This is a genomic window from Alkalicaulis satelles, assembly GCF_008630495.1.
Lineage (GTDB): Bacteria > Pseudomonadota > Alphaproteobacteria > Caulobacterales > Maricaulaceae > Oceanicaulis > Oceanicaulis satelles.
This window is the reverse complement of the sequence record NZ_VWOJ01000004.1, coordinates 1-52,285: the sequence shown is the minus strand read 5'-3', so window position 1 is coordinate 52,285 and position 52,285 is coordinate 1. Positions and strand designations below refer to the sequence as shown.

Genomic DNA, 52,285 nt, shown 5'->3' with positions numbered 1-52,285 from the left:
GAGATCGCGCGCCAGAACGTCAATATAGTCGAGCCGTTCAAACCGCTTGGCGTCCGTATTGACGCGCGGATCGCTGTCATACACCCCGTCCACCCCCGTGCCCTTGAACAGGGCGTCGCAGCCCATCTCGGCGGCGCGCAGGGCTGCAGCCGTATCGGTGGTGAAAAAGGGATTGCCGGTGCCGGCGGCGAAGATCACCACGCGGCCCTTTTCCATATGGCGCACGGCGCGCCGGCGGATATAGGGCTCGCACACCGTGGTCATGGGGATGGCCGACTGCACCCGCGTGGGCACGCCCAGGCGCTCCAGCGCGGTCTGCATGGCCAGCGCGTTCATCACCGTGGCCAGCATGCCCATATAATCGGCAGCGGCGCGCTCCATGCCCTTGGCGGCGGCCTGCAGCCCGCGGAAGATATTGCCCCCGCCAATCACCAGGCACAGCTCGTAGCCAGCCTCCACCGCCTCGCCCACCTCGCGCGCGATGCGCTCGGCGGTGTTCATGTCGATGCCGTAGGGCTCCGCGCCCATCAGGGCCTCGCCGGAGACTTTCAGGAGCACGCGCTTGTACGGCCCTGAGGGAACGGCACGGGACGCTTCGCTACACGGCTTGCTCATGTCTCTAGCCTCCCCTTGCCTTTGACCGGCCGTCAGACCGCGCGCGGGCCCGGCGCCTGGCCGGGCCCGGCATGCAGTCTAGCCCTTGGCCGCCGCAGCCACTTCAGCGGCGAAGTCTTCCTGCTTCTTCTCGACGCCTTCGCCGAGCACCATGCGCACGAATCCGGTCAGTTCGACAGGCGCGCCGGCGTCCTTCTCGGCGGCTTTCACCGCCTCGGCCACGGTCTTGTCGGGATCGAGCACGAAGGACTGCTTGAGCAGCACCACTTCCTCGAAGAACTTGCGGATGCGCCCTTCCACCATCTTCTCGATGATGTTGTCCGGCTTGCCCGATTCGCGCGCGGAAGCGGCGAACACTTCACGCTCGCGCGCCACCAGGGCGGGATCGACCTCGGCCTCGGTGGTCGCCGCCGGCGCCGTAGCGGCCACGTGCATGGCGATCTTGCGGCCCAGCTCTTCCAGCACGGCCTTGTCGCCAGCCGATTTGAGCGCGACCAGCACGCCGATCTTGCCCATGTTTTCAGCCGCAGCATTGTGCACATAAAGCGAGACCACGCCCGGATCGGCCGAAAGCGTGGCCATGCGGCGCACCGACATGTTCTCGCCAATGGTGGCGATCAGATTGGTCAGCGTGTCCGAGACGCTGGTCCCCGCCGCGGTCTTGGCGGCCAGCAGGCCGGCCAGATCATCGGCATCCACGGCCAGGCCCGCGATTTCGGCCACGGCGGCCTGGAACTGGGCGTTGCGCGCCACGAAGTCGGTCTCGGAATTCACCTCGACCGCAGAAGCGGCCATGCCTGCGCCCCGGGTGCGCGCTGCGACGGCCACCAGGCCCTCGGCGGTGACGCGGTCAGCCTTCTTGGCGGCTTTCGACAGGCCCTTGGTGCGCAGCCAGTCAATGGCCGCTTCCAGATCGCCATTGGTCTCGGCCAGGGCTTTCTTGCAGTCCATCATGCCTGCGCCGGTCTTCTCGCGAAGCTCCTTGACGAGGGCGGCGGTGATCTCGGCCATGGGGAGGTCTCCTTAAGTCATTGCACCCGCCCCTGACCGGGACGGACTTTTTGTAGAGGAGCCGGCCGGAGCGTGCGCCCCGGCCGGCCATGTGTCGTCGCGCGTCAGGCCTGGCCTAGTCGGCCTTGGCTTTCGCGCCGGTCTCGGCTGCAGCTTCTTCAGGCGCAGCTTCAGCCGGTGTTTCGGCAGGTGTTTCGGCGGCCGCTTCCGGCGCAGCCTCGGCAGGCGTTTCAGCCGGCGCTTCAGCCTTCACCTCGTCCAGGCCCAGAGCCGCCGCGCTCGGCGCGGCGCTGGCGCCCAGATCCACGCCCAGCGAGGCCTGGCTGTCGGAGATGCCGTCCAGCACCGCGTCGGCGATCAGGTCGCAATACAGCGCGATGGCGCGCGCGGCGTCGTCATTGCCCGGGATCGGGAAATCGATGGCGTCGGGATCGCAATTGGTGTCGATCACCGCGACCACCGGAATGCCAAGACGCTTGGCTTCCTGGATGGCGATCGCTTCCTTGTTGGTGTCGATCACGAACATCAGATTGGGCGTGCCGCCCATTTCCTTGATGCCGCCCAGGGAGCGTTCGAGCTTCTCGCGCTCGCGGGTGAGCATCAGGGTTTCTTTCTTGGTCAGGCCTTCAGGCCCGCCCTCGGCGTCCAGCAGCGCCTCCAGCTCGCGCAGGCGCGCGATGGAATTGGAGATGGTCGCCCAATTGGTCAGCGTGCCGCCGAGCCAGCGGTGATTCATATAGTATTGCGCGCAGCGCTGGGCGGCCTGCGCGATCGGCTCGGAGGCCTGGCGCTTGGTGCCCACGAACAGGATGCGCCCGCCGCCGGCGGCGACTTCACGCACCTTCACCAGAGCCTGGTGCAGCAGCGGCACGGTCTGGGACAGGTCGATGATGTGAATGCCCGAGCGTTCGCCGAAGATGTAGGATTTCATCTTCGGGTTCCAGCGGTGGGTCTGGTGTCCGAAATGCGCGCCGGCTTCGAGCAGCTGACGCATGGAGAAGTCAGGAAGAGCCATGTTGATCGGTCCTTTTTCCGGTTGGCCTCCGCGGGGCGGAGCCGGGCCGGCCTGACCTGCCGCCCTGGTTAGGAACGAAACAGCCCAGAAGCCGGACACGGCACCGGAGCGACGCACCCCATGGCGCGCCGAGCCCCGCGTGCGGGATCGCGCGCGCTTATACGGGTAGAGGCCCGTCCCTGCAAGCGCGCATCGCCGCGCCCCGCTCCGGACCCGGCGTTCAGTCCTCGCGCACGATGCGCGCCTTGCCCCGGCCCAGGGTCAGCGCCTTGATCACCCCGCGCAGGGTGCGCACTTCCTGGCTGGTCAGCCCGCCGCGCGCAAACCCGTTGATCAGGTTCTGCATCATCAGCGGCGTCTTTTCGGGCGGATAGAAAAAGCCCGCCCGCTCCAGCTCGTCCTGGAGATGGGCGTAGAGCCCCTCCATCTCGGCGGCGCCCGCCCGGTCAGCCAGCGGCTCGAACATGTCCGGCGCCGGGTCGCCCGCGCGCCATTCATGGGCCATAACCCCGCACGCCATGGCCAGGTTGAGCGAGGCGAAATCAGGGTCCACGGGCAAGGTCACGATGGCGCTGGCGCGTGTCACCGCCGCATTGGGCAGGCCGGACTTCTCCGCCCCGAACAGAACGCCGACGCGCATCCCCGCTTCCAGCTCGCTGCGCGCGCGCGCCATGGCCTGGCGGGCTGTGAGCACCGGCTTGACCATGCCGCGCGGGCGCGCGGTGGTGGCGTAGAGCGTATGACAATCGGCCACAGCGGCCTCGAAATCGTCAAACACCTGCGCGTTGTCCAGAACCGGCGAGCCCGCCGCCATGGCCTGCGCGGCCGGATTGGGCCAGCCATCGCGCGGCGCAGCCAGACGCAGCTGGGAAATCGCGAAATTGCCCATCACCCGCGCGCAGGCGCCGATATTCTCGCCCATTTGCGGGCCGACCAGGATGAAGACCGGCGCGGGCGCGCCGCTGGCCGCCCCCGGTTCAGTCATGCGGCCCGCAGGTTCATCGCGGTTCATCGGCGCCCTTTCTCTTGCTGCGGCGGGGTGCTAGACACCGCCGCGGCATTCGTCCACCCCTCATCCGCGCGCGCACCGCTCCTTCCGGTGCAGGCCGCGCCCCACGCCAAGCAGAAGAGACCCTCCCCATGGCCAAGATCAAAGTCGACACCCCGGTTGTTGAACTCGACGGCGACGAGATGACCCGCATCATCTGGGCGCTGATCAAGGACAAGCTGATCCTGCCCTATCTGGATATCGATCTGAAATACTATGATCTGTCGATCCAGAAGCGCGACGAGACCGACGACCAGATCACGGTGGAGGCCGCCGAGGCCATCAAGCATTACGGCGTGGGCGTCAAATGCGCCACCATCACCCCGGACGAGGCCCGGGTGGAGGAGTTCGGCCTGAAGAAGATGTGGAAGTCGCCCAACGGCACGATCCGCAACATCCTGGGCGGCGTGGTGTTCCGCGAGCCCATCGTGATCAAGAACGTGCCGCGCCTGGTGCCCGGCTGGACCAAGCCCATCGTGATCGGCCGCCACGCCTTTGGCGACCAGTACCGCGCCACCGACATGCTGATCCCCGGCCCGGGCACGCTGACGCTGACCTATACGCCTGAAGACGGCTCCGCGCCGGTCACCCATGAGGTCTACAAATTCCCGTCATCGGGCGTGGCCATGGGCATGTATAACCTGGACGAATCGATCCGCGACTTCGCCCGCGCCTCGCTGCGCTATGGCCTGGATCGCGGCTGGCCGGTTTATCTGTCCACCAAGAACACGATCATGAAAGCCTATGACGGGCGCTTCAAGGACATCTTCGAAGAGGTCTATCAAAGCGAATTCAAAGACGCCTTTGCGGCCAAGAAGATCACCTATGAGCACCGCCTGATCGACGACATGGTCGCCGCCGCGATGAAATGGTCGGGCGGCTTTGTGTGGGCGTGCAAGAACTATGACGGTGACGTGCAATCGGACACGGTGGCCCAGGGCTTCGGCTCGCTGGGCCTGATGACCTCGGTGCTGATGACGCCGGACGGCAAGACCGTGGAGGCCGAGGCCGCCCACGGCACCGTCACGCGCCACTACCGCCAGCACCAGAAGGGCGAGAAAACCTCCACCAACTCCATCGCCTCGATCTTCGCCTGGACGCGCGGCCTGCACTTCCGCGGCAAGATGGACGGCAATGAGCAGGTGGTGGACTTCGCCGACAAGCTCGAGCAGACCATCATCAAGACGGTGGAGTCGGGCTATATGACCAAGGATCTGGCCCTCCTGGTCGGCGACCAGCAGGGCTGGCTGTCCACCGAGGGCTTCCTGGACACGGTCGGCGAACGCTTCGCCAAAGCGATGAACGGCTGATCTGAGCGGGAGAAACGCCGCGCCTTCCGCTCCGTCCCCGGCACTGGGGGCGCTGTGGTGAAGGTGCGGCGGGACGCCTGACGCCTAACGCTCGAAAGCGCTGGCGATCACGTCCGCGCCCGCGCACCAGACATCTGTGTCTTGCGCAAGGCCCGCCAGCAAAGCCTCCAGCGCGGTGATGCGAAACGGCTGACCGGCCACGAAGGGCGTCAGCTGGAAGCCCAGCACCGACGCGCCGCGCGCGGCGTATTCGGTTTTGAGATAATCCTTGGCTTCCAGGATCTGGCGCACCCAGGACGCCTCGTCCTGCTTGCGCTCCACCAGCAGCTTGAAATCCTCCAGCTCGTTGAGGAGCGGCAAGGCGCTGAGCGGGCCGTGGCTTGTGCGAAGGGGCAGCGGGATCTGGTCGCTCTCCCAGTCGAGCACGCGGGTGAAGCCGGCTTCGGTGAGGAGATCAGGCGTCGCAAAGCTCTGCTGGCGCGCAGGCGACAGCCAGGTGACCGGTTCGATCCCTGCGGCGGCGAACGCCTCGCGGGTCCGGGCGATCAGGGCGCGCTCCTCGTCTTCGCTGAGGCCGGCGTGATGGAGGGCGTCGCCATGCAGGCCCGCCGCCGCGATCTCGTGGCCGTCATTAAGAATGGCGTCCGCCAGCGGCCGGGCGCGCTCCAGCAGCGCCGCCGACAGGGCGAAGGTCGCGCTCAGCCCGGCCTCGCGCAAGGCGGCCAGGATGCGGAACACGCCCACCCGGTTGCCATAATCGCGGCTGGTGAAATGGCGCAGGTCCGGAAACGGCGTGATCATGCCGTGGGGGTGATTGAACGGGGCTTTCTTCGGGTCAATCGGGTGATATTCGCACGCCACCACGATCATCGCGGCGATTTTGGCCCCGCTGGCCAGATGCACCGGCGCGCGGTCTTTCGCCAGCGCCCAGTCATACCGGTCCATGTCCTGGCCATATCCCCGCTTCGGATAGTCGAGATAGGACGGATCAAGGCTCATGGCTGGCTCCACGCGTCGAACGCCGTGCCGCCGGTTTTCAGGCCCTTGTCGTCCAGATCGTCCTGGATCGCGTCCCAGTAGTGATCGCGCACATGGCCGGCGATCTCCTGGGCGGTGGCGAACCAGACCTCATCGCCATGGGCGCGGATATGGGCGAGCGCGGTTTCAAACGCGCGCAGGCGGTGGGGCTGGCTGACCAGATAGGCGTGCAGCGGGATGCACATCACCGTGCCGCTGGCCTCGCCCTCTTTCAGCAGCTGATCAAACTGGCGTTTGAGCACATCGGCGTAGCGCCAGGGATCCATGGCCAGCTGGCCGTAGGTGATGACGTCATTGACCTCCAGCGAATAGGGCATGGAGAGCAGACGGCCCGTTTTCGTCTTCACTGGCTGGGGCTGGTCGTCCTGGAACAGATCGCACGTGTACCAGAAATCATACTCGGCGATGAGATCGAGCGTGCGGGTCGTATGGGTTAGGGCCGGGGCGAGATAGCCGCGAATGCGCTGGCCCGTGGCGGCCTCCACCGTGCGGATGGAATCCTCGATCACCGCGCGCTCCTGAGCCTCGTCCATCTCGTAGGAATAGCGGGTGTTGTAGACGCCATGGGAGAAGAACTCCCAGCCGCGCTGCGCACACGCCTCTATGATCTCCGGGCAGTGGTCGCACATGGCCACGTTCAGGCTGACCGAGCCGCGCAGATCATGGCGGTCCATGGCCTCCATCAGGCGCCAGTGGCCCACCCGGTTGCCGTAATCGCGCTGGGCATAGCCCGTCACGTCCGGCGCCGGGCGCGGCCAGCCGGGCCGTTTGGGGTTCCTGGGCGGATCGAATTCGTAGAACTCGATATTGGGCGCAAGCCAGAAAGCGAGCTTTTTACCTTCCGGCCATGCGATCTTCGGGCGCGCGCTGTACGGGTTGTAGTCATAGAGATTGGGGTCAGTCATGGGCGGGACCTGGATATTCGCGGCGCGCCGCACGCCCCCACCCCTCACCTTTATCCTCTCCCCTCAGGGAGGGGAGAGGGGGCTTTGGCGCTGCGATCTTTTCGGAAATGCTAAGCCCCAAGCCCAAAGGATAAAGCGCGGCGTAGAAGCCCCCTCTCCCCCATGGACATGGGGGAGAGGATAAAGGTGAGGGGGCGCGGCTGATCATCACTCGCCCCCGTAGCCTTCAATCCACTCATACACCTCTTTCACCGCCACCACGTCGGCGTATTTGAGCTGGAGGTCGGTGAGGTTGGCGAAGTGATAGCTCTCGTGCTTGTCGGCCACGCACTCCATGGGCACGATAGCGCGGTAGCCGTGGGAGAGCGCGTCCACCGCCGTGGCGCGCACGCAGCCCGATGTGGACCCGCCGGTGATCACCACCGTGTCCACCCGGTGCCAGGTCAGAAAGCTCGCCAGCGGGGTTTCGAAAAAGGCGCTCGGCATGCGCTTGGTGTAGACCGCGTCGACGCCGCTCTCGATCTCCACCCGGTCGTCGAATTCATGGCGCGGCGAGCCGTATTTGATGTTCTGCAGGCTGTCGGGCGTATCGGTGCGCGTGCCCCACACCCCTGCGTCCGCGGCATTGTCCATATAGGCCACGCGGGTCCACACCACCGGCAGCCCCTTGGCTCGAGCCGCTTTCGAGATGGCGTTGATATGGGTGAGCTGGTCGGGATCGGTCACATAGGCGGTCTTGGGAAACAGGTCCGGGCGCGTATAGGCCTTTTGCGGGTCCACATTGACGATGGCGATCTTGCCGCCAAAGCCGAACCGGGCGCGGGCGGGATTGGCGCGCACCTCCTCGAAAATCTCCCGGGCGGTCTTGTCAGACCGGATCATGGTCGGCTCGAATCTCTGGGTCATGGGTGTGCTTTTCAGTCCCTCGGCAGTTCGGTCAGCCGGTCATAGTGATTATCGATCCCGCCTTCAGGCGCGAATGCGTACTCGCCGTCATCGCCATAGCGCCCGGCCTCGCCATGGGTGAAGAGGTCGGCCGAGATGGTGAATTCAGCCGTCACCACCAGCTCGCGTCCGGAGCGGCGCGAGATCATGCGGCAATCGCCCTTGGAAATCTCGCCGCGATAGAGGCCGCCATCGCCCGTCCAGTGGAAGTCGCAGCCCGGATCAAAGCGCTCCAGCGCATCTGGCGTCAGCTGAGACAGCATAGCCGGACGCTCATCCTCATCTGCAAACGCCGCCGGATCGCGCAGCGTCCACACCGCCATTGCAAGGCGCCCGTCCGGGCCCGGCGCATCGGCGAACTGATAGAGGCGCTGGCGGTAGACCGGCCCGTCCGGCCCGCCGGTATGCAGCTGGGCGTAGATCAGCGCGCCGGGCAGCGCCTGGCTCGCCGCCGCCTCATGGATCACATGCAGGCGCGTACGGCCGTCAGCCTCTGACTGCGCCGCATTGTCGAACCGGCCCGCCATGAGGCGGGCGATGGCCACACCCTCCAGCGCCGCCGCCTGAGCGGCGGGCGCGTCAGGCGCGCGTTCATCGCCCGCGCCCTGAGGAGCGGTGCAGGCGGCCAGGCCCAACGCGCTAAGAGCGGCGCCTGCGCGCCACACAGTGTTGCGGATGGCCGCCTCCACCCCGCTTACTCCCCGGCCTGCAGGGCGCGGATGGCGTCCAGATCGGCCGGCGGCTCAAGCCAGAGCGGCGCTTCGGCCTCCACGTATTCGCGGATGGAGGCGGGCAGGTCCTCATAGGAGTCCACCCGCCAGTTGACCAGATGCAGCACCGCCATCTGCCCTTGCGCCCAGGCCGGCAGGCGGCCGATGCGCGCCCAGCTCAGCTGATAGCGCCGCGCCACGCCTTCGGGCTGGATGAAGAAGTCATAATTCTCCCACGCCTCCACACGCCGGTCCGTGCCGGGAATGGGGAAGTCCAGGAAGAGCGGCGCTGTGAACACATAGGTGTCGCCGATCCGGCGCCAGCTCATGGGCTCGGCCTCGATGGACTGGATGCGCTCGCCCGAGCCCTGCTCGACCACGCCGATCACCTGGCCCTCGTCCAGCCGGTATTCGATGAACTGATAGGGATAGGCGATGGGGTCGATGGCCATGCCGCCCGCCTCGCGCGCCACCTCGCCAGTGACCGGATCGCGATAGATGAAAATCTTGCGGCCATACTGGTGGGCGATGGGCGCGCCGTGGCCTTCGGGCCGGTAGGACACCGCAGTGTCGAACCCTTCCATGGTGTAGAGCAGCTCGCCGGACGGATAGGCGCGCACCGTGCCGGTGGAATACCAGTAGACCGGCTCTCCGCTTCCGGCCCGCGCCTCCATCCAGGCGTCAAAAATCTCCTGGGTGAAGGGGCCGGTCTCTTCGGCTTGCGCCGCGCCGCTCCATATCAGCGCGCCCGCCAGCGCCAATCCCCTGATAACCATGGCCGTCATCATCGTCTCCTCGCCTGTCCCGCCCATATTGAATCCGGGCGCGTGTCCGGACAAGGATAGCAAGGCTGGCGCAAGAGGGAATGGAAAAGATATATCTTTTCAGCGCCACCTGCCGCATTCTACAGGCCAGCTTGCCGGGGAGAGGATGATATGAGCGTGGTGCGAAGCGTGCTGATCGCCGCCGGAGCGGGTCTGGCTGGCCTGTCGCTGGGGCTGGTGCTGGGTCAGGGACATCTGTTCGCGGCGGGCGGGTCATCCGCCGCTGCGGCGGAACCGGCTCCAGCCGACGGCGCCTACATGATCGTAATGGGCACGGTCCATGACCGCCCGGCCTTCTTCTCGGGCTATATGCCCGGCCTGCCCGATCTCTATGCGCGCCATGGCGGGCGCTATATGGCGGTGACCGGCGAGGTGGAGACGCTGGAGGGCGAGACCGGATTTCAGTCCGTGGTGCTCAGCCGCTGGCCGGACCTGCAATCGGCCCGCGATTTCTGGGACGACCCCGATTACCGCGCGCTGGCCGATGCGCGCATCGACGGCGAATGGGGCGATTTCAACGTGGTGCTGATCCCGGCTTTGCCCCCCTCGCCTGAGTAAGCCATCCGTGACCGCAGCCCTGACGCCGGTTCTTGAAACCCCGCGCCTGATCTTGCGTGAAACCCGCGCCGAGGATTTCGAGGCGTGCGCGGCGCTATGGGGCGATGCGCGCGTGGTGCGCCATATTGGCGGGCGGGTCTCCACGCCGTCGGAAAGCTGGGGGCGCATGCTGCGTTTTCCCGGGCTCTGGGCGCTACTGGGCTATGGCTACTGGACGATGACCGAGCGCGAGACCGGCTCCTTCGCCGGTCAGGTGGGCCTGGCCGATTTCAGGCGCGATCTCAGCGTGGATATCTCAGGCATTCCCGAAGCGGGCTGGGTGCTGAGCCCGCGCGTGCATGGACGCGGCTACGCCACCGAGGCCATGGGCGCAGTGCTGGACTGGGCGGACCGTGAGCTGGACGCGCCGCAAACCTGCTGCCTCATCGATCCCGATAACGCCGCCTCGCTCAATGTGGCGCGCAAGCTGGGCTATGGCGGCGCACAAACCGCCCAGCTGGGCGACCACGCCACGCTGGTGCTGTGGCGGGGGCGGAAAACCTAGACGGTCTTGCCCGACAACCTTGCGCGGGCCTTGTCCGCGCCGATCAGGGGCAGCAGCACGGCCATTTCAGGACCGCGCGGCTGACCGGTCAGCGCCAGGCGCAGCGGCATGAACAGATCCTTGCCTTTGCGGCCCGTGGCCGCCTTGACCGCGCCGGTCCAGGCGCCCCAGCTGTCGCCGTCCAGCGTCCCTTCGGGCAGCAGGCCGGCGGCGGCGGCGCAGAACTCCGCATCCTCGATCACCGGGGTGACCGGGCCGTCCACCAGCTGGCGCCATTCGGCCGCATCGCGCACCCGGGTGAGATTGGCGCGCACGGCGTTCCAGAACGCCTCGCCGCCATCGGCGTTGATGGCCGCGAGCTTATCTTTCACATCCAAATAGTTCAGATCATGAACCAACTTGGCGTTCAGGCGCTCCAGCTCCGCCGGATCAAAGCGCGCCGGGGTGCGCGACAGCTTGGCCAGATCGAAATCGGCCGCCAGCGCCTCAAAAGAGCCACGCGGCTCCACCGGATCGGAGGTGCCCAGCTTGGCCAGCAGCGACAGCACCGCCAGGGGCTCGATCCCCTCCTCCTCGCGCAGGCCCTGCACCGAGAGCGAGCCCAGGCGCTTGGAGAGTTTCTCGCCATCCTTGCCCACCAGCAGCGGGTGATGGCCCATTTGCGGCGCGGCGCCCTTGCCGCCCAGCGCCTCGAAAATCTCGATCTGGGCGGCCGAATTGGTGACGTGGTCCTCGCCGCGGATGATGTGGGTGATGGCCGCGTCCAGATCATCGACCACGCTGGGCAGTGTGTAGAGATAGCTGCCATCGGCGCGGATCAGGATCGGGTCGGAGACCGAGCTGGTCTCGATATGGCTGGGTCCGCGCACCAGATCGGTCCATTCAATGCGCCCGCCCGACAGCTTGAAGCGCCAGTGGGGCGTGCGCCCTTCGGCCTCCAGCTTGGCGCGGTCGGCCTCGGTGAGGCTCAGCGCGGCGCGGTCATAGACCGGCGGCTTGCCTTGGGCGCGCTGGATCTTGCGCTTGCGCTCCAGCTCGTCCTCGGTCTCGTAGCAGGGATAGAGATAGCCGGCCTCCACAAGGCGCGCCTTGGCCGCTTCATACTGGTCGAAATGGTGGGACTGGTTGAAGGTCTCGTCCCAGTGCAGGCCGAGCCAGGTCAGGTCATCCTTGATGCCCTGCTCGTATTCGGCCGTGGAGCGCTCCAGATCGGTGTCATCGATGCGCAGGAGCACCTTGCCGCCCTGGGCGCGCGCGAACAGCACGTTCATCAGCGCGGTGCGCACATTGCCCACATGAAGGCGCCCGGTCGGGCTCGGGGCGAAGCGGACTTTCACGGTCATGGCGGGACGCGGCCTGCTGCAGGATCAAGGGATGGCGGCTTTAGACCGGCTGGGGTCAGGCGTCAAACGCGCCGCGCTGATCGCCCGCCCGGCGGGCCGAGAAACGCCTGCAGGCGCGCGGCCAGCGCTTCGCGGTCCTTCAGTGCGCACTCCCACACGACCAGAGCCTGCCAGCCGTCCGCCTCGAGGGCGGCGAGGCTGGCCGCATCGCGCGCCACATTGCGGGCGATCTTGGCGCGCCAGTAATCGGCGTTCTGCTTCGGCTCGCGGCGCCCGCGTGCGCAGTCATGGCCATGCCAGAAGCATCCGTGGACGAAAATCACCTTGCGCCGGCCGGCGAACACCAGGTCCGGCCTGCCGGGCAAATCCTTGCGGTGCAGGCGGAAGCGATAGCCCAGGCCATGGACCAGCCTGCGCACGATCATTTCCGGCCTTGTGTCGCGCCCCTTCACCGCCGCCATGACCGCCGAGCGCTGGGCGGGGGTGAAGACGTCGCTGCCCGGCCCGCTCACCATGGCATGCGCCCGCGGCCCGTGAGCGTCCAGCCCATCCAGTGGCGCAGGCCCGGCAGGCGGCCGGAGAGATTGAACACGATGTCGCGCGCCCATCCCAGCAGCTTCGAGGAGGACTGGAAGACCGGCGTCAGCGCCCGGCTCATCAGGCTGTAATAGGTGGTGGCCGGACGCCGCGCGCGCTCGGCGCTTTTCATGGCGTGCAGGACACGCGCCTCGCCCGCAAACGCCTGCGCCAGCGCCGCGGCGTCGCACAGGGCCAGATTGGCGCCCTGGCCCAGCTGCGGGCTCATGGCGTGGGCGGCATCGCCCAGCAGCATCACCCGGCCCCGGCGCCAGCGCGGCACGATGGCGTCCTGATAGGCGGCATAGGCGAACTCATCGAGCCCGGCATCTCCCACCGCTCGCGCCGCGCGCGGCCAGTAGCGCGCGAACCCGTCGCGGAAGGCCTCATCGCCCGCCGCCAGCACCGCCTCGCGCGCATCGGCGCGCACCGACCAGAAAACGCTCACGCCCGGACGCCCTTCGGCGTCCGCCGGATTATCGCCAACCGGCAACAGCCCGATCATGATGCGGCAACCGTCATAGACCTGCTCCAGCTCGCCCTCGCGCGCCCCGTCCGGGTCCGGGCGAATGGCCCAGAACGCGCCCCACGGGAAGACCCGCTCGCGCGCCTGCGAGCAGACGATCCGGCGCAGGCGCGAATGGGCGCCGTCGCACACCAGCACCAGATCAAAGCCATCCGTCTCCTCCCCGCCCGCCAAAGAGAGGCGCGGCGCGTCCGTGTCGATACCCGCGATGGAGGCCACGTCGCAGCCCGTGCGGAACTGCGCGCCCGCCTCGCGCGCGGCGGTGAGCAAGAGATCAAACAGGCTGGCGCGGTGAATGCCCACGCCGTAATCGTCGCGGCGCGCATCCCTGTAACGCAAATCCAGCACGGCGCGCCCGCGCATATTGCGCCCGATCAGGCGCGAGACATGCGCCCCGCGCGCCTCCACCTGATCGCGGATATCGAGCCCCTCCAGCGCCTGGAGCCCGCTGGGCTGCAGGAGCAGTCCCGCCCCCACAGGGCGCGGCGCGTCGAAGCGTTCGAAGATCGTCACGTCATGACCGGCGCGAGCGAGGCGGGCGGCGCTGGCCAGACCCGCAATCCCGCTGCCGGCCACCGCCACACGCAACGAACTACTCCGCCGCCAGCGCGCAGGCGCGCGCGTGGTCCAGCACCGGTTCGAACAGATTTTCGCGCAGGAACGCCACCACATCCACCGACACGCCATCACCCGACAGGTGCAGCGCCGCGCTCTCGCGCGCCGGCAGTTTGTAGTCCTCCGGCAGGCCCATCAGGCGGGCGTATTCGCGCGCTGTCATGGGCCGGGTGCGCACCCGGCCGTTCCTGACCCAGACCACGAACTGGCGCGACGACCCGCCGCCGGGCGTGCGCAGGCAACCGGCCAGCCCGTCAAAGCGCGCCTCGGCGCGCTGCACCTTGACGCCGTTCTCCACCCGCATGCGGCGGTAGAGCGCCCCGGCCACCGGGCCTTCGGCCTTGCGGGCCTCCCTGAGGCGCGCTCTGGACGGCGCGTTCATCATCTCCACCAGGCGGCGCGTCTCTTCCGGGCTGTGCCAGGGCACGGCGCGCGGCGCTTCGATCTTGTGGATCAGGGTTTCGTTGGGCCGCGGCGGCACGGGCAAGGCCCACCACACCCAGTTCTTCTTGAGAGGCTCAGGCAGGCGCCGGGCCGCCCTCTGCACCGCGCCGGTGTGGAAGGGGGAGAGGTGGCCGGGCGCATCGTCCAGCGCCAGATCGGCGGGGATGGGGATGTCCTTGCGCAGGGCGATCACGAACAGGCGCGGGCGCGACTGGGGCGTGAACCAGCGCGCATCAATCTCCAGCGCCCCGAAGCGGTAGCCGCCCTCATCCAGCGCGGCGCACAGCGCGGTGAAATCATCACCGCCCGAACAGGTCAGAAGGCCCGGCACATTCTCCAGCCCGATCAGGCGCGGCGCCCGGCCCTCGGCCTGCAGAGCCTCGATCAGGCGCCAGAAGCTGTAGAACACGCCCGAGCGCGCGCCTTTCAGTCCGCTGCGCGGGCCGGCCAGCGACAGGTCCTGACAGGGAAAGCTCGCCCAGGCGAGATCGGCAAAGCCGGGCAGTTCATCGGGCGCCACCCCGGCCACATCGCCAGGCCGCAGATCATCGTCGCCGAAATTGGCCCGGTAGGCCGCCAGCTTGTCCGGGTCGATATCATTGGCGAAATCACACCGCCAGCGCCGCCCCAGCCCCAGACGGGCCATGCCGCCGCCGCAGAAGAATTCATAAAAGCCGTATCGGGAATCAGCGCTCATGCGCGCCAGCATAGCGTGATGCGCGCCCGCGCGAAGCGTGGCGGTGTGGCGCGGGAGCCATCAAGGTGGTTTGTCTTCCGGCGTGATCTGCCTATCGTGAACGCCAAAGGCATTGAGGAGACGACGACATGGCCAGACAGGGCGTAAACCGGCGGCAATTGCTGGGGGGTTCAGCGGCGGTGATGGGCGCGGCCAGCGCAGCGCCGGCGGCCCTGGGCGCAGCGCGCGAGGGCGAGCGCTCCCTTGAAGGCCAGACCATATTGATCACCGGCGCGTCCTCCGGTTTCGGGCGGCTCGGGGCGGAATATTATGCGCGGCTGGGCGCGCGGGTGTTTGCGTCCATGCGCAACCTGCCCCGGCCAGAGGCTGATGAGCTGACGGCGCTGGCCGAGGCCGAGGGGCTCGCCATCGACGTGGTGGAGATCGATGTCACGTCCGATGACAGCGTTGCGCGCGGCGTGGCGACTGTCCTGGAGGCGACGGGCGGAACGCTGGACGTGCTGATCAATAACGCCGGCATCGGGCTGGGCAGTCCGGTCGAGGTGCAGGACATGGAGGCGACGCGCCTCATGTTCGAGACCAATACCTACGGTCCCCATCGCATGGCGCGCGCCGTCCTGCCGGCGATGCGCGCGGCGGGCCGTGGCCTGATCGTGCAAATATCCTCCCAGCTCGGCCGGGTGATCGCGCCGGGCCTGGGCCATTACTCGCCGACCAAGTTTGCGCTGGAGGCCATGAGCGAGGCGATGGCCTATGAGCTGGTCCCCCACGGCATTGATGTGACGATCATCCAGCCGGGCGGCTACCCGACTGAAATCTGGAATAACGCCAGCGCGCTGGCCGCGTCGCTGCGTGACCGCACGCCGGAAGAGACCCTGGCCGCCTATCCCGAGCTGACCGCCGGGATGGGCGAAGCGCGCGGCGGGGGCGGCGACACCGATCCGATGGACATCCCGCACGCTATCGCAGATGTGATCGCCAGGCCGCAGGGCGCGCGGCCCCTGCGCATCGCGGTGCATCCGGGCGTCCGGCCTCAGCTCGCCATCAATGACGCCAGCCGGGAGGCCCAGCTCGCCTGGCTGGGCGGTTCGCCCTTCGGGCCCTGGATCCGGAACGTGCTGGAGCGGTGAGCGGCAAGACACGCCGGCGCTATAGCGAATCCGACCCCATCTGCCGTGAACGCCTCGCCGCCGCAGCCACCGCGTTGCGGATCAGGCCCGGCAGGCCGCTGCCGCCCATCAGGGCGTCGAGCCCGGCCTGGGTGGTGCCATTGGGCGAGGTGACCATGCGGCGCAGCTCGGCCGGGTCGCCCATGCCGCTGGTCAAAAGCGCGCCGGACCCCGCCACCGTGCGGATGGCCAGTTCCTGGGCCAGCTCGCGCGTCAGGCCTTCGGCCTCGGCGGCGGCGGCCAGCGCTTCGGTGAACAGGAAGACATAGGCCGGCCCGGACCCGGACACGGCGGTGACCACGTCCATCAGGCGCTCGTCCTCGATCCATTCCACAGGACCTGCGGGCTTGAGCAGCTGTTCGGCGCGCTGGCGGATCTCAGGCGTATCGGCGGCCTCATTGGCCACGCTGACTGAAATCCCCTTGCCGATGGCGCCAGGCGTGTTGGGCATGGCCCGCACAATGGCGCGCCCCGGCAGCGCACGGCTCAGCGAGCGCAGCGGCACGCCCGCAGCGATCGACACCACCAGCACATCCGGTTTCAGCATGGCGTTCAGAGGCGCCAGCACCTCGCCGGTCATCGAGGGTTTGACCGCCGCCACCAGCGCGCTCACCTGGTCCGCCTGGGCGGTGTCCAGCGCCGGGGCGATGCGCACGCCGTGGCGTTCGGCCAGGGCTCTGGCCGCCTCGCCAGGGCGCGGATCCACGAAGATCAGGCGCTCGGGCGCGATCTGGTTGCGCGATTTCTTCAGCCAGCCTGCAGCCAGCGCCGACCCCATACGTCCCGCGCCGAGAAGCGCGACAAGCCCCGATGTCCCTGGCATGTCCGTTCAGGCTTCCCCGGCTGTATCGAACATGGACGCCGCCACGGCTTCCGCCGGCGACTTGCCGCTCCACAACAGATAGTGGAAAGCCGGATAGAGGCGCTCGCCCGCCTCGCGCGCCGCCGCGATCAGGGACGCGGCCTGGGCCTCGGAGACCCGGTCGGCTTCCGGCAGGGTCAGGGCGTGACGGAACACGATGGAGCCGTCATCGCTCCACACGTCGAAATGGCCGATCCACAAACGCTCATTGAGGCGCGCGATCAGCTCGCACACCTCGCGCAGGCGGTGGTCGGGCGCTTTCAGCTCCAGGCTGGCGCAGATATGGATGACGTCCAGCTCCGGACGGTAGGCGAACCAGATCTGGTGATCGCGCCATGCGCCCGGCACGGCCATGTGCAGCTCCAGCTCGTCGCGCTCATACGGGTATTGCTCGGCGGCGACGGCCTGCTCGATGGCTTCCAGCGGATCAAAGATGTCCGCTGCTTCCTGGGTATTGAGATCCATGTGGTCCTCTCCCCCTCACTGCGCTGGCGACTCGGTCAGGCGCGCGCCGCGCATATCCTGACCGTAAGCCGCCCGCTCACGCACGCGCAACCGCGCAATTGAGGGACGCTGCAAGGTGTTTGCTCAATTAGACTTTTTTGCCGCACTGCGTTTGGCGGCCGGTTTGCGCGCGGCGGGTTTGGGCTGGGCTGCGGCTTCCAGCGCCGCCAGCCGGGCCATCAGTGATTCGATTTGCGCATCCGCCGCGTCAGCGCGGGCGCGCAATGCCTCGAACTCCTCGCGGCTGACCAGATCCAGCTCGCCCGCCATGCGTTCGGCCTGGGCGCGGAACACCGCGCGCGCCTCTTCCCCGGCGGCCTGGGCGGCGCTGAACGCGTCGGTCATCAGGTCCGCGAAATCGGCGAACAAGGGAGTGCGAGACTGCATGACATCACCGCCTGCTCTGCTATGAAGGCGCTATATAGTCGCTCGCCCCGCCCTGATGCAACGCGCGCGGCGCCGCACCTTGCCTCCCAGCCTACCGGAGCCGCCCATGCAGCCGTGTCAGTCCAGCTTCGATCTTATTGATCCGGTGCTGTTTTCCATCGGCTGGTTCGAGCTGCGCTGGTATGCGCTGGCCTATATCGCCGGACTGTTTCTGGGCTATGCGCTGGTGCTGCACGTGGTCAAACGCCCCGCCCTGTGGGGGCTGACGCCCAAGACCCAGGCCGCGCCCTTCAACACCCGCTTTGTCGAGGACCTGCTGTTATGGGTTATGGTGGGCGTCATCGCGGGCGGGCGCTTGGGCTTTGTGCTGTTCTACCAGACCAGCATGATCTGGGAGGAGCCGCTGCGAGTGGTGACCGGCATCACCGAAGGCGGGATGAGCTTCCATGGCGGCCTGATCGGCGTGGCGCTGGCGCTGTATTTCACCGCCCGCGCCCACAACGCGCCGCTGATGCGCGTGGCGGACGCGGTGGCGCTGGCCACCCCCATCGGGCTCCTGCTCGGGCGGCTGGCCAATTTCATCAATGGCGAGCTGTGGGGCCGCCACGCCCCGGACCTGCCCTGGGCCATGACCTTCGCGGCTGACCCGCTGTGCCTGCCGCGCCATCCCAGCCAGCTCTACGAGGCCTTCCTGGAAGGCGCGGTGCTGCTGGCCATTCTGGTGTTTCTGGTCTGGCGTTTTCGCTCGCTGGCCCGGCCGGGGCTCAATACCGGCGTGTTCCTTCTGGGCTATGGCGTGTTCCGCGCCATGGTGGAGCTGGTGCGCGAGCCGGACCTGCAAATGCCAGAGGCGCTGCGGGGCTATGTCACCATGGGCATGCTGCTTTGCATTCCGATGATCGTGGCGGGCGCCTGGCTGATCCGGCGCGCCCTGACCCAGCCCCCGGCAAAAGCCTGATTTTGAGGCCATGACGGACGAATTCAGACCCGTGGAGATGCTGGCCGAACGCCTGCGCGCGCGCATCGCCAGCGAAGGGCCCCTGCCCGTCAGCGCCTTCATGATGGAAGCGCTGTTTGATCCCATGGCCGGCTTCTACGCCACCAAGGATCCGCTGGGCGCCCATAACGACTTCATCACCGCGCCGGAAATCAGCCAGATGTTCGGCGAGCTCATCGGCCTGTGGGCCGTGGAGTGCTGGGGCCAGATGGGATCGCCCGATCCGGTCCAGCTGATCGAGCTGGGACCGGGCACGGGCCGGATGATGAGCGATGTGGCCCGGGTGCTGCGCGCCGCGCCGGGCCTTGTGGAAGCGGCTGAAGCCACGCTGGTGGAAGCCAGCCCGGCCCTGAAAATGGTGCAGGGACGCACGCTGGCCGGCGCGCCGGTCCCCGTGTGCTGGGCGCCCCGGCTGGAAGCCATTCGCCCCGGCCCCACCCTCCTTCTGGCCAATGAATTTCTCGACTGCCTGCCCATCCGCCAGGCGGTGAAGACGGACGGCGTCTGGCGCGAGCGCTGTGTAGCCATGCACCCGGACGAGGCCGGCCGCTTCGCCTTTGTTCTGGGGACCGCGCTGGCGCAAGCCGATCTTGATCTGATCGACCCGTCCTTGCGTGATCTGCCCGACGGGACGCTGGTGGAGCTGCGCCCGGCCGATGCGCCCCTGATCGCCGCGCTGGCCGAACGCCTGCACGCCCATCCGGGCTATGCCCTGTTTATCGATTACGGGTCTGACACAGCTGAGCCCGGCGACACGCTGCAAGCCATCGCCCGCCATGAGAAGGTCGATCCGCTCGAGGCGCCGGGTGCGGCGGATCTCACCGCCTGGGTCAATTTCGAGGCCGTCGCCCAAGAGGGGCTGAAAGCCGGGCTGCAAGTGTTCGGCGTCATGGGTCAGGGCGCGTTCCTCAAAGGGCTCGGCCTGGATGTGCGCGCCGGGCTGCTGGCCCAGGGCCAGGACGAGGCCGGGCGCGCGCGCATCACCCGTCAGGCCGCCCGGCTGTGCGACCCGGACGAGATGGGCGAGCTGTTCAAGGTGATCGCGTTTGCCTCCCCGGACCTGCCGCCCCCGCCGGGCCTCGGCCGTTACGCGCCAGCCTCCGAAGCTGCTTGACGGGTGCGCGCGGCAGCCGGGCCGCCCGGCGTCAGTGAACAGTGTTCATTTTTCTCTTGCCCGGTCCCGCCCGGCGTGATCCCCTGCGCGAAAACAAGCATATGGGAGGCGTATCATGAGCGGACGGCTGAGCGGCAAGACGGCGGTGATCACGGGCGGGGCCAGCGGCATCGGGCGCGCCACGGTGGAGCTGTTCCTGGCCGAAGGCGCCAATGTGGTCATCGGCGATGTCCAGGACGCGCTGGGCGCCAGCGTGGCGCAAACCTCTCCCAACGCCGTCTACCAGCACGCCGACGTGACCCGCGAGGCGGACGTCAAGGCGTTGATCGACGCGGCGGTGGAGCGCTTCGGGCGCATCGACATCCTGTTCAGCAATGCCGGCGCGGCCGAGCGCGACGAGGGCTTCGCCTCCATTGACGAGGCCAGCTTCAACCGGGTGATGCAGCTGCATCTGGCCAGCGCCCTGTACGGCATCAAGCACGCCGAACCGCATATGCGCGCGCAGAAATCGGGCGCCATCATCACCACCAGTTCGGTAGCGGCGGAGGGGACCACCTATGGGCCCATCCTCTATTCCATCGCCAAATCCGCCGTGCTGCACATGACGCGTCTGGCCGCGGTGCGCCTGGCCGCCGACAAGGTGCGCGTCAACGCCATCCAGCCGGGCCTCATCGCCACAGCGATTTTCGGGCGGGCGCTAGGCCTGGACCAGGAAACCAGCGAGGCCAAGGCGGCGGTGATGGGCTCCATCGCCGAGCTGATGCAGCCTTTGCCCGTGGCCGGTCAGGGCCGCGATATCGCCGAGGCGGTGCTCTATCTGGCCAGTGATGCGTCACGCTTCGTCACTGGCCAGAGCTTCTGCGTGGATGGCGGGCTGACCGCCGGTCAGGTCCCCAATCCCGAGGGCGGGGTGTTCAAGCCGCTAGCCGACCTGTTCGGCGTGGATCCGGCTTGACTCTGGCGGGAACGGGCCTGCGACTCGCTCCTTCGTTCCTGAAGCGTTCTGCAAAAAACCTTTTACACCCGTCGTTTGGCTTAACGTGCGATTAAACAACGCGGCGCATGGTGAATGGATAATGAGGCCTTAAGGCCGCGATCCACGCCGGAGCCGAGATCCATGCCCCTTCATCTGTCCGCGCCCGAAACGACAGAACTCAAGCCGCGCATCCTGGTGTTCGGCGTCGGCGGCGCCGGCGGCAACGCCGTCAACAACATGATCGACGCCGCTCTGGAAGGCGTGGATTTTGCGGTCGCCAATACCGACGCCCAGGCGCTGGCCCGTTCGCGCGCCGAGCGCCGGGTGCAGATGGGCGCCGGGATCACCGAAGGGCTGGGCGCCGGGGCGCGTCCGGAAGTCGGCCAGCAGGCCGCCGAGGATTCCCTGGCCGAAATCACCGAGCAGCTGCAAGGCGCCCATATGGTGTTCATCACCGCCGGCATGGGCGGGGGCACCGGCACCGGCGCGGCGCCGGTGATCGCGCGCGCGGCGCGTGAGCTGAACATCCTGACCGTGGGCGTGGTCACAAAGCCGTTCCAGTTCGAGGGCTCGCGCCGCATGCGCCTGGCCGAGGAAGGCATTGAGCGTCTGCAGCAGCATGTGGACACGCTGATCATCATCCCCAACCAGAACCTGTTCCGCATCGCCACCGAGAAGACCACCTTCGCCGAGGCCTTCGCCCTGGCCGACCAGGTGCTGCATTCGGGCGTGCGCGGGATCACCGACCTGATGGTCATGCCCGGCCTGATCAATCTGGACTTCGCCGATGTGCGCACCGTGATGAACGAGATGGGCAAGGCGATGATGGGCACCGGCGAGGCCAGCGGCGAGAAGCGCGCCATCGAGGCGGCCAATAACGCCATCAACAACCCGCTGCTGGACGATGTGTCGATGAAGGGCGCCAAGGGCGTGCTGATCAACATCACCGGCGGCATGGACATGACGCTGTACGAGGTCGACGAGGCCGCCAACCGCATTCGCGACGAGGTGGACGAGGACGCCAATATCATCGTGGGCTCCACCTTCGACGAGGCGCTGGATGGCGTCATCCGCGTGTCGGTGGTGGCCACCGGCATTGACGGCGAAGCCTTGCAGCAGACCGATCCGCGCCGCCGCCCGGCGGAGGTCACCCCGGCCTGGAAAGGCCGCGAGACCCGTCCGGTGCGTCAGGCCGAGCCGATGGTGCGCCGCGCCGCCGATGCGGTCGCTGTCAACGAAACCCCGCGGGCGGTCCCGCCTGCCGCGCGCCCTGTGAACGAGCCGGCCCAGCCCGCCGCGGTCCACACCGCGCCGGACACCCAGGCGGCTGGCTTTGAAAGCGATGCAGGCGTGTGGGACGATGTTCCCGCCACCCCGGCGGACACGCATGCTGACGCTGAGCCGGCGCCCCGTCCCGCGGTGCTGGAAGCCCAGGAGCGCCTGGCCCGCGAAATCACGGCGCCGCGCGCTACAGCGCCGTCCCCTGCGGCCCCCGCGCCCCGCGACGAACCGCGCGGCTTCATGTCCATGTTCGGACGCCGCTCCAAACCGGCCCCGGCGCCGGTGCGCCGCGATCCGCTCAGCTCGCGCCCGGCCGATCACGCGCCGGCCGCGCGTCCCGCAGCCAGCGTGCGTCATGCCCCGCCTGCGCCCGAGCCGGCGCCGGCGCCACGCGGCGATCTGTTCGGCGAAACCCTGGATGAGAGCGAGCTGGAAATCCCCGCCTTCCTGCGCCGCCAGGCCAATTAGCAGGGCGCGCCTGGAGCCCCCGGCCTGACGCACTCAGGCCGGGTTAGGCTCTGAGCAATTGAGACGGCCTCACACATCAAGCCCCGCGCCAAGGCGCGGGGTTTTTTGTGCGCCGCCAACAGCTTGCCCCCTTCGCGCAAGTGACGAAATCATGGGTTGACGCGATTGCTAAGTTTAATTTATAAACTTGTTTGTCGTCACCACAGGAGGACTCGACATGAAACGCATCATTCTGGCTTCGATGGCCGCCATGTTTGGCGCATCCGCCTACGCTGCACCGCTCACCGTCACGCTGGACGGGGTCCGCTGGGAGGGTCCGCTTTATATTTCGGTGCAGAGCGAGGACCAGTTCATGCAGGAAGAGGCTGCGGCCAGCACGATGGTCCAGACGCCACATCCTGGCGCCCACAACTTCACCTTTGACGTGCCGCCCGGCGCGTACGCCGTGTCTGTCTGGCATGATGACGGCAATGGCGTTTTTGACCGGGACGCATATGGCCGCCCGCTGGACGGCTGGGCGATGTCAGGCGAGATCGGACAGGGCGCGCCCAGCTTTGAGGACGTCGCCATCAGCGTCGGCCCGGACGGCGCTTCGGTCACGCTGCAGATGGTCTATCCTGACTAGGGTCCATCTCACCCGGGCGCCCTTGCGCGTCCGGGTTCTTTCTTCAATACGGAGGCGATCATGACCAGCACTCAACAGACTGACCCGCGTGATGATCTGGCCTATGTCAGGCGGATGACCGAGCGGGCGGCGCGCGCGCCCTTGCTCGGCGGGCGCTTTCTTGTGTTCTGGGGCGGTTTGCTCGCCCTGGCGTATATCGCCCATTTCCTCGCCGCGTCCGGCCTTGTCGCGTCGCCCGGCGCCCTGGGCTGGATCTGGGTCGGGTTCGGCGCTATCGGCGCGACGGGAACCTTCATTTTGTCACGCGGCATGGCGCGCAAGCCCGGCCAGGAAGCCGTGGGCAACCAAGTTGAGCGCGAGGTTTGGTTTGGCGCCGGTATCGGCATTTTCCTGTTTGTGATCGGCGTCTTTCTGGCCACGACGCTGCGCGGCGCGCCGGTCTTGATGTTTGATCTTGTCGCATCCGTGGCTCTGGCTCTGTATGGCGCGGCCTTCCTGGCGACCGCCGCCGCCTCGGGATTGCGCTGGATGCGCATACCCGCCTGGATCTCCTTTGCAGGGGCGGCAGCCGTGCCCGCCTTCACGGGCACACAGGCCCTTTATCCCGCCCTGGCCGTGATTGTGCTGATCATCGCGGTTGCGCCAGGCCTGCGCCTCATGGCGGCCGAACCGCCGGCGCTGGACGACGAGACGCTGTGATGGCGCGCTTGCGGCCAGACGCCCTTGATGACGTCATTCACGGGCGCATCCGCCTGGGCGTGATGGCCTATCTCGCCCAGCAGCCGCGCGCGAGTTTCGCCGAGCTTGCCCGGGCGCTGGAAACAACCAACGGCAATCTTTCCATCCACTTGAAAAAGCTGGAATCGGCAGGCTATGTCGAGATCGACAAACGCTTCGTGAAAGGCAAACCCCTGACCCGGGCGTCCATGACCCCGGCCGGGCAAGCCGCATGGCGGTCCTATCTCGACACGCTCGCCATCCTGTTTCGCGATAGCGGCTGACGCCTTTCCCATGTCCGCGGCGTCACGCCATGCCGCCTTTTCGTATCCGAAGCGCTTGCACCTTGCCTTGCCGCGTCAAGGCCTTGAGCGCGTAACATGGTGCAACAATCGTTTAATTGCGCACTTGCAGCATCCCCCTAGAGTGACAGGCTCACCGAGGGGCGCCGTGCGTCGGGGTGATGCGCTGGGGGCGCAGATCACGCACAGCGGAAGACAGAAAGACCGGGCTGGAATGATGATGGAACGCACCACACTGGCCGCTCCGGCGGTCTGCGCAGGCGTCGGCCTGCATACCGGCGCGCGCGTGCGCATGGTGATGAAGCCCGCCGCTGTCGGCTCAGGCATTGTCTTCGACCGCACCGATCTTGACCTGCCCGACACGCGCGTGCCCGCCCGGCGCGAGTTTGTGCGCTCCACAGATCTGGGCACCACGCTCATCAACGACGCGGGCGCTTCGGTGGCGACGGTGGAGCATCTCATGGCGGCGCTGGCCGGGCTGGGCGTGGATGATGTGCTCATCGAGCTCGACGGTCCCGAAGCCCCGGCCATGGACGGTTCGTCCGCTCCGTTTGTGGAGCTGATGCTTCATGCCGGCCTGAAGACCAGCGCTGCGCCGCGCCGCGCCATCCAGGTGCTCAAGCCGGTGAGCGTCACCGACGGCGCGCGTCAGGCCGGGTTCATTCCCGCCCTGAAACAGGCCATCGATATCGAGATCGATTTCTCCGACCCGTCCATCGGCAAGCAGAGCTTCGCCTTCGAGGTGACGCGCGAGACTTTCCGCACCCTGGTTGCGCCTGCGCGCACCTTCGGCTTCCGCCGCGATCTGGGCGCGCTTTTGAAGGCGGGCCTGGCGCGCGGGAGCTCGCTGGAAAACTCAGTCGTGCTCACCGAGAACGGCGTGGAGAATCCCGAAGGCCTGCGCTTCGCCGACGAGTTCGTGCGCCACAAGGCCCTGGACGTGCTGGGCGATCTGTATCTGGCTGGCGCGCCCATTCTGGGCCTTTACCGCGCCAGCCGGCCCGGCCATGGCCTCAATGCGAAAGCGCTGGGCGCCCTGCTGGCCGACACCAGCGCCTGGCGCTGGGTCAATCTGCGCGAGGCCCAGACGGCAGAGGCCCTGCGCGCTCAGGGCTGACCGGCCCCTCCAGCACACGGCGCAACACCCACACCCGGCACGCGCTCGACAAGGGCGCGTCGGGATCGTGTCTGGCGCGCATCTCGTCAATCCGGGCGATCAGACGGGCCAGGGATACGCCCTCGGCGCGCGCAGCTTCATCCAGCACCGCCCAGAAATCCTCTTCCAGCGCCAGCGAGGTGGCGTGGCCGGCCAGCGTCACCGAACGTTTGCGCAGCATCAGTTGTCTCCCTCGCCATCACCACCCTCACGCCGGTGTCCCTCAAGCGCGCGCGCAGCCTGCTCCTCACGCGCCTTCTGCGCCTCGCGCAGCGCCTTGGGCGAGCCGAACGTCACGCGGTTGATATCAGCCTGCCGCGCCTTGTCAGCGCGCGCCCGGGCCTTCCTGTAGCGGTTGAGATTGACAGGTTTGGTCATGACGCCCCCTTGTTCAGGCCGCAACCGGCGGCTTGAAAAAGATCACCGCCGCGCCCGCCGCGATCAAGCCGAAGCCGATCAGATGGCGCACGCCTAAAGGCTCATTGAGATACAGCCAGGAGAACAGCACGAACACGCTCAGCGTGATCACCTCCTGCATGGTTTTCAGCTCGGCGGCCGAATACACCGCATGGCCATAGCGGTTGGCCGGCACGGCCAGGCAGTATTCCACAAACGCGATCGACCAGCTGATGAGGATCACCAGCAAGATGGGCGCGTGCTTGTATTTGAGATGCCCGTACCAGGCCAGCGTCATGAAAAAGTTGGACCCGATCAGCAGCAGGACGGGTGTGATATGCGGCCAGGACAGGCTGGGCATGGCGCAAGGTCTCCGCTAGCGCGTCAATTCACGCTCCATGCGCCTGCGCCATGTGTCTGGCAAGAGGGATATACCGGCGCCCCGCCCTGATGATCTGCACCGGCCAGCCCCCGCCCTGCGGCTTGCCGCGCCGCGTGCAGCGGGCTAGGTCAGGGGAATGACACAGCGAGTCCTTCCCCTGTCGGGGGTTCATAATTTCCGCCGCTTCGGCGCCTACCGGGCTGATGGCGGGCATGTGGCCGACCGGCTTTACCGGTCGGGCCAGTTCTCACGCGCCACGCCGGACGATCAGGCCCGGCTGGATGCGCTCAATATCCAGGTAGTGGCCGATCTGCGCCGCCCGCGTGAGCGCGAGCTGGAGCCCAGCTTCTGGGTGCAGCGCGAGGCGGTGCGCGTGCTGGCCAGCGATCATGCCGGCCACGCCGAGCCGCCCCATCTGGTGTTCCTGCGCGAAAGCGATATGAGCCTGGCCTCCATCCGCCAGTTCATGACCGAGACCTATAAGCGCCTGCCCTTCGATCCGGGCAACAAGGCGGTGTTCCGCGCCGGGTTCGAGGCGCTGGCCGAAGCCGATGACGAGGCCGGTTTCGTGGTCCACTGCGCGGCGGGCAAGGACCGCACCGGGATATTCTGCGCCTTCCTCCTGATGGAGCTGGGCGTGGACGCCGACACCGCGCGCGAAGACTATCTGATGACCAATACCGCGGTCGATTACGACACGCTGGCGCCGATGGTTCAGGCGCGCATCCAGAAGGATCTGGGCAAGCGCGTGGGCGACCGCGAGATGCGCGCCTTTCTGGGCGTGGAAGAAGCCTATCTGGACGCCGCCATGGAGGCCGTGGGCGATGTCAGCGCCTATCTGCGCGGCGAGCTGGCCCTGAGTGAGGCGACGCTGGATGCGGTCAAGGCGCGGCTGATCGCCCCGTGAGCGAGGCCCTGCGCCTGCCTGGCTGGATCGCGCCCCCCGCGGCCCTGGCCGCTTTCGGCGGCGAGCCCTGGACGCTGCTGCTCATGGGTTCGGGCGCGGACGGGCGCGGGCGCTACAGCTATCTGTGCGCTGAGCCGGACTTCACCATAATCGATGATGATCCGCAGCGCGGCTTCGCCCGCCTGCGCAAGGGCTTCCGGCCCGGCGCCTCTGATGGCGGCGGGTTTTCAGGCGGCTATGCCGGGCTGCTCTCCTATGATCTGGGTCAGGCCTTCGAGGCGGTTCCGCCCCTGCCCCCGGGCCTGACGGCCTGGCCGGTGCTGGCCATGGGCTGGTATCCGGCCGCGGCCCGCTTCGATCATGTGACCGGGGAGGTCATGGTGCGCGGCGAGGCGCGCGCCGCCCGGCGCCTGGCCCGGCGCCTGGAACAGGCCGGCTCCTATGATCCTGCGCCTGCGCCCGGCGGCGCGCTGGCGCCGGTCTGGAGCGAGGCGCGCTATCTCGAGGCGGTCCGGCGCGCGCGCGCCTATGTGGCCGCGGGCGATGTATTCCAGGTCAATCTCTCCCACCCCTGGCGCGGGCATATGGCTGGCGGGGATGCGCCCGAACGCCTGATCGCCCGGCTGGCGCAGGCGAGCCCGGCGCCGTTCGCCGCCTATCTCAGGCTGGACACAGACCGGGCGGTGGCCAGCAATTCGCCTGAACGCTTCATCACGCTGGGGTCTGATGGACGGGTGGAGACCCGGCCCGTCAAGGGCACGCGCCCGCGCCGCGCCGAACCGGACGAGGACGCCGCCGAGGCCGCTGCCCTGGCGGCGTCGGACAAGGACCGGGCGGAAAACCTGATGATCGTGGACCTGATGCGTAATGACCTGGCGCGCGTATGCGCGCCGGGCAGCGTGCGCGCAGGCGCGCTATTCCAGGCGGAAGCCTTCGCCAATGTCCACCATCTGGTCTCCAGCGTGGAAGGGCGCCTGGCGCGCGGGCGCGATGTGTTCGACCTCATCGCCGCCAGCTTCCCGCCCGGCTCCATCACCGGCGCGCCCAAGACCCGCGCCATGGAGATCATCGCCGAGCTCGAGGCTGAGAGCCGCGGACCCTATTGCGGCGCCATGGGCTGGATAGGCGTTGACGGCGCGGCCGATTTCAATGTCATGATCCGCACAGCCGCTCTCCTGAGACGCGAGTCCGGCTGGGATGTGGAGGTGCGCTCGGGCGGCGCGGTGACTATCGGGTCCGACCCTCACGGGGAACTGGCCGAGACCCGCGACAAGGCGTCCGCGCTCAAACAGGCTGTGGAGACGGCGTAATGACCCAGGTCTGGCTCAATGGCCGGTTCGAAGAGGCGGATACCGCGCGCCTGAGCGTGTCCGATCGCGGTTTCCTTCTGGGAGATGGCGCGTTCGAGACGATCCGGCTGGAAAACGGGCGCCTGCGCCGCTGGGCGCGTCACCGTGCGCGCCTGACGCGCGCGCTGGAGGTGCTGGAGATCGCTCCGCCGGACTGGACCGGGGTGCAGGCCGCCGCCCTGCATCTGGCCGCCGGCATGCCCGAGGCGGTGATCCGCCTGACGGTCAGCCGCGGGCCCCACGGGGCGGGCATGACCGCACCATCAGGCGAAGAGGGCACGGTGCTGGTCACCGCCCGGACGCGCCTGGCGCCGCCGGACAGCGTGACGCTGGCCCTGGTGGACGCGCCCCGGCGCGAGCCGTCCAGCCTGGCCAGCCTGCACAAGCTGACCCAGTACGCCGACATGCTGCACGCCCGGCGCCTGGCCATGGCTGCAGACGCGGACATGGCGCTGGTTCTGGCCTCCGATGGAACCGTCTCCTGCGCGGACAGCGCGACGGTGTTCTGGATCCGGGGCGAGACGGTCTTCACCCCCGGTGCGCAGAGCGCGGCCCTGCCGGGCACGGCGCTCGCCGCCATCGATCAGGCCTGTGAGGATGCGGGGATCGCGCTGGAGCGCGCAGCGGTCAAACCCAAGGCGTTCGCGCAGGCCGATGCGGCCTTTATCGCCAATGCGGTGATGGGGATCGTGCCGGTGTCGGCGCTGGACGGACAGGCGTTTGACGCCACCCATCCCCTGCTGGTGCGCCTGAAGGCGCTGGAGCGCGCAGCGGACTGACCGCCACACGCTCCAGACATCTCTAGAAATTCGCCCGGCGCAGGGTCTGGAGCGAGTCCAGCACGGCGCGCGCGTCATCACTGGGCTTGCGCTTGCGCTTGGCCTGGGGCTGGTAGGCCTGCTGGGCATGGGCCTCGCAATAGGCCGCGCCCGGCTTGGTGGGATGGCCGCAAAAGCGGAACTGGGAGTCCGCCGGATCACCGATCGGCCATTTGCACATGCCTTCGCGCAAGGTCAGCACCGTGGCGTACTCGCCATTGGCCAGACGCTTGGCGTCCACCGGCGCAGGCGGAGGCGCGGCCGGGGCGGGCTGAGCGATCAATTCCTTTCTGTCGGTCCCGTTGCGGGCGGTCTTGTTCACTTGCGCAGCTGCTGCAGGACGCGGGGCGCGTACAGCTGCAGGGCGCGGTGCGGGACGCCGGGCCGGGCGCGAGGGCGCGGCGCGCCCTGACAAGCCGAGACGGTGCACCTTGCCGATCACGGCATTGCGGGTGACCCCGCCAAGCTGCTTGGCGATCTGACTGGCGCTCAGCCCGTCAGCCCACAGTTTTTTCAGGGTTTCGACGCGTTCATCAGTCCAAGCCATGGCGGTGCGCTCCTCGCCTGTTACGCTCTGTCATCACGGCGCGCGCCCCGGAATGGGACGCTACCCCTAGGCGCCGGTCTTGCCGGCATCCCTAGATGTTGGGGTTAGCCACGAAATACAGTATCGGCTGGATAACGGGGCACAAGATGCGTGCAGCTCAGACCTGTGGAAAGCTGATTCGCATTTGCAGCGGAAGGGTGGATATCGGTCCGCTTAGCGAGAAGGCGTCACAGGCTGGGCCTGCGGGCGGGCGTCGGCCTCGCTGGCGAGCATGAGGGCGGCGCGCAAGGCGCCCGCCTCGATCCAGAACCGGCCTGCAAGAGCGCCATCGCGCGCGCGGATGTCCAGGCGCGCGCTTTCACGCGGCTCCAGGGCGGATAGCGCCGCCAGCGCCGCGTCGGGAAACACAAAGCCCTGGGCCTGCCCGGCGCCGGCCGGAGCCAGGTGTGCGGCGGTCTCGGCGTCCAGACGCGCACTGGACAGGAAGCGCTGCTCCCCGCCGGAATAAGCCCCCCAGGCGCTGACCGGATCTGCGCCGGGCGCCGAACGCATGCCGCCGGCCGTACGGTCCACCGGCTCGGCCTGGCGCGCAGGATCACGCAGGACCAGGACAATATGGGCCGCCATCCGGTCAGATCGCCAGGCGGCCGCGGGGGCGCGGGCGGTGCGCGATTCATAAAGTCCGAACATGGCCGGCGCCTCGCCCAGCGGCTGGGAGACGCGCCAGCCTGTGCGTCCTTGCGTGAGCGGCGGGCGCACCCGCCATTCGCGCAACCGCCCGGGCAAAACCGGCCAGCTCAGCTCAGACAGCTCCGCCAGACGTGCGCGGTGGCTGGCGGCGGCCGCTTCAAGCGCGCTATCAGTGCAGGCGGGCGCCTCGATGCGCGCACGCGCCGAGATTTCAGCGCTTGTTGCACCGGCCAGAATAGCGTCGTCGCGCGCCTGGGCCAGCACAGCCTCGAGATAGCCGCGCTCCACAGGTGTCAGAAGCGCACAAGCCTCATCACCCGCCTGCAATAGCAGCAGGGCGTCATAGTCCGCCGGAGCGGCCGGCGGGGCTTCTGAAAAAGCAAGAGCGAGAGCGGCGAGCGCGGGCGTGATCATGCCCGCCAGTCTTACGCCTTTCGTCTTGACGTGCGGTTTACGCCATGACTGATCAGCAAAAGCAGCACCGCCAGCGAAAACGCGCCCAGCGCCACCCAGCGGTCATGACGCTGAATCTGGGTGCTGATCCATTCACCGCTGAAGCGCGGCGCGGCGCTGGGGCCGAAACTGGTCACAGCGGCGGCGTCCCACACCACCGCGCGGCCCTCAAGCCCAGTCCACAGGCTGGAACGGGCGAGCCGCTTGGCTGCGCGCGGGAAGTCTGCGCCCTGGGGCGCGGTGATCAGGGCCACCCGGCGCCCGCTGGCCTCTTCGAACAGCGCGGCCATACCGGTCACCCGGGCGCTGCGCACGCTGTCGTCGGCGAACGCGGTGGAACCGTAATTGTGCCGGCGCGGCACACGATTGGCCGCAGCGCTGGCGGCGGCGCGCACCTCGGCGGGCGCAGCCGCGATGAGGCGCGGATCAATCGCGGCCTGGGGCCCCAGGATCATCAGATCATGGCCCGCCGGCGCATCCTCCACCCGCTCGCCATACCAGGCATAGAGCCAGGCTGAACCCGAGGCGAGCGCAGCGCGCGCCACCACGGCCAGGGCCCCGGAGCGGTCCTCTTCATCATCCGATGCGAACACCACGGCGGCGCGTCCGCCCTGGTCAGCGCCAAAAGGCGCGCCGCCCCGGGCCAAAGCCTCCAGCGCCGCACCGGCGCGCACGGGCGCGCCAACGCTCTCAAGCCGGGGGGCGGCCAGCGCATCGGCCAGTTCAAAGCGCACGGCATGAAGATTCATGGAGCGTGCAGCGAACAGGCGGGCCGAAGCGATCAGCGCGCCCGCATCACCTGCTGACAGGCGCAATTGGGACGGCGTAGCCATGTCGATGGCGGGCAAGCCGCCGCCCCCGCGCACTTGAACGGTAACGGTCAGTTCAGCCACCTCGGCCTGATTGACCAGAATGGGGGTCTCGCCCATGCGCAGCGCCAACCCTTGCGCGACCAGGGCTGAAACCGCCAACGCATCGCGGCCAGCGGAGGCCGCATCGATATGCACGCGGCGCGGCGCGGCGAAATGCGCGCGCAGACCCGCTTCCAGATCGGCCAGATTGGCATAGCCCGATGCGGGCACGGTTCTGATGCGCAACCGGCTGGCCTGCGTATTGACCGCCCAGCCATCGCGCGCGCCTTCGCTCAGGCGCAGCACCAGCGTGTTCTCGCCTGCGCGCAGCGTATCGGAATAGAGCGCAAAGCGCGCTTCAAAGCTCTGCGGGCGCGGGGCCAGGGCCACCGCACGCGAGCGGTTCACGAACACCTCGATCTCGCCGTTGGAGCGGTCCGAGAGCGGGTTGGCGCTGAGGATCAGCTCCACCCCCTCAGGCACGGCGCCGGGCGCGATGGTGAAGGGGATGCGCAGTTCGCGCGCGTCCGGACTGAGCTCCATGGCTTCCGCCTCGGGGACCATGGAGTTCAGGCGCATTTCCTCGGACCGGGCCGGACGCGTATCAGACGCCCCTGCGGCTGCGGCCATCAGGCCGAAGGCGCACAGCAAGCCCGTCCACAAGGCGCAAAACCGCAGACGTATCGACATGAAACACTCCCCTCATTTAAGACTTTATTAAGCAATTGCCCGGCCATCAAGTTCGATGAACGAACTCAAAGCAAAATTCTGGGTCGAGGCGCTGCGCTGGCGCGCCGAAGGGGCCGGGGCGCATGTCTATGTCTCGCGCCGGGGTGATCCCGATGCGGGCGCAGTGCTGGTCAAGCTGGTGCTGCGCGATGGCCTGGCGCGGCTTTACGCTCCGGTGCGCGGCTTTGATGGCGAACGGATATGGAGCCAGCCCCTGGGCGCCGACCCGGTCAGCGAGACCGAAGCCGACGCCTATGCCGCCCGGCGCATGGACAGCGACCCGGACATCTGGGTGGTGGAGATCGAGGACCGCCAGGGCCGCCACTTCCTCACCGAGCCGGTTGAGGCGGGGTGAAATCCCATCATGGTCGACGCCCGGTAAACGGCGCGCTGGCGAAGTCTTAACGCGCGCGCGCTAGCTTGCCGGGCATGGTTCATCCCACTCAGGGCGGGTGTCGCTAGGATGTTATTCCTGTTCAATGATGTCGTTTTTGATCTGGGTGATGCGCGCAGCTTCGCGCTCGAAAGCCCGCTGGCTGGAGAGTATGGTCAGCATGCCCTGTTGACCCTGCGCGTCGGGCGTGTGGTGAAAATGGTGCGTGAGGCGGTGTTCGATGAACCCCAGCTGGCGCGCACCTGCCCGGACAAGGCCGCTTTCCTCTCCGCCCTTCTGGCCTGGAAGACCGATGAGGCCAACGCTCTTCTGGCCGTAGCCGCGCGCCATATCAGCACGCCCGCCCAGGTGCAGGTGCGCCTGGCCTCGGTCTCGCTGGTCACCATCAGCCAGCTGCGCGAGCTGCAGGAGGGCGGCAAGCTCTCCAGCCACGCGGTCAATCTGTCGGTCTGGTCCCACGCGCCCCAGCGCCTGCGCGCCTGATTTTTCCCACAAAAAAGGCCCGGCGCGCCAAAGCGGCCGGGCCTTGTATGTCATCGCCGCGTCAGGGCGAAGGGCTGAGGATCAGCCTTCGGCCTCGATGAAGCCGCGATTGCGCAGCAGCGGCTCCACGGACGGTTCACGGCCGCGGAAATTGATGAAGTTCTCCATGGCCGGGATGGTGTTGCCCGAGGAGTAGACATCCTTCAGGCGCGCCGCCGTTTCCGGATCGAAAATGTCGCCCGCCTCGATGAAGGCGTCAAAGCCGTCATTGTCCAGAACGCCAGCCCACATATAGCTGTAATAGCCCGCCGCATATCCTTCACCGGCGAAGGAGTGCAGGAAGTGGGTGGAGCGGTGGCGCATCGGGATGGCCTGCGGGCTGCCATAGCGGGTCAGCACTTCGGTTTCGAACGCCTCCACGTCAATTTCGGACGGGTTGGTGTCCAGGTGATAGGCCATGTCCACGAAGCCGGAGTTCAGGAACTCCACCGTGCTGAAACCTTCATTGAAGTTCTGGGCTTCCAGCACGCGCTCCAGCAGCTCGGCGGGCATGGGCTCGCCGGTCTCATAATGCAGCGCGAAGCGCTCCAGGATGTAGGGCTGGGAGAACCAGTGCTCATAGACCTGGGCGGGGAATTCCACGAAGTCACGGTCCACCGAGGTGCCCGCCAGGGACGGGAATTCGGTGTTGGACAACAGCCCGTGCAGGCCATGGCCGAACTCGTGGAACAAGGTGGTGGCGTCGGTGAAGGAGATCAGCGCCGGCTCGCCCTCATCGGGTTTGTTGTAATTGCAGTTATTGATGATGATCGGGGTGTCGCCGGTGATGCCGTTCTGCGGACGGAATGAACTCATCCAGGCGCCCGAGCGCTTGCCCTGACGGGCGAAATAATCGCCGTAGAACAGACCCAGATGCTCGCCCTCGGCATTGGTCATCTCCCACACGCGCACATCGGGATGGTAGACCTCGATATCATCGCGCTCGGTGAAGCGCACGCCGAACAGGCGCTCGGCCACGTAGAACTGGGCCGCGATCATGTTTTCCAGATCGAGATAGGCGCGCACCTCGTCCTCGTCGAGATCATAGCGCTCGGCGCGCACGCGCTCGGTATAGAAGCGCCAGTCCCAGCCCATCACGTCATCTTCGACACCGTCTTCAGCCATCAGTGCGGCGATGTCGGCTTTTTCCTCCAGCGCGCGCGCGCGGGCGGGCTCCCAGACCTGCTCCATCAGCGCGATGGCGGCGTCCGGCGTGCCGGCCATGGTGCCGGCGGCGCGGTAATGGGCGAAGGTTTCAAAGCCCAGAAGATTGGCCATCTCCAGGCGCAGGCCCAGGATGGTGCGGATATTGTCGTTATTGTCGAACTCGTTGGCGTTATTGCCCCGATTATAGAAGGCCCGCCAGGCCTGCTCGCGCTGGGCGCGGTTGGGCGATTGCTGCAGGAAGGGCTCCACCGAGGAGCGCGACAGGGTGATCACCGGCGTGTCGAGCTCACGCGCCTGACCGGCTGCGCGCGCCGCCGAAGCGATGTCGGACGGCAGCTCAGCCAGATCCTCAGACGACAGAGGCAGGGTCCACAGCTCGCTGTCGCGGCGCTCGTTCTGGGCGAAGCGGGTGTAAAGACCGGCCAGCTCGGCGCGGATTTCGGCAAAGCGCTCGCGGTCTTCGCCTTCCAGCTGGGCGCCGGAGCGCACGAAGCTCTCGTGGGTGACTTCCACCAGGCGCGCCTGCTGCGCCGTCAGGCCCAGCTGCTCAACGTTCTGATGGATGGCGTCGATGCGCGCAAACAGGTCGGCGTTCAGCGTGATCGCCGAGCTGTGGCGGGCCAGGCGCGGGCTCATCTCCGCCTGCACCGCATCCAGCTCGTCATTGGAGGCCGAGCTGGTCAGATTGCCGAACACGCGCCAGATGCGGCCCAGATCCGCGCCGGCCAGCTCCATGGCCAGCATGGTGTTTTCAAAGGTGGGCGCTTCGGGATTGGAGGCGATGGCCTCGATCTCGGCGCGGTGAGTCTCCATCGCCGCCTCGAAGGCCGGGATGAAATGCTCGGGCTGGATCTGGCTGAAGGGCGGCGCGCCATGGGGCGTGTTCCACTCGGCCAGCAGCGGGTTGTCCGCGAGCGCCTCGTGCGTTGCGCCATTGGCTTCAACCTCTTCAGCCTGGGGGCCAGGCGCGGGCGCGGGCGCGTCCGCAGCCGGATCACAGGCGGCGAGCAGGAGGGCGGCGGCGGCCGCGCCGAGATAGAGATGGGTCTTCATCGTCTTCCCCTTAGGATGAATTGGACCGCTTGGCGCGGCCTTGTCACATTGCGCCCTTTTCTAGGCATGCAAGGGCTTTCGCACAATCCCGCCCGCTGCGGATGTAATAATATACGGGCGCCGCAAGGGGGTGTGAAGGCGCGCGCAAGCCCCTATGTGTGGCCCTGAACGCGTTTTATCGGAGACCCTTATGGCCGAAGCGATGAGCACTGCGCCTGATGGCGAGACCCGGGCGCAAGCCTATCAGCGCATCAAGGTTGAGCTTGCCGCCGTGATCGAGGGCGAAACCAGTCTCACCGCCCGGCTGGCCAGCACGGCCTGCCTGCTGGCGCACAATTTCGCGCCGCGCTTTTTCTGGACCGGCTTTTACATGGTGGACCCGGAGAAGCCGCGCGAGCTGGTGGTGGGACCCTATCAGGGCACGCTGGGCTGCCTGCGCATCGCGTTTGGCAGGGGCGTGTGCGGAACCGTGGCCGCCTCGGGCGAAACGCTGATCGTGCCCGATGTGGAGGCGTTTCCCGGCCATATCGCCTGCGACAGCCGTTCGCGCTCGGAGATTGTCGTGCCGGTCTTCGCCCCGGACGGCACGCTGGCGGGCGTGCTGGATGTGGATTCCACCGAAGCCGATGCGTTCGACGAGGATGACCGCGCGGGGCTCGAGGCCATCTGCGCCCTGCTGATTCCGGCGCGGGGCTGAAACCGTGCGCGGCGCCCCGCCCTCTCGACGCGGCGCGCGCGCGCGTTTATCTAACCTCTCAGGCGCGGGCGTAGTTCAACGGTAGAACGTCAGCCTTCCAAGCTGAATATGTCGGTTCGATTCCGATCGCCCGCTCCAGACCCCCTGCCCTGACAGCCTTTAGAGGCGCACTTCGCGCCGGATGCGGTCGCCGCGCCGTTCGATCTCCACCGGCCAGCGCACCGCGCCGTCATGACGGCGCAGGATGTCGCTGGCGTCAGAGAGATCCTCAACGCTCTCGCCCATGAGCGACAGCACCCGGTCGCCGGGCTGGAATCCGACAAAGCCCGCATTGGTGCGCGGGGTGACGGAGAAAACCAGCACCCCCCGGGCGAACGGGTCGAGCCCGTTCTCTTCATTAAAGGCCGGCGAGAGCTGGACCAGCTCTGCGCCCTGAAGCGGATTGCGCCCCTCCACCTGGAGCCTGCGCCCTTCAGGATCGCCGGGCGCAGCCTCGGCAGGCACGGTCAGCGTCAGCTCATCGCCATCGCGCAGTACGGTCACGCGCGCATCCTGGCCGATGGAGCGGGTGGCGAAGCGGAAGCGCGCGCCGTTCTCGTCATTGACCTGGACGCCATCGACCGCCAACACCACATCGCCGCGCCTCAGTCCCGCACGCTCTGCGGCGGCGTCCGGCCACAGCTCGGCCACCACTGCGCCACGCGGGCGGTCCAGGCCGAAGGACTGAGCCAGATCACTGGTCACCGCCTGCAGGCGCGCGCCCAGCCAGGGCCGCACGATGCGCCCGCCGTCTTCGGCCGCCGCCACCACGGTGCGCACCATCTCGGCGGGGATGGCGAAGCCGATGCCCTGGGACCCGCCCGAGCGCGAGAAGATGGCGGTGTTCACCCCGATCAGCTCGCCGCGCATATTGACCAGCGCGCCGCCCGAATTGCCCGGGTTCACCGCCGCGTCAGTCTGGATGAAGAAGGCGTAGTCGGTAATGCCCACATCGGTGCGCGCCAGCGCCGAGACGATGCCCGAGGTCACGGTCTGGCCCACGCCGAACGGATTGCCGATGGCCAGCACCAGATCGCCCACCTCGGCCGTGCCGCTGTCGTCAAAGGCCATCACCGGCAGGGGCTCATCAGCATCGATCTTTAGGACGGCCAGATCGGTGCGCTCGTCGGCCAGCAGGAGCTCGGCGGCGAATTCGCGCCGGTCGGACAGCACCACGCGCAGATCGCGCGCGCCGGCCACCACGTGGTTATTGGTCACAATCACGCCCGAAGCGTCGACAATCACGCCCGAGCCCAGCGAGTTGACCTCGCGCTGGCGCGGCTGGGGGCCGCCAAAGAAGCGTTCGAAGAACGGATCGCCGGCAAAGGGCGAGCGCTGGGCGATGACCCGGCGCGAATAGACATTGACCACCGCCGGGGCGGCCTCGCGCACCACAGGGGCGAAGGAGAGCTGGATCTGGGCCTGGCTTTCGGGCGCGGCGCGGACGGCTTCAGGAGCAGCGCCGGCGGCAAGCTGCGCGCTGGCCGTGTCAGAGGGCGGTTCCTGCCCGCAGGCCGCGCTGAAGCTCGCGCCCGTGAGCAGGATGAATGCGATAACCGGACGGAGCATGAGCCCTCTCCTGTTCAGACCTGTAAAAACTGCGCCAACGATTTAGGCGACACGATCACGGCTGAACAGGGGCTGAAAGCGGGCATGGCGCCAGGGCCGGGTCCTTCAAGATATGAAAAGGCCGCCCGGGGACGCCCGGACGGCCTTGTTCGTGTTTTTGACGGATAAGGCCGCCTAGTCTTCCGAGCCCGCCTCTTCGGCGCGGGTGCGGTCAATGGCGCCCTTGGCCTCGGGATCGCGGTCCACCAGCTCGATCACGGCCAGCGGAGCATTATCGCCATAGCGGAAGCCGGCTTTGAGCACGCGGGTATAGCCCCCGGCGCGCTCCTGATAGCGCGGACCCAGGGTCTCGAACAGCTTGGCCACCTGATCCTTGTTGCGGATCTTGGCGATCGCCTGGCGGCGCGCATGCAGATCGCCGCGCTTGGCCAGGGTGATGAGCTTGTCCATGATGGGCTTGAGCTCTTTGGCCTTGGGCAGGGTGGTGACGATCTGCTCATGCTCGATGAGCGAGGCCGCCATATTGGCGAACATGGCGCGGCGGTGGCTCGCGGTCCGGTTCAGTTTGCGGTGGGCGACGCCGTGACGCATGACTATTCTCCTTGAGATCGGGACTGGGACGCCTCGCGGCGCTCCGTCCTAGATCTGATCCTCGTATTTCTTGGCGAGATCCTCGATATTCTCAGGCGGCCAGTTGGGCGCCTCCATGCCCAGATGCAGACCCATCTGGGCGAGAACTTCCTTGATCTCGTTGAGCGACTTGCGCCCGAAGTTCGGGGTGCGGAGCATTTCCGCCTCGGACTTCTGGATCAGGTCGCCGATATAGACGATATTGTCGTTCTTCAGGCAGTTGGCCGAACGCACCGACAGTTCCAGCTCGTCCACCTTTTTGAGGAGGGCCGGGTTGAAGTCCAGATCGGGCTTGTCGGAGGTTTCGGTGCGGCCCTGGTTGGGGTCCTCGAAATTCACGAACGCCTGGAGCTGGTCCTGCAGGATGCGCGCGGCGTAGGCCACAGCGTCTTCCGGCTTCACCGCGCCATTGGTTTCGACTTCCAGGATCAGCTTGTCATAGTCCAGCACCTGGCCTTCGCGGGTGTTCTCCACCCGGTAGGAGACGCGCTTGACCGGGCTGTACAGGGCGTCCACGCCAATGAGGCCGATGGGGGCGTCTTCGGCGCGGTTATTCTCCGCCGGGACATAGCCCTTGCCGGTATTGACGGTCAGCACCATGCGCACTTCGGCGTCGTCATCCAGGGTGCAGATGACCAGGTCCTTGTTGATCACCGAGATATCGCCGGTTTCCTCAATATCGCCGGCCTTCACCTCGCCCGGGCCGCTCTTGCGCAGCATCAGGCGTTTGGGGCCCTCGCCCTGCATGCGCAGCGCGATTTGCTTGAGGTTCAGGATGATCTCGGTGACGTCTTCGCGCACGCCCTTGATGGAGGAGAACTCGTGCAGCACGTTGTCGATCTGCACCGAGGTCACAGCCGCGCCCTGCAGCGAGGACAGGAGCACGCGGCGCAGCGCATTGCCCAGCGTGGTGCCAAAGCCGCGCTCGAGCGGCTCGGCGATCAGCTTGGCGTGACGCGACGGGTCAAAGCCGGACTGGATTTCCGGCTTCATCGGGCGGATCAGTTCTTGCCAGTTTTTCTCAATCACGGACGTCACCCCTTCGAGGCGTGAGGCGCGCCGCTCCCTACAAGGAGAGCTGCGCGCCCTGAAAATAACAGCTCAGCGCCCGCAAAAGGGGGCGCTGGACGCGGCGTCAGACCCGGCGGCGCTTCGGCGGGCGGCAGCCATTGTGCGGGATCGGCGTCACGTCATGGATCGTGGTGATCACCAGCCCGATGGACTGCAGAGCGCGAAGCGCGCTTTCACGGCCCGAACCGGGACCGGAGACTTTCACCTCGAGGGTCTTCAGCCCGTGCTCCTGCGCCTTGCGGCCCGCATCTTCAGCGGCGACCTGCGCGGCGTAGGGCGTGGACTTGCGCGACCCCTTGAACCCCATGGTGCCCGCCGACGACCATGAAATGGCGTTGCCCTGGGCGTCAGTGATGGTGATCATGGTGTTGTTGAAGCTCGCGTTCACATGCGCGACGCCAGCGGTGATATTCTTGCGCTCGCGGCGGCGGACGCGGGACGGTTCCTTGGCCATGGCCCTCGTTCCTTATTTCTTCTTGCCGGCGATCGGCTTGGCGGGACCCTTGCGGGTGCGCGCATTGGTGTGGGTGCGCTGGCCGCGCACAGGCAGGCCGCGGCGGTGACGCAGGCCGCGATAGCAGCCCAGATCCATCAGCCGCTTGACGTTGACCGCCACCTCACGGCGAAGGTCACCCTCCACCATGTAACCGCCATCAATGGTCTCGCGAATTTGCAGCACCTCGGCGTCGGTCAGCTGATTGACCCGCTTGTCGGCGGGAATGCCCACCTTTTCGCAGATCTCGGCGGCCTTGGCTTCGCCAATGCCATGGATATAGCGCAGCGCGACTGTGACGCGCTTGTTGGTCGGAATATTGACGCCGGCGATCCGTGCCACGACGCTCTCCTTGTCCTCATCAGCCTGCGCCCGCGAAGGATGCTTGACCGCTCCGCCAGTCCTGGCGGCGCGGATGACAGCATCTGCCCCTGCGAGCGAAGGGCGGTTCTTATAGGCGCCGCCCCGGTTCCGTCAACCGGAATGAGCGGCGCAGCCTCACATTTCGCCTCGCCCGGACCATCCGGGCGCGGCCCGTCTGCTTTAGTCCAGCGCTGCGGCGATGCGCGCCGCAACCGTGTCGATATCACCGCTGCCGTCCACATCGGCCATCTTGCCCTGAGCCTGATAGTACGGGATCAGGGCGGCGGTCTGGGTATTATAGTTGTTCAGGCGGATCTTGAAGGCCTCGGCATTGTCATCCGCCCGGCCCTCTTCCCCGGCCCGCTTGGTCATGCGCGCGACCAGTTCGTCCTGGTCGACCACCAGGCGCACAACGCGCGCAATCGGCGCGCCGCGCTTGGCCAGCAGCGCGTCCAGCGCCTCGGCCTGGGCGACGGTGCGCGGGAAGCCGTCAAAGATGGCCCCGCCCGCCGCTTCGGCTTCAGGCAGGCGCTCCTCGATCAGGGCGATGACGATCTCGTCGGAAACCAGATCGCCGCGATCCATGATATCGGCCACGCGCTTGCCCAGTTCGGTGCCCGCCGCGCGCGCCGCGCGCAGCATGTCGCCGGTGGCCAGCTGAACCCAGCCGCGTTCGGCGACCAGACGCTTGGCCTGGGTGCCCTTGCCAGCGCCCGGCGGTCCGAACAGGACGATGTTCATCGCTTGCGTCCCCGAAGCTTGGTCTTCTTGATGAGACCTTCATACTGGTGGGCCAGCAGGTGGGACTGGATCTGTCCGATCGTATCGAGCGTCACCGACACCACGATGAGAAGCGCCGTGCCGCCGATATAGAACGGGATGGACGGGTTCTGCATGCGCAGCAGCTCGGGCAACAGACACACCGCCGCCAGATAGGCCGCGCCGATCACCGTCAGGCGGGTCAGCACATAATCGAGATATTCAGCCGTGCGCTTGCCCGGCCGGATGCCCGGCAGGAAGCCGCCATACTTCTTGAGATTATCCGCCACGTCTTCGGGATTGAAGGTGATGGAGGTGTAGAAGAAGGTGAAGAACACGATCATCGCGCCATAGAAGACGATGAACATGGGCTGGCCCGGGCCGAGCGTGGCCACCAGGTCGCGCAGCCAGGCCGGACCGGAATCGGCCTGGAAGCCCGCCGCCGTCATGGGCAGCAGCAAGAGCGAGGAGGCAAAGATCGCCGGGATCACGCCCGCGGTGTTCAGCTTGAGCGGCAGGAAGGAGGATTCCCCGCCCATCATGCGGTTGCCCACCTGGCGCTTGGGATACTGGGTCAGCAGCCGGCGCTGGGAGCGCTCAATGAACACAACGAAGGTCAACACCGCCACCAGCATGGCCAGCAGCGCCACCACCAGCGCAGCGTCCAGCTCGCCGGTGCGGCCCTGCTCCATGGTCTGGAACAGCGCGCGCGGCATTTCCGCGATAATGCCTGCAAAGATGATCAGCGACACGCCATTGCCCACGCCGCGCGCCGTGATCTGCTCGCCCAGCCACAACAGCAGCATGGTGCCGCCCACCAGCGTGCTGACAGTCACGATGATGAAGAACAGGCCGGGATTGAGCGCCACAGTATTGCCTGTGGACGGATCCGGCTGCTGCATGGCGATCGCGATGGCGAAGCCCTGAGCGGCGGCCAGCACCACGGTGAGATAACGCGAATACTGGTTGATCTGCTTGCGGCCCTGCTCGCCGCCTTCCTTCTTCATGCGCTCCAGGGCCGGCACGGTGGCCGCCATGAGCTGCATGATGATGGAGGCCGAGATATAGGGCATGACGTTGAGCGCGAAGATCGCCATGCGCTCCACGGCGCCGCCGGAGAACATGTTGAACATGCCCACCGCGCCCTGGCTGTGCTGGTCGAAGATCATCGCAAACTGGACCATGTCCACGCCCGGCAACGGCACATAGGTGCCGATGCGGTAGATGATCAGAACCATCAACGTGAACAGGAGCCGCTTCTGCAGCTCCTTGGCGCGGGCGAAGGCCCCGAAATTCATGTTCGCGGCGAGTTGTTCGGCGGCTGACGCCATGGCGGTCGTTCACTCCCTCGCGCGAAAAGGCGCCGGGCGGACAGGGCCGCGCCGGCGCGCTTTCAGCTTAGTCGTCTTGCGTCTCGGTTTTGGCGGCGGTCACCGTGACCGACCCGCCCGCTTTCTCGACAGCGGCGATGGCGGGCGCAGAGCCGCCAGCCACGGTCAGGGCCAGCTTGGCTTTCAGCTCCCCGCCGCCGATCACGCGCACGCCATCCTTGGCGCGGCGGATCACGCCGGCCGCGATCAGGGCTGCGGCGTCCACGGGCTGGGCCGCGTCCAGACGGCCCGCATCCACAGCGGCCTGCAGCCGGCCGAGGGTGACCTCGGCGAAGCGCGCCCGGTTCGGCTTGTTGAAGCCGCGCTTGGGCAGACGCTGGTGCAGCGGCATCTGACCGCCTTCGAAGCCCTTGATGGACACGCCCGAGCGGGACTTCTGGCCTTTTACGCCGCGTCCGCCGGTCTTGCCCTTGCCAGAGCCGATGCCGCGCCCGACGCGCTGGCGCTCTTTGACGGCGCCGTCATTGTCGCGCAATTCATTCAAGCGCATTGCCATTCTCCTTCAGGACCGGCCCTTCAGGCCTTAGTCCACGATCTCGATCAGATGGGCGACCTTGCGGATCATGCCGCGCACGGCCGGTGTGTCTTCAAGCTCGCGCTCGCGCCCGATGCGGCCCAGGCCCAGACCCTTGAGGGTCGCGGCCTGATAGGCGGGACGCCGGGTCGAGGACCCGGTCTGGCGCACGCGAATGGTTGTCTTGGTAGCCATGCGCCCCTCCCTCAGGACTCGATCGCTTCAGGCGCGCTGGCGCCATCCTGGCGGCGCTCCACCAGATCCGCCACCTTCAGGCCGCGCTTGGCGGCGACTGAACGCGGGCTGTTCTGGGCCTTGAGGGCCTCGAACGTGGCGCGCACCATGTTGTAGGGGTTGGACGAGCCGGTGGACTTGGCCACCACGTCCTGAACGCCCAGGGATTCCAGAACCGCGCGCATCGGACCACCCGCGATCACGCCGGTGCCCGGAGGCGCCGAGCGCAGAACCACCTTGCCCGCGCCCCAGCGCCCGTGGGCGTCGTGGTGCAGGGTGCGGCCTTCGCGCAGGGGAATGCGCACCATCATCTTCTTGGCTTCCTCGGTCGCCTTGCGGATGGCTTCAGGCACCTCGCGGGCCTTGCCCTGGCCGAAGCCGACGCGGCCCTTCTGGTCGCCCACAACCGCGAGTGCGGCGAACTGGAAGTTCCGGCCGCCCTTCACGGTCTTGGCGACGCGGTTGATCTGGACGAGCTTGTCGACCAGATCGGAGTCCGCGTTGTCTTCTTCCCTGCGGCGGCGGTCGCGGCCGCCGCGATTGTCTTCACGAGCCATGGCGTTCGCTCCCCTAGAAGTTCAGTCCGCCCTCGCGGGCGGCGTCGGCGAGCGCTTTGACCCGCCCGTGATACATGTAGCCGCCGCGGTCGAACACGACCTCGGTCAGGCCTTTTTCCTTGGCGCGCTCGGCCACCAGCTTGCCCACCGTGGAGGCGGCGTCGACAGTGGCGCCATTGGAGTCCTTGCCCTGTTCGAGCGAGGAAGCCGCGGCCAGGGTCTGGCCGTTGGCGTCATCAATGATCTGCGCGTAGATGTGCTTGGACGACCTGAACACGGACAGGCGCGGCCGGCCATTGGCCAGCTTGCGGATCCGGGCGCGGGTGCGCTGCGCGCGGCGGCGCATTTTCTCAGCTGAGGTTTTCATCACCGGCCCTTACTTCTTCTTGCCTTCCTTGCGGCGGACATGCTCGTCCGCATACTTCACGCCCTTGCCCTTATAGGGCTCCGGCGCGCGGAACCGGCGGATTTCAGCCGCCGTCTGTCCAACCGCCTGGGCGTCCGCGCCCTCGATCTTGATCTCGGTCGGCTTGGCCACCGTGATCGTGATCCCCTTGCGCGGGGTGTAGATCACATCGTGCGAGAAGCCGAGCGCAAGTTTGAGATCGCTGCCCTGCATTTGGGCACGATAGCCCACGCCCACAAGCTCCAGGTTCTTTTCAAAACCCTTGGTGACGCCCGCGACCATGTTCTTGATGCGCGCACGCGCCGTGCCGTACATGGCTTTGGCCGATTTCGAGTTCTCCGCCGGCTCCACCTTCAGCGCGCCATCCTCCTGGAGAATGCGCACGCTCGAGGGCGCCGAGAAGGTCAGCTCGCCCTTGGGTCCCTTCACGGAGACCACGCCGGCAGCCACCGAAGCGGTGACCCCGGAGGGGATTTCAACAGGCAGCTTGCCCAGTCGCGACATGTTAGCCTCCTGTTTCCTAGCTGACGTGGCAGAGGATCTCGCCGCCAACATTCTTGGCGCGCGCAGCGGCGTCGCTCATCACGCCCTGGGGCGTGGAAATGATGGCGATGCCCAGACCGTTCTGGACCAGAGGCAGGTCGCGCACCTTGCGGTATTCGCGACGGCCCGGCTTGGAGACGCGCTTGATGTCGGAAATGACCGGCGCGCCCTCATAGTATTTCAGTTCGATGTCGTACTGCTTGAAGCCGCGATCATCCGTGGTTTCGGTGTAACCGCGGATATAGCCCTCTTCGAGCAGCACATCGAGCACGCGCGCGCGCAGCGTCGAGGCCGGCGTGGTGACGCTGGTGCGCTTGCGCATCAGCGCGTTGCGGATGCGGGTCAGCATATCGCCGAGCGGATCGTTCACAGACATGTCCTGACCTCCTACCAGCTCGACTTGACCATGCCAGGGATCATCCCGTGGCTGGCCAGCTGACGCAGCGCGATGCGCGACATTTTCAGCTTGCGGTAATACGCGCGCGGGCGCCCGCTGACCTGGCAGCGGTTGCGGATGCGCGTGGGCGCGGAATTGCGCGGCAGGCCGGCCAGCTTCATCTGGGCGGCAAACCGCTCTTCCACGGGCTTGGACGTATCGCGGGCGATCGCTTTCAGCGCGGCGCGCTTGGCGGCGAAACGCTCCGCCAGCCGCTGACGCTTGCTGTTACGCTCGATAGCGCTCTTCTTGGCCATTCAAATCTCTCCTGCGTGCGGCGCCACCCTGGCCCCGCGCTCCTGCTGCGTCAGTTCGTGAACGGGAAATCGAACTCGGCCAGCAGGGCCTTCGCTTCCTCATCAGTCTTCGCGGTCGTGCACACGACGATGTCCATGCCGCGAACCTTGTCGACCTTGTCGTAGTTGATCTCGGGGAACACGATGTGCTCCTTGAGACCCATGGCGTAGTTGCCGCGCCCGTCAAAGCTCTTGCCGTTGAGGCCGCGGAAGTCGCGGACCCGCGGCAGGGCGATAGTCACCAGACGGTCGAGGAACTCGTACATCCGGTCCTGGCGCAGCGTGACCTTGGCGCCGATCAGCTGCTCTTCACGCAGCTTGAAACCGGCGATGGAGGTCTTGGCGGCGGTCGCCACCGGCTTCTGGCCGGCGATCGCCTCCAGATCGGCGAGAGCGCCCTGGATTTTCTTGGAATCCTGAGCCGCCTCGCCCACGCCCATATTGATCACGACCTTCTCAAGGCGCGGGATCTCAAGGTCATTCTTGTAGCCGAACTTTTCCTTCAGGCGCGCGCGAATCTCTTCGCGGTAGCGCGCTTTCAGGCGCGGCTCGTAAATAGCGGTGTCAGACATCGATCACCTCGCCGGACTTCTTGGCCACGCGCACCTTCTTGCCGTCCTTGCCGGTCTTGAAACCGACGCGGGTCGGCTCGCCGGACTTGGGATCGGTCAGAGCCACGTTGGAGACGTGGATGGACGCGTCTTTTTCCACAATGCCGCCCGCGCTGGTCTGGGTCGGACGCTGGTGGCGCTTGACGGTGTTCACGCCGGAGACCACCACGCGGTCTTCAGACGGCAGCACCTTGACCACCTCGCCGGACTTGCCCTTGTCGCGGCCGGTCAGGACGACGACCTTGTCGCCTTTCTTGATCTTCGCGGCCATGGCTACAGCACCTCCGGCGCCAGGGAGACGATCTTCATGTGCTGCTTGGCGCGCAGCTCACGCGGCACCGGGCCAAAGATCCGGGTGCCGATCGGCTCGTTATTGTTGTTGATCAGGACAGCGGCGTTGGTGTCGAAACGGATCACCGATCCGTCACGTCGCTTGATATCCCGGGCGGTGCGCACGACCACAGCCTTGCGCACATCGCCTTTTTTGACACGGCCTTTGGGCGCGGCTTCCTTGACCGAGACGACAATGATGTCGCCCACGCTCGCGTACCGCCGCTTGGCGCCGCCCAGCACCTTGATGCACTGCACGCGGCGGGCGCCGGAATTATCGGCCACGTCCAGATTGGTTTGCATCTGGATCATTGGAAGGTCTCCGTTATCGGAACAACCATTCCCGTTTCAGGCTTACGCCTGAGCGGGAACGATCTCCCACCGCTTGAGTTTCGACTTGGGCGCGCACTCCTGGATCTGGACGCGCTCGCCCACCTTGGCCACGCCGTTTTCATCATGGGCGTGGTATTTCTTGGTCCGCCGCACGGTCTTGCGCAGCAGCGGGTGCAGGAAGGTGCGCTCGACGCGGACCACCACTGTCTTGTGCTGCTTGTCGCTGACCACGACGCCTTGAAGGATGCGCTTCGGCATGGCCTCAGCTCCCTTGAGTCTGGAGCGCGCGCCGGCGCTGATCCGTCTTGATCCGGGCGATGTCCCGGCGGATCTGCTTGTAGCGCGCGGTGTTCTCGAGCTGGCCGGTGGCCTGCTGGAACCGCAAATTGAACTGTTCTTTCTTGAGCTTGAGGAGCGATTCCTGAAGCTGGTCGTCGCTAAGCGCGCGCACGTCTTCGCCTGTCAGCTGCTTGGCCATCAGGACCTCTCCCTTACTCGCCAGGCCGGGTCACGACCCGGGTCTTGATCGGCAGCTTGGCCGCGCCCAGGCGCAGCGCCTCGCGGGCCACGTCATCGGGCACGCCGTCAATCTCGAACATGATGCGCCCGGGCTTGACCTTAGCCACCCAGTATTCGGGCGAGCCCTTGCCTTTACCCATCCGCACCTCGGTCGGCTTTTTCGACACCGGCAGATCGGGGAATACGCGGATCCACACCCGGCCAGCGCGCTTCATGTGGCGCGTGATAGCCCGGCGGGTCGCCTCGATCTGACGCGCGGTGACGCGCTCGGGCTCCATGGCCTTGAGGCCATAGGAACCGAAATTCAGCGTGTATCCGCCCTTGGCCGCGCCGTGGATACGGCCCTTGAACGCCTTGCGGAATTTGGTGCGCTTCGGTTGAAGCATGGTGACAGCTCCCTTGTTCCGCTCTTACGCCGCCTGACGGCCAGACCGTGTGCGCTGCTCGCCGGAATCCTGCATGCGGCGCTCCTGGGCCATCGGATCGTGCTCGAGGATCTCGCCTTTGTAGATCCACACCTTCACGCCAATAATGCCCATCGCGGTCTTGGCTTCAGCAAAGCCGTAATCGATGTCAGCCCGCAGGGTGTGCAGCGGCACAGAGCCTTCGGAATATTTTTCAACGCGCGCGATTTCCGCGCCGCCCAGACGGCCGCCCACCATGATCTTGCAGCCCAGAGCGCCCATGCGCATGGTGGTCTGCAGCGAGCGCTTCATCGCCCGGCGGAACGCCACACGGCGCTCGAGCTGCTGGGCGATGCTCTCGGCCACCAGGGTGGCGTCGACTTCCGGCTTGCGCACTTCCACGAGGTTCAGGAACACCTCGCTGTCCACCATGGACGCGATCTCGCGGCGCAGCTTCTCGATATCGCCGCCCTTCTTGCCGATCACCACGCCCGGACGGGCGGTATGGATGGTGATGCGGCACTTCTTGTGCGGACGCTCGATGATGATGCGCGAGACCGAGGCGTTCTTGAGCTTGTCCTTCAGGAACGCACGGATCTTGAGATCCTCGTGCAAGAGATCGGCGTATTCCTCGCCTTTGGCGAACCAGCGCGAGTCCCAGGTGCGGTTAATGCCGACCCGCAGGCCGATCGGATTGACTTTCTGACCCATCAGGCGGCCTCCTCGACTTCACGCACGACGATCGTCAGCTCGGAGAACGGCTTGAGGATCTTCGCGCCGCGGCCGCGTGCGCGGGCCCGGAAGCGCTTCATCACCAGGTTCTTGCCGACATAGGCCTCGGACACGACCAGCGAGTCGATGTCCAGGCCATGATTGTTTTCCGCATTGGCGATCGCGGACTGCAGCAGCTTTTTCACGTCCTGCGAGGCGCGCTTGCGCGAGAACTCGAGATCGTTGAGCGCGCGCTCGACCTTCTTGCCGCGGATCATGGCGGCAATGAGGTTGAGCTTCTGCGGGCTGATGCGCAGCATGCGCAGCTTGGCGCGCGCTTCGGTCTCGGCGACCCGCCGGGGATTCTTCGCCTGGCCCATCGCTACTTCCTCTTGGCTTTCTTGTCCGCCGCGTGACCGTAATAGGTGCGGGTCGGCGCGAACTCGCCCAGCTTGTGACCCACCATCTCCTCGGAGACGCTCACGGGGATGAACTTGTTGCCGTTGTGCACCTGGAAGGTCAGGCCCACGAATTGCGGCATGATCGTCGAGCGGCGCGACCAGGTCTTGATCGCCTGCTTGCGCCCGCCGGCATGCGCGGCTTCGGCTTTCTTCAGGAGGTGCCCGTCAACGAACGGGCCTTTCCAGACAGAGCGAGGCATGTCAGCCGTCCCTTAGCGTTTCTTGCGCTCGTGGCGCGAGCGGATGATGAATTTGTTGGTCGTCTTGTTCCGGCGGGTTTTGGGGCCCTTGGTGGGCTTGCCCCACGGGGTCACCGGATGACGCCCGCCCGAGGTGCGGCCTTCGCCGCCGCCGTGCGGGTGATCGACCGGGTTCATGGCCACGCCGCGCACCGACGGGCGCTTGCCCATGTGACGCTTGCGGCCGGCCTTGCCCAGATTGATGTTCAGGTGGTCCGCGTTGGACACCGCGCCGATCGTGGCCATGCAGTCCTGGTGCACCGCGCGCAGCTCGCCGCTCATCAGCCGCAGCTGGGCGTAGCCCGCATCGCGGCCGACCAGCTGGGCGTAGGCGCCCGCCGAACGCGCGATCTGGCCGCCCTTGAGGGGCTTGAGCTCGACATTGTGCACGATGGTGCCCACCGGCATGGATTTCAGCGGCATGGCGTTGCCCGGCTTCACGTCCACACGCTCGCCGGCCACCACGCTGTCGCCCACCGCCAGGCGCTGGGGCGCCAGGATGTAGGCCAGCTCGCCGTCTTCATAGCGGATCAGCGCGATGAAGGCGGTGCGGTTCGGGTCGTATTCCAGACGCTCGACCGTGGCGGGCACGTCGAACTTGCGGCGCTTGAAGTCCACCACGCGGTAGAGGCGCTTGGCGCCGCCGCCGATGCGGCGGGCGGTGATGCGGCCGGTATTGTTGCGGCCGCCCTTCTTGCGCAGGCCCTCGACCAGCGTTTTCTCGGGCTTGCCCGCGTGCAGTTCGCTGCGGTCCACCAGCACCAGAGCACGGCGGCCCGGCGAGGTCGGCTTGAAGAATTTCAGAGCCATGGTCTCTCTCCTTGCGGCGCGCTTACAGGCCGGTGGTGACGTCGATGGAGTGGCCCTCTTCGAGGGTCACAACCGCCTTCTTGACGTCGCTGCGAACGCCCGCGATACCGCGGAAGCGCTTGGTCTTGCCCTTCTGGCGCAGGGTGTTGACCGCCTTGACCTTGACCTTGAAGAGCTCTTCCACCGCCTCGGCGATGTCCTTCTTGGTCGCAGTCAGGGGCACGCGGAACACCACCTTGTTGTCTTCCGACAAAAGGGTTGATTTTTCCGTGATCACCGGCGCGATCAGGGTGTCGTAATGACGCGGAGCGGGCATCACGCAGCCTCCTGCGGCGCGAGCCGCTCATTGATCTTGTCCAGAGCTGCGCGGGTCAGCACCAGGGTGTCCCGGCGCAAGACGTCATAGACGTTCAGCCCCTGGGCGGGCAGCACGTCGATGCGCGGCAGATTGCGCGCGGCGCGCGCGAAGTTCTCGTCCAGCGTCTCGCCGTCGATGATCAGCGCATTGGTCAGGCCCAGCTTGGCGAAGCGATCGGCCAGCTCGCGGGTCTTGGGCGCATCCAGGCGCGCCTCGTCCAGCACGATCAGCTGCTGACCGCCGGCCTTGGCCGACAGCGCATGGCGCAGCGCCAGGGCGCGCACCTTCTTGGGCAGGTCCGTGGCGTGCGAGCGCACGCGCGGGCCATGGGCCACGCCGCCGCCCACGAAGATGGGAGCCGAACGCGCGCCGTGGCGTGCGCCGCCGGTGCCCTTCTGCTTGTACATCTTCTTCTTGGTGCGGGCGATCTCGCTGCGCTCCTTGGTCTTGTGGGTGCCGGCCTGACGGCGCGACAGCTGCCACTTGACGCAACGCTGCAGGAGGTCGGCGCGGATCTCGGCGATGCCGAAAATGTCCGCGTTCAGCTCAACCGACCCGGCCTTGCCGGCATCCAGCTTGACGACGTCGATTTTCATTCCTTGGCCCCTTCATCACGGGCGGCAGCCTCGGCGGCGCGGACCTGATCTTCGGTCGGAGCGCCTTCGGCGACCATGGCGGCTTCTTCGCTGGCCGGGGCCGGCTCGTCGGCCGCAACCGGCTCGGCGCGCAGGGCCGCCGGCCAGGGCAGCTCATGACCGCCCGCGCCCTTGACCGCATCACGCACCTCAACCCAGGAACCCGCCGAACCCGGCACGGAGCCCTTGATCAGGATCAGGCCGCGATCAGCGTCCACGCGCACCACTTCAAGGCTTTGCGTGGTGACGCGCTCGGAGCCCAGATGGCCGGCCATCTTCTTGCCCTTGAACACCTTGCCCGGATCCTGGTTCTGACCGGTGGAGCCGTGGGCGCGGTGCGAGATGGACACGCCGTGCGAGGCGCGCAGACCACCGAAATTCCAGCGCTTCATGGCGCCGGCGAAACCTTTACCGATCGTGATGCCGGCCACATCCACCATCTGGCCGGGCACGAAATGCTCAGCCGAGAGCTCAGAGCCGGGCTCCAGCAGGGCGTCCTCGCTGACGCGGAACTCCACCAGCTTGCGCTTGGGCTCCACGGCGGCCTTGGCGAAATGGCCGCGCATGGCCTTGGTGGTGCGCTTGACCTTGGCCTTGCCCACGCCGAGCTGCAGGGCGGTGTAACCGTCGCGCTCGGACGTGCGCTGGGCCACTACCTGCACGCCGCCGTCCAGATGCAGGACAGTGACGGGCACGTGATTGCCCTCTTCGGTGAAGACCCGGGTCATGCCCAGCTTCTTGGCCACAAGGCCGGTGCGCAGTTTTTCAGCCTGACTCATGGCCTTACGCTCCCAGCTTGATCTCGACGTCCACGCCGGCCGACAGGTCGAGCTTCATCAGCGCGTCCACCGTCTGGGGGGTCGGATCAACGATATCGAGCACGCGCTTGTGCGTGCGAATCTCGAACTGCTCGCGCGACTTCTTGTCGATGTGCGGGCCGCGCAGAACGGTGAATTTCTCAATGCGCGTGGGCAGCGGGATCGGCCCGCGCACATTCGCGCCGGTGCGCTTCGCCGTGGACACGATCTCGCGCGCGGACGTGTCCAGCACGCGGTGATCAAACGCCTTCAGGCGGATGCGGATATTCTGTTGCGCCATTGATCCGGTCCCAACATGCGCGAAGGGCCGCGCCAAGGGCGTCCTCGCCCCCCGCAGCACTCGCGCGCCAAATTGTGTTCGCTTCTGAAAGCTGCGTTTGCCCGCAAAGGGCACAGCCAGCTCGCTAGAGGGCGGGTGAATACTCCCTGCGCCGCGTCCCGTCAACACCTGCCAGCCAGATTGCTGCGTCCCGAAGCGCCCTTGTGCAGTGGCCCCGACGCCATGGCGTCCGGCCCTG

At 67.0% G+C, this 52,285-nt stretch carries 69 protein-coding genes and 1 tRNA gene (1 of these 70 cut by a window edge); 19 read left to right on the top strand and 51 right to left on the bottom strand.

Annotation, left to right across the window (positions count from 1 at the left end):
• From pyrH to F1654_RS11835, 4 genes are all read right to left on the bottom strand, one after another.
• On the bottom strand, positions 1–615 hold the 5' portion of the coding sequence (gene pyrH, locus F1654_RS11850) for a UMP kinase (protein WP_150023771.1). 165 nt of this gene lie to the left of the window's left edge; 615 of the gene's 780 nt are visible here — the first part of the coding sequence; it begins with the start codon at positions 613–615; its stop codon lies off the left edge, out of view.
• Positions 616–693: 78 nt separating this feature from the next.
• Positions 694–1,626, bottom strand: a complete 933-nt coding sequence (tsf, locus tag F1654_RS11845) for a translation elongation factor Ts (protein WP_150023770.1) — start codon at positions 1,624–1,626, stop codon at positions 694–696.
• Between the two features lie 115 nt (positions 1,627–1,741).
• Entirely contained in the window at positions 1,742–2,641 is a 900-nt protein-coding gene (rpsB, locus tag F1654_RS11840; protein WP_150023769.1) for a 30S ribosomal protein S2, read from the bottom strand.
• A 220-nt stretch (positions 2,642–2,861) separates the two neighbouring features.
• On the bottom strand, positions 2,862–3,653 hold the full coding sequence (locus F1654_RS11835) for an RNA methyltransferase (protein ID WP_233205274.1): 792 nt from the start codon (positions 3,651–3,653) through the stop codon (positions 2,862–2,864).
• A gap of 128 nt (positions 3,654–3,781) precedes the next feature.
• Here F1654_RS11835 and F1654_RS11830 point away from each other — a divergent pair, with 128 nt between their 5' ends.
• A complete protein-coding gene (locus F1654_RS11830) occupies positions 3,782–4,999 on the top strand; it encodes an NADP-dependent isocitrate dehydrogenase (RefSeq protein WP_150023768.1) in 1,218 nt (405 codons plus the stop codon).
• Between the two features lie 84 nt (positions 5,000–5,083).
• On the opposite strand, the gene F1654_RS11825 is transcribed toward F1654_RS11830, so the two are convergent.
• The 5 genes from F1654_RS11825 to F1654_RS11805 form a co-directional block, all read right to left on the bottom strand.
• Positions 5,084–5,998: a polysaccharide deacetylase family protein gene (locus F1654_RS11825; RefSeq protein ID WP_150023767.1), complete on the bottom strand. Its 915-nt coding sequence runs from the start codon at positions 5,996–5,998 to the stop codon at positions 5,084–5,086.
• On the bottom strand, positions 5,995–6,942 hold the full coding sequence (locus tag F1654_RS11820; RefSeq protein ID WP_150023766.1) for a polysaccharide deacetylase family protein: 948 nt from the start codon (positions 6,940–6,942) through the stop codon (positions 5,995–5,997). Before F1654_RS11820 ends, F1654_RS11825 begins: the two co-directional genes overlap by 4 nt.
• 207 nt (positions 6,943–7,149) lie before the next feature.
• Entirely contained in the window at positions 7,150–7,824 is a 675-nt protein-coding gene (locus tag F1654_RS11815) for an isochorismatase family protein (RefSeq protein WP_150023930.1), read from the bottom strand.
• Between the two features lie 35 nt (positions 7,825–7,859).
• A complete protein-coding gene (locus F1654_RS11810) occupies positions 7,860–8,576 on the bottom strand; it encodes a chromophore lyase CpcT/CpeT (RefSeq protein ID WP_150023765.1) in 717 nt (238 codons plus the stop codon).
• A gap of 5 nt (positions 8,577–8,581) precedes the next feature.
• Entirely contained in the window at positions 8,582–9,382 is an 801-nt protein-coding gene (locus F1654_RS11805) for a hypothetical protein (RefSeq protein ID WP_150023764.1), read from the bottom strand.
• Positions 9,383–9,532: 150 nt separating this feature from the next.
• On the opposite strand from F1654_RS11805, the gene F1654_RS11800 reads away from it, so the two are divergent.
• Entirely contained in the window at positions 9,533–9,979 is a 447-nt protein-coding gene (locus F1654_RS11800) for a DUF1330 domain-containing protein (protein WP_150023763.1), read from the top strand.
• Between the two features lie 7 nt (positions 9,980–9,986).
• Complete coding sequence (locus F1654_RS11795) at positions 9,987–10,523, top strand: GNAT family N-acetyltransferase (protein WP_233205271.1); 537 nt, start codon at positions 9,987–9,989, stop codon at positions 10,521–10,523.
• On the opposite strand, the gene gltX is transcribed toward F1654_RS11795, so the two are convergent.
• From gltX to F1654_RS11775, 4 genes are all read right to left on the bottom strand, one after another.
• The gene (gltX, locus tag F1654_RS11790; protein WP_150023761.1) at positions 10,520–11,866 is read right to left on the bottom strand and encodes a glutamate--tRNA ligase; all 1,347 of its coding nucleotides are present in this window, start codon (positions 11,864–11,866) and stop codon (positions 10,520–10,522) included. The two genes, F1654_RS11795 and gltX, sit on opposite strands and share 4 nt — an antisense overlap.
• A 62-nt stretch (positions 11,867–11,928) precedes the next feature.
• Positions 11,929–12,381: a very short patch repair endonuclease gene (locus F1654_RS11785; RefSeq protein WP_150023760.1), complete on the bottom strand. Its 453-nt coding sequence runs from the start codon at positions 12,379–12,381 to the stop codon at positions 11,929–11,931.
• Positions 12,375–13,550, bottom strand: a complete 1,176-nt coding sequence (locus F1654_RS11780) for an FAD-dependent oxidoreductase (RefSeq protein WP_233205289.1) — start codon at positions 13,548–13,550, stop codon at positions 12,375–12,377. The genes F1654_RS11785 and F1654_RS11780 overlap by 7 nt, the downstream gene beginning before the upstream one ends.
• A 10-nt stretch (positions 13,551–13,560) precedes the next feature.
• On the bottom strand, positions 13,561–14,724 hold the full coding sequence (locus tag F1654_RS11775) for a DNA cytosine methyltransferase (RefSeq protein WP_233205270.1): 1,164 nt from the start codon (positions 14,722–14,724) through the stop codon (positions 13,561–13,563).
• 128 nt (positions 14,725–14,852) lie between these two features.
• Between F1654_RS11775 and F1654_RS11770 the strand changes: the two genes are divergently transcribed.
• Entirely contained in the window at positions 14,853–15,854 is a 1,002-nt protein-coding gene (locus F1654_RS11770; RefSeq protein ID WP_150023757.1) for an SDR family oxidoreductase, read from the top strand.
• 19 nt (positions 15,855–15,873) lie between these two features.
• On the opposite strand, the gene proC is transcribed toward F1654_RS11770, so the two are convergent.
• From proC to F1654_RS11755, 3 genes are all read right to left on the bottom strand, one after another.
• Entirely contained in the window at positions 15,874–16,716 is an 843-nt protein-coding gene (gene proC / locus F1654_RS11765; RefSeq protein WP_150023756.1) for a pyrroline-5-carboxylate reductase, read from the bottom strand.
• Between the two features lie 6 nt (positions 16,717–16,722).
• On the bottom strand, positions 16,723–17,220 hold the full coding sequence (locus tag F1654_RS11760) for a type III secretion system chaperone family protein (protein ID WP_150023755.1): 498 nt from the start codon (positions 17,218–17,220) through the stop codon (positions 16,723–16,725).
• 123 nt (positions 17,221–17,343) lie between these two features.
• Positions 17,344–17,646 (bottom strand): accessory factor UbiK family protein, encoded by a 303-nt coding sequence (locus tag F1654_RS11755; protein ID WP_150023754.1) that lies wholly within the window; start codon positions 17,644–17,646, stop codon positions 17,344–17,346.
• 106 nt (positions 17,647–17,752) lie between these two features.
• Between F1654_RS11755 and lgt the strand changes: the two genes are divergently transcribed.
• From lgt to lpxC, 8 genes are all read left to right on the top strand, one after another.
• Complete coding sequence (gene lgt / locus F1654_RS11750) at positions 17,753–18,604, top strand: prolipoprotein diacylglyceryl transferase (RefSeq protein ID WP_150023753.1); 852 nt, start codon at positions 17,753–17,755, stop codon at positions 18,602–18,604.
• A gap of 10 nt (positions 18,605–18,614) precedes the next feature.
• Complete coding sequence (locus F1654_RS11745; protein WP_233205268.1) at positions 18,615–19,757, top strand: class I SAM-dependent methyltransferase; 1,143 nt, start codon at positions 18,615–18,617, stop codon at positions 19,755–19,757.
• A 115-nt stretch (positions 19,758–19,872) separates the two neighbouring features.
• On the top strand, positions 19,873–20,712 hold the full coding sequence (locus F1654_RS11740; protein WP_150023752.1) for an SDR family NAD(P)-dependent oxidoreductase: 840 nt from the start codon (positions 19,873–19,875) through the stop codon (positions 20,710–20,712).
• A 162-nt stretch (positions 20,713–20,874) separates the two neighbouring features.
• Complete coding sequence (gene ftsZ, locus F1654_RS11735; protein ID WP_150023751.1) at positions 20,875–22,482, top strand: cell division protein FtsZ; 1,608 nt, start codon at positions 20,875–20,877, stop codon at positions 22,480–22,482.
• Positions 22,483–22,699: 217 nt separating this feature from the next.
• Positions 22,700–23,107, top strand: a complete 408-nt coding sequence (locus F1654_RS11730; protein ID WP_150023750.1) for a DUF2141 domain-containing protein — start codon at positions 22,700–22,702, stop codon at positions 23,105–23,107.
• 60 nt (positions 23,108–23,167) lie between these two features.
• On the top strand, positions 23,168–23,806 hold the full coding sequence (locus F1654_RS11725; RefSeq protein WP_150023749.1) for a hypothetical protein: 639 nt from the start codon (positions 23,168–23,170) through the stop codon (positions 23,804–23,806).
• On the top strand, positions 23,806–24,108 hold the full coding sequence (locus F1654_RS11720; RefSeq protein WP_150023748.1) for a winged helix-turn-helix domain-containing protein: 303 nt from the start codon (positions 23,806–23,808) through the stop codon (positions 24,106–24,108). Before F1654_RS11725 ends, F1654_RS11720 begins: the two co-directional genes overlap by 1 nt.
• Positions 24,109–24,340: 232 nt before the next feature.
• A complete protein-coding gene (gene lpxC, locus F1654_RS11715) occupies positions 24,341–25,243 on the top strand; it encodes a UDP-3-O-acyl-N-acetylglucosamine deacetylase (protein ID WP_233205267.1) in 903 nt (300 codons plus the stop codon).
• Here the strand turns inward: lpxC and F1654_RS11710 are convergent.
• Genes F1654_RS11710 through F1654_RS11700 form a run of 3 tightly spaced genes read right to left on the bottom strand, consistent with a single transcriptional unit; the run spans position 25,194 to position 26,039 of the window.
• Positions 25,194–25,463, bottom strand: coding sequence for a ribbon-helix-helix domain-containing protein (locus F1654_RS11710; RefSeq protein WP_150023747.1), 270 nt, complete (start codon positions 25,461–25,463; stop codon positions 25,194–25,196). The genes lpxC and F1654_RS11710 overlap by 50 nt on opposite strands.
• Entirely contained in the window at positions 25,463–25,660 is a 198-nt protein-coding gene (locus F1654_RS11705; protein WP_150023746.1) for a DUF4169 family protein, read from the bottom strand. Before F1654_RS11705 ends, F1654_RS11710 begins: the two co-directional genes overlap by 1 nt.
• A 13-nt stretch (positions 25,661–25,673) precedes the next feature.
• A complete protein-coding gene (locus tag F1654_RS11700) occupies positions 25,674–26,039 on the bottom strand; it encodes a DMT family protein (protein ID WP_150023745.1) in 366 nt (121 codons plus the stop codon).
• 157 nt (positions 26,040–26,196) lie between these two features.
• On the opposite strand from F1654_RS11700, the gene F1654_RS11695 reads away from it, so the two are divergent.
• The 3 genes from F1654_RS11695 to F1654_RS11685 are packed head-to-tail and all read left to right on the top strand — an operon-like array spanning position 26,197 to position 29,095.
• The gene (locus tag F1654_RS11695; protein WP_150023744.1) at positions 26,197–26,967 is read left to right on the top strand and encodes a tyrosine-protein phosphatase; all 771 of its coding nucleotides are present in this window, start codon (positions 26,197–26,199) and stop codon (positions 26,965–26,967) included.
• On the top strand, positions 26,964–28,277 hold the full coding sequence (locus F1654_RS11690; protein ID WP_233205266.1) for an anthranilate synthase component I family protein: 1,314 nt from the start codon (positions 26,964–26,966) through the stop codon (positions 28,275–28,277). The genes F1654_RS11695 and F1654_RS11690 overlap by 4 nt, the downstream gene beginning before the upstream one ends.
• Positions 28,277–29,095, top strand: a complete 819-nt coding sequence (locus F1654_RS11685) for an aminotransferase class IV (RefSeq protein ID WP_150023743.1) — start codon at positions 28,277–28,279, stop codon at positions 29,093–29,095. Before F1654_RS11690 ends, F1654_RS11685 begins: the two co-directional genes overlap by 1 nt.
• 22 nt (positions 29,096–29,117) lie before the next feature.
• Here the strand turns inward: F1654_RS11685 and F1654_RS11680 are convergent, their stop codons facing one another.
• The 3 genes from F1654_RS11680 to F1654_RS11670 form a co-directional block, all read right to left on the bottom strand.
• Positions 29,118–29,681 (bottom strand): GcrA family cell cycle regulator, encoded by a 564-nt coding sequence (locus tag F1654_RS11680; protein WP_150023742.1) that lies wholly within the window; start codon positions 29,679–29,681, stop codon positions 29,118–29,120.
• A 213-nt stretch (positions 29,682–29,894) separates the two neighbouring features.
• Positions 29,895–30,785: a hypothetical protein gene (locus tag F1654_RS11675; RefSeq protein WP_150023741.1), complete on the bottom strand. Its 891-nt coding sequence runs from the start codon at positions 30,783–30,785 to the stop codon at positions 29,895–29,897.
• An 11-nt stretch (positions 30,786–30,796) separates the two neighbouring features.
• Complete coding sequence (locus F1654_RS11670) at positions 30,797–32,365, bottom strand: hypothetical protein (RefSeq protein WP_150023740.1); 1,569 nt, start codon at positions 32,363–32,365, stop codon at positions 30,797–30,799.
• A 55-nt stretch (positions 32,366–32,420) separates the two neighbouring features.
• Here F1654_RS11670 and F1654_RS11665 point away from each other — a divergent pair, with 55 nt between their 5' ends.
• Entirely contained in the window at positions 32,421–32,759 is a 339-nt protein-coding gene (locus F1654_RS11665; protein WP_150023739.1) for a DUF1491 family protein, read from the top strand.
• Positions 32,760–32,867: 108 nt separating this feature from the next.
• On the top strand, positions 32,868–33,281 hold the full coding sequence (locus tag F1654_RS11660) for a hypothetical protein (protein ID WP_150023738.1): 414 nt from the start codon (positions 32,868–32,870) through the stop codon (positions 33,279–33,281).
• A gap of 81 nt (positions 33,282–33,362) precedes the next feature.
• Here the strand turns inward: F1654_RS11660 and F1654_RS11655 are convergent, their stop codons facing one another.
• On the bottom strand, positions 33,363–35,540 hold the full coding sequence (locus F1654_RS11655; RefSeq protein WP_150023737.1) for a M3 family metallopeptidase: 2,178 nt from the start codon (positions 35,538–35,540) through the stop codon (positions 33,363–33,365).
• A gap of 190 nt (positions 35,541–35,730) precedes the next feature.
• Between F1654_RS11655 and F1654_RS11650 the strand changes: the two genes are divergently transcribed.
• Complete coding sequence (locus F1654_RS11650) at positions 35,731–36,237, top strand: GAF domain-containing protein (RefSeq protein WP_150023736.1); 507 nt, start codon at positions 35,731–35,733, stop codon at positions 36,235–36,237.
• A 64-nt stretch (positions 36,238–36,301) separates the two neighbouring features.
• Positions 36,302–36,375: transfer RNA gene (locus tag F1654_RS11645), tRNA-Gly, on the top strand.
• A 21-nt stretch (positions 36,376–36,396) separates the two neighbouring features.
• Here the strand turns inward: F1654_RS11645 and F1654_RS11640 are convergent.
• The 28 genes from F1654_RS11640 to rpsJ all read right to left on the bottom strand — a co-directional run bounded on the left by F1654_RS11640 (position 36,397) and on the right by rpsJ (position 52,047).
• A complete protein-coding gene (locus tag F1654_RS11640; protein ID WP_150023735.1) occupies positions 36,397–37,845 on the bottom strand; it encodes a DegQ family serine endoprotease in 1,449 nt (482 codons plus the stop codon).
• A gap of 174 nt (positions 37,846–38,019) precedes the next feature.
• Complete coding sequence (gene rplQ / locus F1654_RS11635) at positions 38,020–38,436, bottom strand: 50S ribosomal protein L17 (RefSeq protein ID WP_150023734.1); 417 nt, start codon at positions 38,434–38,436, stop codon at positions 38,020–38,022.
• Positions 38,437–38,484: 48 nt separating this feature from the next.
• Positions 38,485–39,504 (bottom strand): DNA-directed RNA polymerase subunit alpha, encoded by a 1,020-nt coding sequence (locus F1654_RS11630; RefSeq protein ID WP_150023733.1) that lies wholly within the window; start codon positions 39,502–39,504, stop codon positions 38,485–38,487.
• 106 nt (positions 39,505–39,610) lie between these two features.
• A complete protein-coding gene (gene rpsK, locus F1654_RS11625) occupies positions 39,611–40,000 on the bottom strand; it encodes a 30S ribosomal protein S11 (RefSeq protein WP_150023732.1) in 390 nt (129 codons plus the stop codon).
• A 12-nt stretch (positions 40,001–40,012) separates the two neighbouring features.
• Positions 40,013–40,381, bottom strand: coding sequence for a 30S ribosomal protein S13 (gene rpsM, locus F1654_RS11620; RefSeq protein WP_150023731.1), 369 nt, complete (start codon positions 40,379–40,381; stop codon positions 40,013–40,015).
• Positions 40,382–40,582: 201 nt separating this feature from the next.
• Positions 40,583–41,143 (bottom strand): adenylate kinase, encoded by a 561-nt coding sequence (locus tag F1654_RS11615; protein ID WP_150023730.1) that lies wholly within the window; start codon positions 41,141–41,143, stop codon positions 40,583–40,585.
• Complete coding sequence (secY, locus tag F1654_RS11610; RefSeq protein WP_150023729.1) at positions 41,140–42,492, bottom strand: preprotein translocase subunit SecY; 1,353 nt, start codon at positions 42,490–42,492, stop codon at positions 41,140–41,142. The genes F1654_RS11615 and secY overlap by 4 nt, the downstream gene beginning before the upstream one ends.
• 67 nt (positions 42,493–42,559) lie before the next feature.
• On the bottom strand, positions 42,560–43,042 hold the full coding sequence (gene rplO, locus F1654_RS11605; protein WP_150023728.1) for a 50S ribosomal protein L15: 483 nt from the start codon (positions 43,040–43,042) through the stop codon (positions 42,560–42,562).
• Between the two features lie 33 nt (positions 43,043–43,075).
• Positions 43,076–43,261, bottom strand: coding sequence for a 50S ribosomal protein L30 (rpmD, locus tag F1654_RS11600; RefSeq protein ID WP_150023727.1), 186 nt, complete (start codon positions 43,259–43,261; stop codon positions 43,076–43,078).
• Between the two features lie 11 nt (positions 43,262–43,272).
• Positions 43,273–43,857, bottom strand: a complete 585-nt coding sequence (gene rpsE, locus F1654_RS11595) for a 30S ribosomal protein S5 (RefSeq protein WP_150023726.1) — start codon at positions 43,855–43,857, stop codon at positions 43,273–43,275.
• 13 nt (positions 43,858–43,870) lie between these two features.
• Entirely contained in the window at positions 43,871–44,224 is a 354-nt protein-coding gene (gene rplR / locus F1654_RS11590; protein ID WP_150023725.1) for a 50S ribosomal protein L18, read from the bottom strand.
• Between the two features lie 9 nt (positions 44,225–44,233).
• On the bottom strand, positions 44,234–44,767 hold the full coding sequence (gene rplF, locus F1654_RS11585; RefSeq protein WP_150023724.1) for a 50S ribosomal protein L6: 534 nt from the start codon (positions 44,765–44,767) through the stop codon (positions 44,234–44,236).
• 16 nt (positions 44,768–44,783) lie between these two features.
• Entirely contained in the window at positions 44,784–45,182 is a 399-nt protein-coding gene (gene rpsH / locus F1654_RS11580; protein WP_150023723.1) for a 30S ribosomal protein S8, read from the bottom strand.
• Positions 45,183–45,193: 11 nt separating this feature from the next.
• Positions 45,194–45,499 carry a 30S ribosomal protein S14 gene (rpsN, locus tag F1654_RS11575; RefSeq protein ID WP_150023722.1) on the bottom strand — a complete coding sequence of 102 codons (306 nt, stop codon included), beginning with the start codon at positions 45,497–45,499 and terminating at the stop codon, positions 45,194–45,196.
• Positions 45,500–45,549: 50 nt separating this feature from the next.
• The gene (gene rplE / locus F1654_RS11570; RefSeq protein WP_150023721.1) at positions 45,550–46,110 is read right to left on the bottom strand and encodes a 50S ribosomal protein L5; all 561 of its coding nucleotides are present in this window, start codon (positions 46,108–46,110) and stop codon (positions 45,550–45,552) included.
• Positions 46,103–46,420: a 50S ribosomal protein L24 gene (rplX, locus tag F1654_RS11565; protein ID WP_150023720.1), complete on the bottom strand. Its 318-nt coding sequence runs from the start codon at positions 46,418–46,420 to the stop codon at positions 46,103–46,105. Before rplX ends, rplE begins: the two co-directional genes overlap by 8 nt.
• Before the next feature lie 2 nt (positions 46,421–46,422).
• Positions 46,423–46,791, bottom strand: coding sequence for a 50S ribosomal protein L14 (gene rplN, locus F1654_RS11560; protein ID WP_150023719.1), 369 nt, complete (start codon positions 46,789–46,791; stop codon positions 46,423–46,425).
• Between the two features lie 42 nt (positions 46,792–46,833).
• Positions 46,834–47,070, bottom strand: a complete 237-nt coding sequence (gene rpsQ / locus F1654_RS11555; RefSeq protein ID WP_150023718.1) for a 30S ribosomal protein S17 — start codon at positions 47,068–47,070, stop codon at positions 46,834–46,836.
• Positions 47,071–47,074: 4 nt separating this feature from the next.
• A complete protein-coding gene (gene rpmC, locus F1654_RS11550; RefSeq protein ID WP_150023927.1) occupies positions 47,075–47,278 on the bottom strand; it encodes a 50S ribosomal protein L29 in 204 nt (67 codons plus the stop codon).
• A 25-nt stretch (positions 47,279–47,303) separates the two neighbouring features.
• Complete coding sequence (gene rplP / locus F1654_RS11545) at positions 47,304–47,717, bottom strand: 50S ribosomal protein L16 (RefSeq protein WP_150023717.1); 414 nt, start codon at positions 47,715–47,717, stop codon at positions 47,304–47,306.
• Between the two features lie 24 nt (positions 47,718–47,741).
• Complete coding sequence (gene rpsC, locus F1654_RS11540; RefSeq protein ID WP_150023716.1) at positions 47,742–48,446, bottom strand: 30S ribosomal protein S3; 705 nt, start codon at positions 48,444–48,446, stop codon at positions 47,742–47,744.
• Positions 48,446–48,826, bottom strand: coding sequence for a 50S ribosomal protein L22 (gene rplV / locus F1654_RS11535; RefSeq protein ID WP_150023715.1), 381 nt, complete (start codon positions 48,824–48,826; stop codon positions 48,446–48,448). The genes rpsC and rplV overlap by 1 nt, the downstream gene beginning before the upstream one ends.
• A gap of 2 nt (positions 48,827–48,828) precedes the next feature.
• Positions 48,829–49,107 carry a 30S ribosomal protein S19 gene (gene rpsS, locus F1654_RS11530; protein WP_150023714.1) on the bottom strand — a complete coding sequence of 93 codons (279 nt, stop codon included), beginning with the start codon at positions 49,105–49,107 and terminating at the stop codon, positions 48,829–48,831.
• Positions 49,108–49,119: 12 nt separating this feature from the next.
• Entirely contained in the window at positions 49,120–49,956 is an 837-nt protein-coding gene (gene rplB, locus F1654_RS11525) for a 50S ribosomal protein L2 (RefSeq protein ID WP_150023713.1), read from the bottom strand.
• Between the two features lie 22 nt (positions 49,957–49,978).
• Complete coding sequence (locus F1654_RS11520) at positions 49,979–50,272, bottom strand: 50S ribosomal protein L23 (protein WP_150023712.1); 294 nt, start codon at positions 50,270–50,272, stop codon at positions 49,979–49,981.
• Entirely contained in the window at positions 50,272–50,910 is a 639-nt protein-coding gene (gene rplD, locus F1654_RS11515; protein WP_150023711.1) for a 50S ribosomal protein L4, read from the bottom strand. The genes F1654_RS11520 and rplD overlap by 1 nt, the downstream gene beginning before the upstream one ends.
• A complete protein-coding gene (gene rplC / locus F1654_RS11510) occupies positions 50,907–51,728 on the bottom strand; it encodes a 50S ribosomal protein L3 (RefSeq protein WP_150023710.1) in 822 nt (273 codons plus the stop codon). The genes rplD and rplC overlap by 4 nt, the downstream gene beginning before the upstream one ends.
• Before the next feature lie 4 nt (positions 51,729–51,732).
• The gene (rpsJ, locus tag F1654_RS11505; protein WP_150023709.1) at positions 51,733–52,047 is read right to left on the bottom strand and encodes a 30S ribosomal protein S10; all 315 of its coding nucleotides are present in this window, start codon (positions 52,045–52,047) and stop codon (positions 51,733–51,735) included.
• Between the last annotated feature and the right edge of the window lie 238 nt (positions 52,048–52,285).

Excerpts from the sequence above, each read along its gene's own strand:
- tsf (WP_150023770.1), bottom strand. The coding sequence starts at position 1,626 with ATGGCCGAGATCACCGCCGCCCTCGTCAAGGAGCTTCGCGAGAAGACC.
- rpsB (WP_150023769.1), bottom strand. The coding sequence starts at position 2,641 with ATGGCTCTTCCTGACTTCTCCATGCGTCAGCTGCTCGAAGCCGGCGCG.
- F1654_RS11835 (WP_233205274.1), bottom strand. The coding sequence starts at position 3,653 with ATGAACCGCGATGAACCTGCGGGCCGCATGACTGAACCGGGGGCGGCC.
- F1654_RS11830 (WP_150023768.1), top strand. The coding sequence starts at position 3,782 with ATGGCCAAGATCAAAGTCGACACCCCGGTTGTTGAACTCGACGGCGAC.
- F1654_RS11825 (WP_150023767.1), bottom strand. The coding sequence starts at position 5,998 with ATGAGCCTTGATCCGTCCTATCTCGACTATCCGAAGCGGGGATATGGC.
- F1654_RS11820 (WP_150023766.1), bottom strand. The coding sequence starts at position 6,942 with ATGACTGACCCCAATCTCTATGACTACAACCCGTACAGCGCGCGCCCG.
- F1654_RS11815 (WP_150023930.1), bottom strand. The coding sequence starts at position 7,824 with ATGATCCGGTCTGACAAGACCGCCCGGGAGATTTTCGAGGAGGTGCGC.
- F1654_RS11805 (WP_150023764.1), bottom strand. The coding sequence starts at position 9,382 with ATGACGGCCATGGTTATCAGGGGATTGGCGCTGGCGGGCGCGCTGATA.
- F1654_RS11800 (WP_150023763.1), top strand. The coding sequence starts at position 9,533 with ATGAGCGTGGTGCGAAGCGTGCTGATCGCCGCCGGAGCGGGTCTGGCT.
- gltX (WP_150023761.1), bottom strand. The coding sequence starts at position 11,866 with ATGACCGTGAAAGTCCGCTTCGCCCCGAGCCCGACCGGGCGCCTTCAT.
- F1654_RS11785 (WP_150023760.1), bottom strand. The coding sequence starts at position 12,381 with ATGGTGAGCGGGCCGGGCAGCGACGTCTTCACCCCCGCCCAGCGCTCG.
- F1654_RS11775 (WP_233205270.1), bottom strand. The coding sequence starts at position 14,724 with ATGAGCGCTGATTCCCGATACGGCTTTTATGAATTCTTCTGCGGCGGC.
- F1654_RS11770 (WP_150023757.1), top strand. The coding sequence starts at position 14,853 with ATGGCCAGACAGGGCGTAAACCGGCGGCAATTGCTGGGGGGTTCAGCG.
- proC (WP_150023756.1), bottom strand. The coding sequence starts at position 16,716 with ATGCCAGGGACATCGGGGCTTGTCGCGCTTCTCGGCGCGGGACGTATG.
- F1654_RS11760 (WP_150023755.1), bottom strand. The coding sequence starts at position 17,220 with ATGGATCTCAATACCCAGGAAGCAGCGGACATCTTTGATCCGCTGGAA.
- F1654_RS11755 (WP_150023754.1), bottom strand. The coding sequence starts at position 17,646 with ATGCAGTCTCGCACTCCCTTGTTCGCCGATTTCGCGGACCTGATGACC.
- lgt (WP_150023753.1), top strand. The coding sequence starts at position 17,753 with ATGCAGCCGTGTCAGTCCAGCTTCGATCTTATTGATCCGGTGCTGTTT.
- F1654_RS11745 (WP_233205268.1), top strand. The coding sequence starts at position 18,615 with ATGACGGACGAATTCAGACCCGTGGAGATGCTGGCCGAACGCCTGCGC.
- F1654_RS11740 (WP_150023752.1), top strand. The coding sequence starts at position 19,873 with ATGAGCGGACGGCTGAGCGGCAAGACGGCGGTGATCACGGGCGGGGCC.
- ftsZ (WP_150023751.1), top strand. The coding sequence starts at position 20,875 with ATGCCCCTTCATCTGTCCGCGCCCGAAACGACAGAACTCAAGCCGCGC.
- F1654_RS11730 (WP_150023750.1), top strand. The coding sequence starts at position 22,700 with ATGAAACGCATCATTCTGGCTTCGATGGCCGCCATGTTTGGCGCATCC.
- F1654_RS11725 (WP_150023749.1), top strand. The coding sequence starts at position 23,168 with ATGACCAGCACTCAACAGACTGACCCGCGTGATGATCTGGCCTATGTC.
- F1654_RS11720 (WP_150023748.1), top strand. The coding sequence starts at position 23,806 with ATGGCGCGCTTGCGGCCAGACGCCCTTGATGACGTCATTCACGGGCGC.
- lpxC (WP_233205267.1), top strand. The coding sequence starts at position 24,341 with ATGATGATGGAACGCACCACACTGGCCGCTCCGGCGGTCTGCGCAGGC.
- F1654_RS11710 (WP_150023747.1), bottom strand. The coding sequence starts at position 25,463 with ATGCTGCGCAAACGTTCGGTGACGCTGGCCGGCCACGCCACCTCGCTG.
- F1654_RS11705 (WP_150023746.1), bottom strand. The coding sequence starts at position 25,660 with ATGACCAAACCTGTCAATCTCAACCGCTACAGGAAGGCCCGGGCGCGC.
- F1654_RS11700 (WP_150023745.1), bottom strand. The coding sequence starts at position 26,039 with ATGCCCAGCCTGTCCTGGCCGCATATCACACCCGTCCTGCTGCTGATC.
- F1654_RS11695 (WP_150023744.1), top strand. The coding sequence starts at position 26,197 with ATGACACAGCGAGTCCTTCCCCTGTCGGGGGTTCATAATTTCCGCCGC.
- F1654_RS11685 (WP_150023743.1), top strand. The coding sequence starts at position 28,277 with ATGACCCAGGTCTGGCTCAATGGCCGGTTCGAAGAGGCGGATACCGCG.
- F1654_RS11680 (WP_150023742.1), bottom strand. The coding sequence starts at position 29,681 with ATGGCTTGGACTGATGAACGCGTCGAAACCCTGAAAAAACTGTGGGCT.
- F1654_RS11675 (WP_150023741.1), bottom strand. The coding sequence starts at position 30,785 with ATGATCACGCCCGCGCTCGCCGCTCTCGCTCTTGCTTTTTCAGAAGCC.
- F1654_RS11670 (WP_150023740.1), bottom strand. The coding sequence starts at position 32,365 with ATGTCGATACGTCTGCGGTTTTGCGCCTTGTGGACGGGCTTGCTGTGC.
- F1654_RS11665 (WP_150023739.1), top strand. The coding sequence starts at position 32,421 with ATGAACGAACTCAAAGCAAAATTCTGGGTCGAGGCGCTGCGCTGGCGC.
- F1654_RS11660 (WP_150023738.1), top strand. The coding sequence starts at position 32,868 with ATGTTATTCCTGTTCAATGATGTCGTTTTTGATCTGGGTGATGCGCGC.
- F1654_RS11655 (WP_150023737.1), bottom strand. The coding sequence starts at position 35,540 with ATGAAGACCCATCTCTATCTCGGCGCGGCCGCCGCCGCCCTCCTGCTC.
- F1654_RS11650 (WP_150023736.1), top strand. The coding sequence starts at position 35,731 with ATGGCCGAAGCGATGAGCACTGCGCCTGATGGCGAGACCCGGGCGCAA.
- F1654_RS11640 (WP_150023735.1), bottom strand. The coding sequence starts at position 37,845 with ATGCTCCGTCCGGTTATCGCATTCATCCTGCTCACGGGCGCGAGCTTC.
- rplQ (WP_150023734.1), bottom strand. The coding sequence starts at position 38,436 with ATGCGTCACGGCGTCGCCCACCGCAAACTGAACCGGACCGCGAGCCAC.
- rpsK (WP_150023732.1), bottom strand. The coding sequence starts at position 40,000 with ATGGCCAAGGAACCGTCCCGCGTCCGCCGCCGCGAGCGCAAGAATATC.
- F1654_RS11615 (WP_150023730.1), bottom strand. The coding sequence starts at position 41,143 with ATGAACATCGTCCTGTTCGGACCGCCGGGCGCTGGCAAGGGCACCCAG.
- secY (WP_150023729.1), bottom strand. The coding sequence starts at position 42,492 with ATGGCGTCAGCCGCCGAACAACTCGCCGCGAACATGAATTTCGGGGCC.
- rplO (WP_150023728.1), bottom strand. The coding sequence starts at position 43,042 with ATGCGCTTGAATGAATTGCGCGACAATGACGGCGCCGTCAAAGAGCGC.
- rpmD (WP_150023727.1), bottom strand. The coding sequence starts at position 43,261 with ATGGCTACCAAGACAACCATTCGCGTGCGCCAGACCGGGTCCTCGACC.
- rpsE (WP_150023726.1), bottom strand. The coding sequence starts at position 43,857 with ATGGCTCGTGAAGACAATCGCGGCGGCCGCGACCGCCGCCGCAGGGAA.
- rplR (WP_150023725.1), bottom strand. The coding sequence starts at position 44,224 with ATGAAAACCTCAGCTGAGAAAATGCGCCGCCGCGCGCAGCGCACCCGC.
- rplF (WP_150023724.1), bottom strand. The coding sequence starts at position 44,767 with ATGTCGCGACTGGGCAAGCTGCCTGTTGAAATCCCCTCCGGGGTCACC.
- rpsH (WP_150023723.1), bottom strand. The coding sequence starts at position 45,182 with ATGTCTGTGAACGATCCGCTCGGCGATATGCTGACCCGCATCCGCAAC.
- rpsN (WP_150023722.1), bottom strand. The coding sequence starts at position 45,499 with ATGGCCAAGAAGAGCGCTATCGAGCGTAACAGCAAGCGTCAGCGGCTG.
- rplE (WP_150023721.1), bottom strand. The coding sequence starts at position 46,110 with ATGTCTGACACCGCTATTTACGAGCCGCGCCTGAAAGCGCGCTACCGC.
- rplX (WP_150023720.1), bottom strand. The coding sequence starts at position 46,420 with ATGGCCGCGAAGATCAAGAAAGGCGACAAGGTCGTCGTCCTGACCGGC.
- rplN (WP_150023719.1), bottom strand. The coding sequence starts at position 46,791 with ATGATCCAGATGCAAACCAATCTGGACGTGGCCGATAATTCCGGCGCC.
- rpsQ (WP_150023718.1), bottom strand. The coding sequence starts at position 47,070 with ATGCCGAAGCGCATCCTTCAAGGCGTCGTGGTCAGCGACAAGCAGCAC.
- rplP (WP_150023717.1), bottom strand. The coding sequence starts at position 47,717 with ATGCTTCAACCGAAGCGCACCAAATTCCGCAAGGCGTTCAAGGGCCGT.
- rpsC (WP_150023716.1), bottom strand. The coding sequence starts at position 48,446 with ATGGGTCAGAAAGTCAATCCGATCGGCCTGCGGGTCGGCATTAACCGC.
- rplV (WP_150023715.1), bottom strand. The coding sequence starts at position 48,826 with ATGGGCCAGGCGAAGAATCCCCGGCGGGTCGCCGAGACCGAAGCGCGC.
- rpsS (WP_150023714.1), bottom strand. The coding sequence starts at position 49,107 with ATGCCTCGCTCTGTCTGGAAAGGCCCGTTCGTTGACGGGCACCTCCTG.
- rplB (WP_150023713.1), bottom strand. The coding sequence starts at position 49,956 with ATGGCTCTGAAATTCTTCAAGCCGACCTCGCCGGGCCGCCGTGCTCTG.
- F1654_RS11520 (WP_150023712.1), bottom strand. The coding sequence starts at position 50,272 with ATGCCCGCTCCGCGTCATTACGACACCCTGATCGCGCCGGTGATCACG.
- rplD (WP_150023711.1), bottom strand. The coding sequence starts at position 50,910 with ATGAAAATCGACGTCGTCAAGCTGGATGCCGGCAAGGCCGGGTCGGTT.
- rplC (WP_150023710.1), bottom strand. The coding sequence starts at position 51,728 with ATGAGTCAGGCTGAAAAACTGCGCACCGGCCTTGTGGCCAAGAAGCTG.
- rpsJ (WP_150023709.1), bottom strand. The coding sequence starts at position 52,047 with ATGGCGCAACAGAATATCCGCATCCGCCTGAAGGCGTTTGATCACCGC.